We start from the raw sequence: 57,671 nt of genomic DNA, 5'->3' as shown, positions 1-57,671 counted from the left end.
TATTAGTTATAAAACCAAACAAAAATGACACAAAAAAAAAGATAAAACTATAAATTGTTCTATCTTTGTATTATATTCATTATTTACACTTCATTCCTGAATCTTTCAAGAAATCAATCAATTTGTCAGCTTTTAAGATTTTTCCATCTTCATCAACATACATATTAATCATTCCCTTGTTTTGTAATTCTTCCATATTCTCTTCCTTGATATCTACAGTTATCGTTTCATAGAATTTCTTATCTTTGCTTTCATATGTATACTTTACACCCTTGATAGCGTTATAAACTTTATCAACATCTTTTGCAAGCTTTTCTAAATCCTCCATTGTTGTACCTGTTTTCGTTTTTTCTACATCAATGGTAGTCTTTGAAACAATGGTTGTTACTGTATCTCCATCATAAGAAATGGTAATTTTTTCTTCTAATTCATCACTAGCTCCTTGTGTCATTGTACAAACTTTTTCACTTCCCTTGCTACCAGAAGAACATCCAGCTAGTAATGCAACAAAGCAAATTGAGCTAATTATAATTTTTTTCATTTTATTCCTCCAAAAAAAATATATCGCTATCGGGGTTAACTAAATACATGTATTGTTCAGGGAAGGCGTATTTAATTAGTTGATAGCGATATCTAGTTGCGAAAGATAATCATTTAGTATACATCCAACTACTGAGGGCTAATTGATACCATCGAATAAAGAAAGGATTAATTTCGATTGAATAAATATTCGGTTATGATATTTAATAGTAATTGTTGTATTGCAAAATAACTATATCCGCAAAGGATAAATAATTTACCCTTCATTATTGAGACGCTTATAATCCGAAAAAGGTTCCGTTTTTAATCATTTTTTTTAAAATATTTTGAAAATTGATCATGTAAGACATTACTTTGTGCATGTTGACGCTTTAATTTCATGATATAAAAGCTACAAACAAACACGGTAATAAAGAATAATATCAAAGCCATCATGTCATATCCACAGTTCATAAATTAAGACCTCCATTTCACTTTACGATTCGCTTCTAAATATTTTTTATAACCATATGTTACAAAAATTACTACAAAACTCATCCCGATATAAAGATAATGTGTATAACAAGTAGTTTTCACAATTGTCTTCTTAGCCTTTATATCTAAATATTGATCTTTAAACTCATATGTTTGATATTTGATTTTATCTTTTGTCTTTACCATTTGATCAATCAACATTTTCGCAATATTTCGATACGAATTCTTTCCATTCATAAAATCATTCGATTTTGCGAATGAATAATCCCGTTTCGCTGTAATTGCCGCAATCTCTTTTTTCTTACTTTCACTGATTTCCTTATCGATCACAACACTTGGATGATAATCCACGACTGGATCAGTAGGTTTTTCAGGATTGGTAGGTGTCGTTGGTGCAGATGGTATCTTATGAGCCGCAATTGAAATCGTTGGTGCAGATACTTGATAGGTACCGCCTTCATTGCTTGGATCATATCCAGCATGAATATATGCCAACCCTTTTCCATTTGGTTTTGCTCCTGCAATTTGATAAACAAAATTAATGTTGATATTTGTTCCAACATTAGTTGTTGTTTGTTCTTTGATTCGAAAACGTATCTTTCCTACAACTCCACCAGCAATACTTGAGTGATTAGTCCAATCACTTCCTGCTGCAGAAAGTAAAATTTGATTATTGTTTCCATTCATCTTAAATACATCTTGTGCCCATCCTTCATTCAAAAGGGATTGCCCAAAGGTTTGACGAATATCATTAAAACTTGTTACCAAATCTACTTGATTTAAATCATAGGTAATGATTTCTTGCAAAGATACTGCGTATGTATTAGCAGGTAATGTGACCGTTAGCTCGATCACATTTCCTGCATTATAATACGTCACTCCATTTTCTGTAAATGGTGCTCTTCCACCTCCTACATATGCAATTGAATTTTGCAAACGGTGTCCCCCATTATTACTTGGCACTTGTGAATAATGCACAGCCTGTAAAGGGCTAGCACAAGTAATGAATGCAATTATCAATACTGTAAGAATAGCTATTTGTTTTTTTAGTTTTCTCATAAATAACCTTCCCTTCATTATCATAAGGTTTATGGAATTATTTCAACTGGTACATCCACTGTTGGTGGAAGAATCAATGAATTAGAATAGTAATATTTAAACTGTGTTAAATCAATAACATCAACACGTTTATCTTTGTTGAAGTCAGTTAACATTAAATCATATGCAGAAACATTCATAGAATTAGAATAAATTCTATTGAAATGTGCTAAGTCAATAACATCAATACGTTTGTTATCATCATAGTCAAACATATGAATTGCTCTTGTTTTAATTACAACTTCTAATTTTACTGTTTTACTTACATAACTTGGGCTTCCAACACTTCCATAAGAGTATGTAACAGTATAAGTACCTAACGTACCTGCTTTAATAGCATTTAAGCTACTTGTAGATATTGTTACATCCAATTTAGCGATAGTTCCATCTTCCAATGTAACTTTTGCACTGTTATATGGAATCAAGTCTTCTTTGCTTGTAACTTTCTTTGCATCCGTATCCGCAATTTCACCATCAACTGCATTCAATGCAACTTTCCCATCTTGAGAAATGATTGGATCATCATCGATAACAACAATTTTTACACGCTTGCTAACTTGTCCATCTCCACTTCCATATGTATATAGTATGTCATATGCTCCAACTGTTCCTTGTTGGATTGCTAACCAATCAGCAGCTGCAACATCTACTGTTGCGTTCGCTGTTCTACCATCAATTAATGTTACAGACGCTTTGTTATATGCTCTAAGTGCTTCTTTATTTGCTAATTTCTTAGCATTGCTTGATTCAATAAATGCATTTTCTGCATATAAACTTGCTGTCTTATCTTCAGAAACGATAGATCCATCTTTAATTACTGTTGCAAGAACACGTTTGCTTAAACTTGCATATGAATAAACAACATCATATGAACCTAATTCTCCTGCCGACAATAAGTACCAATCTCCTGCGCTCATTCCAACCGTTGGCGTTGCTGTTCCACCACTTAATAATGTAACTGACGCTGCATTATAAGGAATTAAATCATTTCTAGTTACTAGTGCTTTTGCAGATGATTGTTCAAGGAATCCATTTTGCGCATATAAACTTGCGTTATCATCAATTTCTGAACCATTTGGAACGATTGTAACTTTTGCATTTACAGATACTAATTTATCTCCGTATCCATAACTATAAGTAACTGTGTATGTTCCTAATTTACCATCTTTAATAGAACTCCATGTTGGTGCATCAACAACTGCATTTGGATGTGATCCATCAATTGCTGTTACTTGAACATTGTTTACCACTCTAAGATCATCTTTACTAGATAATGCTTTTGCTTGATCAACAGTAATAATCTTATCTTCATATGTAATTACATGTTTTTTATCTTCTTTAACGATTACATTTACTGTCTTATCAACTTTTCCTTGACCACTACCATATGTATATGTAATTGGATAAATTCCAATTTTACCCGATACTATACTAGCATAATCAACACTTGCTATCGTTGGTGTTGCCACAGAACCGTCAGATAATGTAACAGACGCTTTATTTAAAGCAATCAAATCATTCTTTGATGTAAGCGCTTTTGCTTCTGTTTCACTAAGCTCAACATCTTGTGCAGATAGACTTGCTTCTTTGTTTGGTGAGATTGGATCGTTTTCATCAATGACTGTTATTTTAACAACCAAGCTTGTTTCATTTGCTCCATCACCATATTCATAAAGAACATTGTAACTTCCTTTAATACCAGAAGTAATTGATAACCATTCAGCAGCTGTTACTGTTGGTCTAGGATCTCTTTTATCTCCATTTACAAGTGTAACTTCTGCATTGTTATATGGAATCAATTGAGTTCTACTTGTTAAATTTTTAGCTTCTGTATTCTTAATAAATCCATGTTTTGCATAAAGTGAGAAATCTTTGTTAGGTGAAATCACCGAACCATCTTTCACAACCGTTACAAACACTTTTTTACTTGCTGTATCAGACCCACTTCCATAACTATAAGTAACTTCGTAAGTTCCAACACTTCCTGCTTGAATAGAAGCAAATGCAGGTGCATCTACATTAGGTGTAGCGTTAGTACCATTTTTCAATGTTACTTTTGCATTGTTAAGTGAAATCAATTGTGTTTTATTCGTTAACTTTTTCGCATCCGATGCAGTAATAAATGCATGTTCTGCTGATAAAGCAAAATTTTTCTCTGGTGAGATAACTGCATCATCAGATACTACATTTAATTTTACTTTTTTACTATCTGAATTTCCATCATGTGTATATCCATATGTCACATCATAAGAACCAATTTTTCCAGCTTTAATATCATTGAAGTTTTGTGCATCTGTTGTCACATCAATATTAGTGCCATCAGTTAATTTTGCACTTACATCATTATAAGCTTTTAAATCATTCTTTGTATTTAATGCTTTTGCTTGGCTTTGTGTAATAAATCCATCATTAGCACTAAATGTTACACTTGGTTTCTTTACTTGAATGGTTTGTGAAGGAGCTGTATAGTATACCGTTCCTGCATCGTTGTTAGGATCATATCCTATATGTGTATAAGAAACTTTGTTATTTTTAAACTCTGCTGTTTGAAAATTCATAAATTCAAATGTAATTGGTGTTCCTGCTGTTGATTCAACTCCATTTTTTACTTTGAAGTAAACCTTAGCAATCGTTCCACCTGTATAATCTTTTGTATCAGGGTTTCCAAAGTTATTACTTCCCCCATAAACTAAGATTTTTTCATTGTCATTATTGTCTCTTGCTGTTGTACTTGACCAATTCTTACTTGTGAAAGTAGATGATAAAGTACCTGTAATATCTGTATCTGATGATAATAAATCTAACTGATCTGAGTCATATTTAATAACTTGGTTATAAATTTGAACTCCTGAATCAGCTGGTAATCTGAAATCTACCTCGATAATATCTCCATCACGGTAATATTGTGTAGTTCCCTCTTTATAATCAGGGTTCTTATGTGTTCCATATTTCCCTCCACCATCATTACGTGAAATTTGGTAAATTGGCTCTACTGGATCTCCATAAGCCGCTGAAATACTTTGTAAAGGAACAATACATGTTACTGCTATAAATGCAGCGATAAATAATTTAAAGAATTTTTTCATTTTCCCTCCTACATGGTAGAAAAGATGTATAAAACACCTTTTCTACATCTGTCTTTTCTTTTATTGTTTTTTAAATTTTGAACGTACGATAAATCCTGCTGATAAAATAGCTAATACTGCAAGGAATGTTACATTTGTTGTATCCCCTGTTGAAGCTGCAGAACCACTACCATTACTACTTCCTGCTGTAGGTGCAGTAGATGGTTTTCCTGAAGAATTTCCTCCAGTATTGTTTCCTCCTGAATTACCTGTACCGATAATAACAGGAACTTTTGCATCCGCTCTTCCATTTCCAACATTACTTACAAAACTTGAACTTCCATTGTATGGCGTTACAATTCTTGATCCATCTGTTCCATAAGAAACAAGTGGCAATGCTAATGTAAAGTTAACATTAAATGTTTGTGCTAATAACTTATCGTTTTCATCAATACGGTAAGTATCTGTTTTTCCATTCAATACTTTTCCTGGAACAACAAATTTAGAACCATCATTACAAGTAATAGTTACATTAAAGTCTTCTTTTTTCATCTCATTAATCATTGCTTCTAAATCAGAACTTGCTGTTCCAACAGGCAATGATATTTTTTTAGAATCTACATCGATAGAAGCAACTGTATATGTTCTTGCTGTTACTTTTAAAGACAATTGTTTCTCTGTTGATTTTCCTGTACTACTTGTTACGCTGTATTTATAAACATAAGTTCCAGCTGCTGGTTGATGTTTTGTATAAACTCCAGTTCCTTCACTAATATCAACAGTGTCTTTGCTTACTGATTTATCAACCTCACAAGAAGCATTGCTTATGTATGAAGCTGGATCAAATAAATCTCCTTCATAAATAGTTGCTGAACTATTCTTCAAGTTAAGGGTTGGTGCATTTACTGTTTTTGAAGGTGTTTTTGCATATATTGTAACTGGTTCTGCTTGATAGAATGCAGTAGCTGCATCGTTATTTGCATCATATCCTCTGTGTGTATATACAACTTTTCCATTTGAATATCCAGCGGTTTGGAATTCTGGGAATTCAAATGTAATTGCTGTACCTGCATCAGATTCCACATTATTATTAACGCGGAAATACATTCTAGCAACACTACCACCTTGGTATTCAGCACCAGTTGTAAAATCTGCTGCTGATCCAAATACTAAAATACGTGAAGTATCTGCATTTGGGTTTGACACTTCTGTTGACCATCTTTTATCTAAATAGTTTTTAGATAATGTTGCTTTAATATCTGTGAAAGGTGAAATTAATGTTAATTTCTCTTCGTCATATTTTACAACATCTTGGAATACGGTCGCACCGTGTCCTTTAGGAAGCATGATGCTTACTTCAATAATATCGCCATTACGATAATATTGAACACCATCTTCTACATAGCTTTGTTGAGCATGTGTTCCATATGCTCCTCCTCCATCATTTCTAGTTACCTGATGTATTGGTGCAATATCAAAAGTAGGTTCGCCATCTACTTCATCCGCTTTCGTATCCATAGGCTTTGCTGCCAACATACTTGGGATTGCCACAATAGCAGCCAAAACTACAACTGCCAGGATCTTGAATTTATTACTCTTTATTTTCAATTTCATTTCGTCCTCCTCTTTACATAAAATAAAAATTACAATGTAAAATGCTCCTTTCTGTAATATCGACGGAATCCAGCGCAAAAGGTTCCATAAATTCATAAAAAAATGTAAAAAAAGAGAATGCGTTAGCATCCTCTTTACCTAAAGCTATACTTTCTACATCAATTGATGATGTAAATTTACGATATTCGCTTATTCTAAGCGCCAATCTGCTGGTACTTCTACTTCAACCAATGGAAGTGTCGAATCGCTGTAATGACGTTTAAAGTGTGCTAAATCGATAACATCGATACGTCCATCTCCTGGTGGGTAATCTGTTAATGCCCAAGCCAATGGAGACATTGGTGTTGCACCACTATAGTAACTTGCAAAATAAGCATAATCAATAACATCAATACGTTTGTTATTATCATAGTCAAATAGATATCTTGTTACATATTCTTGCGTAACTTTTATATTAATACTACCTGTTACATCTTGATATGTGAAATCAGCAGCATAATCATTTGAAATACCTGCTTTGATATCATCCCAATCTGGAAGTGACAACGTAGGTGTTGCTGTTGTTCCATCTGCAATATAGACCATCGCGTGTGCCAAACTTGTAATTTGATTTTTGTTTGTCAATGCGCGTGCCTCATCTTGATTCAATGTTACATCTTCTGCATAAATCGCAAAACTACGATCTGGTGCAATCAATGCGCCATCCTTTACAACTACTAATTTCACTGCTTTTTCTGTGTAATTAGATCCTGTACCATAATCATATGTTACATTGTAAGTTCCTACTACACCACTTTTAATAGAAGCAAATTCTGTAGCTGTTGTATTTGGAATTGCTTTGTTACCATTTGCATAACTAACAAGAGCATCATTATAAACGGTTAAGTCACTTGCACTTGTTAAAGTTTTTGCTTCACTTTGTGTTAATACTGCATTCTTAGCATTTAATACAAAGTCTTTATTTGGAGATATGATACCACCATCATCATACACTGTTACACGAACTGTTTTTTGTGTATAATCACTACCACTTCCATAACTATAAAGAACTGGATAGCTATTGATAATACCTTCATTTAAAGATAACCAATTAAGTGGTAGCATTGTAACCACTGGAACATCAGTTGATCCATCATTCATCCAAACAGATGCGTCGTTAATTGCAATTAAGTCTGCTGTTGAACTTAATGCTTTTGCTTCGCTTTTAGAAATTAAACCATCTTTAGCATTTAATACATAATTTCCTCCTGGTGAAGGAGTACCATCATGAACTGTAAGTTTCACTGTTTTTGAAACTAAGTTTGTACCAAATCCATAACGATATGTTACATTGTAAACACCTAATTTACCAGCTTTAATATCTGCATAACTAGTTGTTGATACAGATGGTTCTGCATCGCTACCATCGTCCTTGATAACGGATGCTTTGTTATATGGAATCAAATCTTTTTGACTTGTAATAGCCATCGCCTGCTCTTTTGAAATGAATCCATTTGAAGCATATAAGATGAAGTCTCCTTCTGGTGAAGGATTTCCATCTGGTACTACTCTTAGTGTTACCACTTTAGATGCTGTATTCGTACCACTACCATAACTATAGGTAATTGAATATGTACCCAATACTCCTGCACGAATTGCTGTCCAATCTGCTGTTGTTACCGTTGGCGTAGCTTCACTACCATCTTTAAGGGTAACTTTTGCACCATTGTAAGGAATTAAATCATTCAAGCTAATCAATGCTTGTGCAGATGATTGTTGAATAATTCCATTCTTAGCATAAATTGCAAAATCTTGTCCTGGTGAAATGGTAGAACCATTTTCTACAACATTCAATTTCACAACACTTGATAATGATTCACTACCCTTTGTATAACCATATGTTACTGGATATGAACCAATTGTTCCATCCTTAATTGCTGACCAATGAGGTGTTGCAACTTGTGGATCTACACTTGATCCATCCTTCAATGTTACAAAAGCATCATTGAATGGAATCATATCTTTTTGGGCAGTAAATGCTTTTGCTTGATCTTCATATACAAATCCATCTCTAGCATATAATGAGAATGAATTACTTGGTGGTGTTGTACCTTTTGTTACAGTAAGTTTTACACCTTTTTGAACCGTATTCGGCATAATTGTATAACCATAGTTAACATCATATGTTCCTTCAATTCCAGCTGAGATTTTTACCCAATCCCAAGTAGATACATCTGGATCTACAATCGTTCCATTTTTCAACATTACATATGCTGAGTTATATGGAATAAGATCTTTTTGTGCTGTTAACTTCTTCGCTTGTTCCACATTGATTAAACCATCTTCTGCATATACTGCAAATGCTTTATCTGGTGGGAATATTGTTCCATCTGGTACAACATTCAAGACTACTGTTTTTGATCCTTGTGTTGTTCCACTTCCATAGCTATAAGTAATATCATATGAACCAGTTACCCCAGCTACAATGTTAGCCCAACTTCCTGTTGTTACAACCGGTTGTGCACTTTGACCAGTGTTTGTTATAACACTTGCACTATTAAATGGAATTAATTCACTTTGATTTGTTAATGCTTTCGCTTGTGTTGCATAAATGAAGCCATCTTCTGCGCGAACTTCATGACGCTTATCAGCAATTAATTGTAAGTCTACTTCTTTAGATACTTTGTTTGTAAGCACTCCATAACTATATGTAACTTTATGAGTCTTTACAACCCCACTCACAATTTCGCTATACGTTGGAGCAGATACATTTGGTTCTGCACGTGTTCCGTTCGCCAAAATTACTTTCGCATTGTTATAAGGGATTAATTGTGATGTACCTGTAAGTGCAGATGCTTGGGTTTGTGAAATCGTTCCATTATCTGCATATAATGCAAAACTCTTATCTGGTGCAATAATACCACCATCTTCAATAACGTTTAATTTCACAACTTTATATTTAAGGTTAGCACCAGCACCATACATATATACGATATCGTAGCTACCAATCGTTCCACTCACAATATTTGACCAAGTATTTAAACTAACGAATGGTACATCACTACTTCCATCAGCCAATGTTACGCTCGCATTGTTATAAGGTATTAATTGGCTTGTTGATGTAAGTGCTTTTGCTTGACTTTGTTTAATAAAACCATCTTCTGCATATAATGCAAAACTGTTATCTGGAGGGAACACAGTTCCATCTTTCACAACATTTAATTTTACTGTTTTTGATACTCTTGCTGTTCCTGATCCATAAGAATATGTAACGTTATAAGAACCGATTGTTCCTGTGTTAATTTCATTCCAATAGTTCGTAGCAACGGTACTTGGCACCGTAGTAACACCTTCATTAGTAATTACTTTTGCTTGGTTGTAAGGAATAAATCCTTGCATACTCGTAAGTGCCTTAGCTTGTGATTGGGTAATAAATCCATCACTTGCATATATTTCATGTTTCTTATCAGCAACAACTGATAATGTAACGTTTTTTGCTGTGTAGTTTGATCCTGTTCCATAATAGAAAGTAATCACGTAATTTCCTACAACCCCAGCTTTGATTGATGACCAAGCACTTGTTGTTGCATTTGGTGCAAGAAGCGTTCCATTTGCCATCGTTACACTTGCATCATGAACAGATACTAAATCATTCATTGAACTTAATGCAATTGCTTCACTTTGTAACAAGGAAGCATTTTCTGCATAAAGTGAGAAATCCTTGTTTGGTGAAATGATTGATCCATCTTTAATTACGCTTAATTTTACTGTTTTTGATGCTGTTCCATAAGCATATGTCACATCATAAGTACCTACTAAACCAGATTTAATGTTGCTCCATGCAGGTGTTGAAACCGTAGGTGTAACACTATCTCCAGCAGTAGAAACTGCAGATGCATTGTTATAAAGAATTAATCCATTTTGGTTTGCCAAAGCTTTTGCTTGAGTTTGGGTAATAAATCCATCACTTGCAGTTACTTCATCTTCAAGATAAGAATAATCTGTCATTGTGATTTGGAATGGTTTGTTATTTGAACCATAATCTTTCAAGATTACTCCAGTATATGTTAAATATGCTGCTGTAGGATTGTTTACTGACCCACCAAATACTTCATGTGGTCTGAAATTTGTATATTTCAAATTGTATGTTCCATATGTAAATGTCAATGTCCCAGTGTTTGTAGCTTTATCTGTAATTGTCCAAGTCACATTGAATGCAGTTAGACTTCCTGTGTGTTTTACACCGAACCAAGAAGCAACTGGAGTTGATTCATTTCCATAAGCATCCGTTGTATGAATTGCTAAGTGATTTCCACCTAATCCTATATCATGCCACATTCCATCTGGAGAGTTATCATGATAATCAACTTCAAATACTACACCATTGCGAGCCCCATAGTCACTACCATTACGGTAAACTCCTATAGAACCCCCTTTACCTGTTGTATATGTAAAGTTTGGATCTGTTTGAAATCCTAACGTGAACCCATCTCCATATAATGTTGGATTTGAAGATATTACGTTTGTAACTTTAAAATCTTTTGAGAAATCAACTTTATATTTTGATACTGCAGCAAACTTCGCATACCAGCCTTCCCAATACTTTGATGTAGTACAACGTGCTTTGCTAAGCAAAAATTTCACATATTCATTATAGTGATACCCTAATTCCATAGAATTATCAGAAAGATAGTATAACCCATCTTTTGTATGAGATACATTAAAAGCATTTCTAAAACTCATATTTGCTTTTAAAGATGAAAATGGTGCCAATGGATCACTTAATGCTTGAGGCTGTGCCTCTTCTTCTTTACCAAATTGATCCACCTCATATTCAACTTCTTTTGTCTTTGAGATTTCTTTTATTTTTCCATCTTTCTCTTCTAATATTTTGTAGTTCACCACAAATGTCAATGTTTCATTTGTTACAGAAACATATGACGTTTTTGCTCCATCCGTGATGGTCCCATCAGGGTTACCAATCGCCGTTATTTCAACATCATTCCTATTTGCATAAGCTAATAAATCAATACGAAGTTCTTTTTTATCTTCGCTTAATTCCGTTTGCAAATCATAGCGAACATCCTCTGTTTGAGCATGGATATCCATTTTTGGCAGGTTTATTGCCGTAAGTGTAATACCTAATGCCAGTGCTGTAAGAAAACACCTTTTAAACATCTTTAATGTTTTTACGTATTTACGTCTCAAAACTTTCACTCCCTCCATTCTAATTTTATAATCTTTCACTTCTCCATAAATTGCTTTATGGATATACAGTGTATTGTTTCATAGACCTAATTTTATGAAACTACCCATCTGTATTGCTCACTGTATCTGTTGCATTGATCTCATAGACCTGGTAATTTCCTACCTTATCATACAAATACAGCTTTGCCTTTTTCTTAACTGCATCTTTGAAAAATGCAGATGTATCATCAATTTTGATCAAATCAAACTTATTGGAACCCTCTTCAACGTATGATTTATCGAAATCAATGCCAGAAAAATCATCACTACCTATAATCTTAAGTAATCCTTCTTCCTTTTCTAAACTTTTCAATTTAGGGCTTTGCTTGTCAATGTTATCAACTTTGATATCCTGTGCTACCCCACCATACTCTACATGATATGTTCCATTCGCCTTCGCAACAAACATGTAGTTTTCATTGTCAACGGATTCAGCCTCGATCGTTGTATTTTCATCAACAAATGTTATACTAATATCTTTTGCATCTGGTTCTCCACTGAACATGAGAACAATCTGCAAATTTTCATTTGTAAGATCTTTCAAATAATTGATTTCCTCAATTTTTACAACTTCAGCCGTTTGATCAATAATTGGATTTATAATCGTATAAGTGCCAAATAATGCTAATAATATAGATGTTCCTATTACTGCACTACCAAATCCTATAATCATTCCTCCGCTTGCGACCGTTACTCCTGCTGTTACTCCTGTTGCGTTTTCAATAACTTTAGCAACTTTTGTTTCTACAAGTGGTTGCATCTCTTGTTGTTTTACTAACGATGCATACAACTTAAATACCAAAGGTGTAAATGACAATGACATATAGATTGCTGGAGTCACATGCTTATCAACCAGCCCTTCTCGAAGTTTTACTTTTGCCCTGTTTAGCCTACTCTTTACTGTGCCTTTTGGAATACTCATGATTTCAGAGATTTCTTCAAGGCTACATTCACCAACGAATCTTAACAAACACACTTGTTTCATATCCTCTGGAAGGCCATCAATTTCGCTTTGAATTGCTTCTAAAATTGCCTTTTTACTCACCACATCGTTTGGCTCTCCTTTGTTGTCAGAATAATTTTCTAGAGTGTAGTCATTATTCATACCTGTTTTACCCTTTTTATTTTGCCGATATATATCCATACAGTCGTTGTAAGCAATTCGATAAATCCATGTATTAAAAGCACTAGCATCACGTAAATCCTTACGTTTGGTAATGATTTTAATAAACGTATTTTGAACTACTTCCTCACAATCTGCCTGGTTTCGTAAGATTTCTATCGCAAGATAATTAATCTTATTACGATAAGCAGCAAAAATCTCAGGAAAAACACTATCGTCTCCATCTAGAAATTTTTGAATCTCTTCTTTTTTCAATCTGCTCATATTCCATTTTCATCCTTTCTTAACATATTGACGGAAATAAACAAAAAAGGTTCCAATAATTAAAAAATTAGTTGGAACTTTCTACACGTATACTATTTAGCGGATATACTACAATTACATCTTTTGCAACAATGTCTTTTTCAGGAATTGGACCAACGACCCGAGAGTCTTTTGAATTCAATCGGTTATCACCAAGTACAAAATATTCATTTTCACCTAATGTGATTGGTCCAAAATTTTGCGTAAAAGTAATTTGATTATTCATTGTATGCAAAGCAATATATTCTTGATCTAAGAATGGTTCTTCATACCATTCACCATTAATATATAACTTTCCATCTTTGTAAGATATGGTTTCATTGGGGAGTGCAATTACTCTTTTCACCACATAATCTTCTTCAATGTTATCAATTACAATTACATCAAATCGATTGATATTCCCTTCATCTGCTGCCAATCTGTTTGAAAATGCATATTCTCCGCTTTGTAATGTTGGTTCCATACTTTGTCCATTGATTCGCACCGTTCGAAAGATAAAAGTAGTTACAACAAAAACAAGAACGCTGAAGATTACAAACATTCTCAAAATAAAAATGACATATTCACTCCTGATTCTAAGTTTCTTCATCCTTTAACCCCTCGAAGATTATAGCAATTTGTTTATTTACCTGTAAGATTATCCTAAATCAATGCGATTTAAAATAGTAACATTTGCTATGAATATCACTTTTTTTGTCTTGTTTTTATCATATCGAAAAAACCATCCAAAAATCGTTTACTGTATATAATTAAAATATTAAAATCCAAACTTGTCAAAAAAAATGTATATCGTTCGATAATGCCGAACAATACACATTGCATATTTTTTTGCTTATTTTTTATGAGTATGATAGAACCCACTTGCCAAAGTAGCTGCCTCTTTTGCACTGAATAATCGACAACGTGCTCTTCCAATATAGGTTTCTTTCACAATCTGTCTCTCATTCATCATATCTTGAATTTCTTGGATCTCTTTCTTTTCATAATCGTAATCCAACATATTGATAAAACTCTTGCGTCCCCGTCTTTCAATTGGACTAGAAACAATGCGAATAGGAGTTTGTTTATCATTCACTCTTGTCATCTTAAAAATATCAGCAGCCTCATATTTTACTCCTAAAAGTAAGATATAGCCATTTAATTCACACACTTTCCCAAGTGGTGACTCTGACGTTAAAGGAAAATGCAAGGGTTGCTTATCACAAATCAATTTTGCATATTTACCCCATGCGACAAACGAATGGGTTGGATGGTTTGAGCGGAAAACACCATCATGACGCATCATTTGATCTGCCAGTTTATTTTTACTTGCACACAGCTTTTTATTAAATGCTGGCATAGCATCACGGATAACTTCAATCTGATATGGTTTAAAAACCTGAAGATCACGATTTAATGGATCTTTATTATCCTTAGTAAAAGCATTTGTTACAATACCACCATCATAACCTACAACATCTTGAAGGGCTTCAATAATTGTACGATTCCCTCCACAGACATACGAAAAATAGTTAAGTGATGATTGAATATAAACAAGCATTCCTTTTTGAATGCCTAGCATTTTAAAATGCTCAACTAAATCATCCTTAGTAATTAAATTATCTTGTATTAATTTTGTGGAATTAATCCCTGATTGATCAACCATGTTTCCCACCCTTCTGGATCTAGTGAATATTCATAAACACTACCACTATAAACTTCTCCATCCTTCACATATACAAGTGCTGGCCATGAAGAATATGATGTTAACATCAATTGTAACTGATCTGCCATATCATTACTCACATCAGCGTAATTTAGCCTATATAAAGTTATTTGGTTTTTTGCCAGTGGAACTTTAATCAACGACATTAAATCCTCGCAAGGATCACAATCATCATTCACAATCAATAATAAAAAAGTCTCTCGGTTAACTGTCTTTTCAATAACCGTTTCTGCATCAATCTCCATGCTTTTTTCACTATTCCTTGAATTAAAACAACCTGTGATGATAAATGTAAGTGACAACAGTGCAAGCATCCATTTACAATGTTTCATCTTCTGGTCCCTTTTTATTATGAGCAATACGACTAGCAGCACTAGCTGCAATCGCACCTACAATGTCATCTAAAAATGTATGACAGGCATTATGATTATCCATATGATCATTTAACTCTTTGATAATTCCATACTTCGCCTTATCGATATATCCAAAATTAGTAAGAGCTATAGAACCATATAAATTACAAATCCCATATGCTAGTACTTCATCAATTCCATATAGTGATTCATCGCGATTTAAAATATCTTCTAAATCTTTATCCACCAGCATACGCTGTTCACTCATCTTATCCAAACAAATACCTGTAATGATTGCATGTTGAACTTCACGCTTATCAATTACTTTCTTTACTGTTTCACTTATCGATGCAGCATCTGTATCATCAATATGTCCACGTTGTAAATAAAAGACACAATCAACAATATCTTCAATTTCTACACCACGTTCTTTTAATAACGCTATACATTTTTCATACATCAAATCACCTACTTCCCTATCATTATACACTATCCTATCTTTTATTTCTTTTTAAATTAATAAGATATTCTACAATTTTTCTTCCTCCGTATGATACTCCCAATAATATGGCAATTACAACAATTGGGTAATACGATAAAGCAAAAATATTTAATACAGGAATTTCAAAGAACCGATGAAAAATCGTAACACAAACAAATAAAAGTACACTCATAGAAATAAACAATGCCAATCTAAGTTTACTAAATGGTCTAGCTACTTTTGCCAAGACAATAAGTCCATTTAAGGATATCGTTAGAAAGGCTAACTGTCTAGAAATCGTCATATCAATATGCTTGCATTTGAATAACACCATAACATAAATAATAGCTATGATTACACTAAGCGCAGCTGGAAGACTTACTTTCATAATATTTTCTAAAAAGGCTCCTTTTACTCGATCATGATTTGGTTCTAATGCTAATACAAACGCAGGAAAACCAATCGTTAAAGAGGAAACAATAGTTAGTTGAATGGGAATAAAAGGATAATCAACATTTACGATTAACACCAAAAACGCTAAGATTAATGAAAAAATGGTTTTAGTTAAGAAAAGCGTAGCTACCTTTTCAACATTATTAATTACTCTTCTTCCTTCATTTAAAACATATGGCAATGCATCAAAGTTATTATCCAATAGTACTAAGTTAGCACTCGCCTTTGCCACATCACTACCACTGGCCATCGCAATACTTATATTAGCTTCTTTAAAAGCTAAGACATCGTTTACTCCATCTCCTGTCATCCCTACGATATGTTTATGTTCTTTTAATGCTTTGACCATCATCTTTTTTTGCTCAGGGCTAACCCGTCCAAAGACAGCACATTCTTCAACTTGCTTGGTAATTTCCACATTCGTCAATTGGGATGCATTCAAATACTTTTGCGATTGCTTAACCCCTGCGCGTTTGGCTACCTTACTTACCGTCAGTGGATTATCTCCAGAAATTACTTTAATAGTAACTCCTTGTTCATCAAAATAAGCCAATGTTTCTTTCGCATTATCACGAATTTTATCTGCCAAAGCAATGACTGCTATCACTTCTAAATCATCTGGTAATGCTTCTTCTATCGTTTTATTCGACTTCGCTAAAACGATGACTCGATATCCTTGTTCACTAAAATCATCGATAATCGATTGATATTTTTCTGGGTGATTGCAAACAAATTCAAAAGCCCCTAAAACATAAGTTGCACAGGTAAAAACTGCACCACTGTATTTTCGTTTACTCGAGAATGGCTTTTTACTAATAAACTCAAAAGTATTAATTTCTTCAAAATGATTTCTCAATGCCAGAAAGGTTGCATTGTCATCACTCATCGAGCGAACATAGTTTCCCATGATTTCATCAATATCATCATCACTAAGAACTACAACTTCTTTTACTTCCATCTTTCCTTCCGTAATCGTTCCTGTTTTATCCAAACATAATGTATCTACTCTAGCTAAAGTTTCTAGACAATATAATTCTTGTACTAAGGTTTTATGTCTTGCTAGATTAATCGTTCCTACTGTCAAAGCAATACTCGTCAAAATAACCAATCCTTCAGGAATCATTCCAATTAAAGCAGCTGCCATATTCAATACTGTATCACTATAACTATTTCCATTAAAAAAATGACTTTGAATAAACATCAATGATCCCAAAGGAATAATTATAATCCCAATTATTTTAATAATTTTATTTAGTGAATCACGTAATTCAGAAGGGTATCGCTGAAACTGCTTAGCATCACTTGTAATCTTCGCAGCATAATTATCATCACCAACACGATCCACTTGGACAATCGCCTCGCCACTGACCACAAAACTCCCCGAATACAAGAAATCTCCTACTTGTTTGACAATTACTTTACTTTCACCACTCAATAAAGATTCATCCACTTCAAGAATTCCTTCTCTTACAATACTATCACTCACAATTTGATTTCCTGTTTTCAACTGAATTAAATCATCCAATACTACATCTTCAACTGCTACTTCATCAACCTTTCCATCCCGAATTACCATTGCTTTTAAACAAACGACAACTGCAATTTGATCTAATGTTCGTTTAGCTCTAATCTCTTGAAAAGTACCAATTACAAAATTGGAAACAACAACTCCTAAAAACAATAAATTTCGATAAGATCCTGTTGGCAATATGATGAGTGCTAACACTATGTTTACAAAATTAAAAAGCGTAAACAAATTATCAAAAATAATCTGCTTATAAGATTTTGTTTTATTCATGCTTGTAACATTTACAAGCCCTTGCTTTATTCTTTCCTTTACCTGTTCGCTTGTAAGTCCACAGGTAGTATCTGGTTTATAACGTTTCATAAATTCACCATTTCTATAGTATCACATCAAACTAATTTTCGATACATCCATCGGCCACTTTTATAGCGTAAGAAAAAGCATGTACCACGGAATACCCAATCCACTAACATCGCATAATATACTGCATCTACTTGCATATCAAATTGATATGCCAATACGTAAGACAACCCAACCCGGAATAAAAACATTGATATGATGGAAATAATCATGGAATAAGTTGCATCATTGCTTGCTCGCAAACTGTTAGGGAACGTAAATGCCATTGGCCAAAACAAGACATTTCCAATAGCACAAATAAGAATCAATTCATTGGCAATCGACATCGTCTTGTCACTCAAAGAATACAGATGATATAATTGTCCTTTCAACAACAATATACAAAGGGTTGTAATAAAGACTGAAAGATACGCATACTTCATAAGTTTTCGAATGTAATATTTGGCTTGTTCATATTCATTTGCCCCAACACATTGCCCAACCACTGTAATCATGGCTAAACCCATGGCAGCACCAGGAATAATCATAAAGGAACTAAAGTTTACAATTACTGCATTTGCAGCAATGGACGCTGCTCCAAAGGTTGAGATAAGACTCTGTACAACTATTTTCCCAGCTTGAAATATTCCATTCTCAAAACCACTTGGAATTCCAATTTGTAAGATTTTCTTAATAATTGAAAAATCAAAATGAAACTTATGATATTTTTCAATATAGATTTGTAATTCTGGATTTCTTAATCGGTATAAAATAATCACTGCTCCCAAAATTCTTGAAAATAAGGTTGCTAACCCAGCTCCTACAACTCCCATATGAAAAACAAAAATAAAAATACTATTTCCAATGATATTTACAATACTCATCAAAAGTGATATCTGCATCGGCATCTTAGAATTTCCCATTGATCTAAAGATAGCAGCCCCACTATTATAAAGGGCAATGAATGGGTAGGAAAGAGCTGAAAGAATAAAGTATGTAATTGCATAATCCATGATATCTGCATTCACATTACCAAAAATTGCTAATAAAATATTTGTTCTAAATACTAAGCATAAAATCATGATGATTATAGCAATAAAAGATACTGCATATACAAGTTGTTTGCACGTATCTTTTGCTTTTTCACGATTGTTTTTTCCTAAAAACTGACTTGCTACAACAGCTCCACCACTTGCTAAAGCCGCAAAAATATTAATCAATAAAATATTAATACTATCGACTAAAGATAAACCACTTACTGCACTCTCACCAATAGAGGAAACCATAATTGTATCGATGATTCCGGCAGAAATCGCTAAAAACTGTTCTACAATCAAAGGTAGAATCAGTCTTTTTAGTTGTTGCTCATTAAACATCTTTGCTTTTTTTGTCATACTTTAAATTATACGCTTATTTCTATTAAAAACAATTTCATATAATGAAATAACACTAGTCCCAATAATAAAGCACATCTACAGTGTATTGTTTATTCGCTTGCTTTTTAAATTCTGCTATCGTTTTTTCAAGCTGTTTAGCAGCTTCGCTGTATCCATCTAAAACATTACCGTTCTCATCGTATTGCATATCCACTCGAACCTCAATAACAATTGTATCTCTTTTTACTTCCAATTCTGGTTCAAGTGCACAGCAAGAACTCCAATGTGTATTATAGAAAATACTTGTATCCTTATCCGTTGGTTTATCACCATATTGGTTTACTTGTAATACCGAAAGAAACGTTCGATCTACTAAAGCTACCAAGTCTTTATCATGAATTGGATCTTCTATGGTTAATTTTTGAATAAGCAATTCCAAATCTTCATCGCTTAAATTTTCAATATGAAGATTATTACGTAAAAACAAATATGGCAAATCCATCGTTGTAAATTGTTGATATCCTTCATATTTATCAACCTTGCCAAGATACGGTTGAAAATACGTATCTAGTTCTTCCAGTTTCTTTTCAAAATTTCCCAAGTCTAGTTCTCTTTTTAACTTATCCTCTAACACAATTCGATATAAGCCTTGTACTTCTAGATAATACTCACTCAACGTATCCAAATCCTCACTGATTAATCCCTTTTCTTTGGCTAGTTCAATATCGTATGTTTTGGGGTAATAGTGAACTGTTGATTCCTTACTTATCGTCGATGGTTTTGTTGAGTTTGTGAAATTACATCCCATTAAGGAAACGATAAGGATACCCAATATAATTGCTTTTATATGTTTCATAAGTTACCTCTACTTATGAAACGAAACCAATGGTAAAAAAGTTTCATTGCTTTATTTTTTTTCAATACAAAGAATATAGGGAGCGTGGTTTCGGTTCAACAACTGTACCTTCAATATATCAAAGTGTTTACTTGCTAATGATTGACAATATTTTTCGATTATTTCTGCTTCTTTTTTACCATATTTAAATCCTGGGTATAAAACTAATACAATCCTGCCACCATCTGTAAGATGCTTCCAACATTTCTCTAATGTATCAATTACAACCATTGCATCCGTTGTAATCTTTTCATCTCCATGAGGTAAATATCCAAGATTGAAAATACCTGCATCAAAGGTTTCTACATAATTATCAAAGTTGCTATGTGATGTCAAATGAAGATTTACATTTGTAAATTGTGCACATAATTCTTGGGTGTTTTTAATCGCCATTTCTTGAATATCAAAAGCATGCACTTCCTTAAAAGCACTTGCCAAAAAGAATGTATCGTTTCCATTGCCACAAGTAAAATCAATCGCTATTTGTTTATTTTTGGATCTTAATAACAGCTCTTGAGCCTGTTCTGTAACTTTTTTCATAGTATTATTATAAAAGGCTTATTCGTATTCGTCCATAAGAAAAGGAAAGTAGTTAATCTACTTCCCTTGACACATGTGATAAATATTTACAACATCTTGGAATTCTAATTTGCGATACCCCTTAATTGTTCCACCTTTTGAATCCACAGCCATCTGTGCCATTTCCTCTAGTGTAGAAGTATCTGGAATGCCAATCTCTTCAAATGTACTTGGAAGATCAAGCGAATGGAAAAATGCTTCTGTATTTGCTATTGCTGTTTTCGCAATCTCCATCGGTGGTAATGAGGCATCAATTCCCCATACTTCAATTCCATATTCAGCAAACTTATCAACTGTACTATCATCCAAAATATACGTCATCCATTTTGGTGTTAGCATCGCTAATCCTGCTCCATGGGTTACATCATAATATGCACTTAATACATGTTCCATTGGATGACAACTCCAACTTTTTCCACAACCACATGAAATCAAACCATTGATTGCTAATGATGAAGCCCACATCAAATTTGCCCGTGCTTCATAATTATCTGGTTCATCATATACCACTTTTCCATATTTGATACAAGTTTTTAAAATGCTAATTGCTATTTCATTTGAAAGATAAGCATCTTTCGTATCATTAAAATAAGTTTCAAATGTATGTGACATAATATCTGCAACACCTGATGCTGTTTGATATTTTGACACACTATACGTATACGTTGGATCTAAAATACTCACTTTTGGAAATAGATGACGACTTCCAAATCCTCGTTTATCCTTTGTTTGTGGATTGGTTATAACTGCTGTATTGTCCATCTCTGAACCTGTAGCACTTAATGTCAAAACACTTACAAGTGGTAAAGCCTTCTTAATTAAACTAGAATCAACGATGAAGTCCCATGGATTTCCATCATAGTAAGCAGCAGCACAGATTGCTTTTGCACAATCAATACTACTTCCTCCACCAACAGCTAAAACCACATCAATATGATTTTCTTTACAGATTAGCGCCCCATCTTCAACACTTTTTAAACGGGGGTTTGGATCTACACCACCCAATTCAAAAACATTACAGTCTTTCAATTGTTCTATGACTTGATCGTATACCCCAATCCGTTTAATACTACCTCCACCATAAACCAACAATACATTTTTTCCTATACTTGTAATTTCATCATGTAACTTCGATATTTCACCTTTTCCAAAATGAATTCTCACTGGTACATAATATGTAAAGTTATTCATTGATAACACCTCACTTATAGATTTATTATACTATAAAGGTATTCAAAATGTCATACGATTAAATAAAAGAACATTGATTAAAATCAATGTCCTCGATGTTTTTGCTTCTTCTTTGCTTGTTTCAAAAGAAAGCGTTGTCTTTTTGCTTGTTCTCGTTGTAATTTTGTTTGTTTTTTTCTTTCCTCTTTACCTTCTTCTTGTTGTTGTTTTATCGCTTGTTGCGACTTTGTACCCACACCTCTTTCACGAAGTTGTTTTGTAATCATCCGTTGCATTCGCTTAGGACTTACCTGTTTTGGTTTTTCATTTGTTTGAACATGTTTCTTAAATCTTAGTTGATGCCAGTTCTGTAATAGGAAAGCGTAAACTTCATAATCTTTTGGTTCACTTCCGAAGGTAATCTTACAAACTTCCATTTCACCATCTACAATTCGTTCATAAACACCAACCCAAAAAGGACCTTCATAAAATACAGTCAACTTGCTTTGAATTCTTTGCATAATAAAACCTCCTTGTTGTTTCAAAGCAAAGAATGGACAACCAAGGAGGCAGGTTACTGACAGTTAGACTGCATCCGGACTACCAGCCGGATCGTGTTTTTATCTTTACAGATTCATACATATTTTACAATCCTTACAAATGCAATGCAAGAATTGAGTTAATATAAACTTCATTCTTCAGGATATCTTAAATTTTCTTCATGTAAGTTTAATAGTGTTTCTGTATAAAATTTATTTGCGACATACTTTGCCATTGGCAGATTTAAATCCAAATAATTACCACAAGATTTTGGATCTGCTCCTGGTATCTCACCTTCATAATCTTTTATAAAAGCAAACATTTCTTTCATAACATCTACAATATCTTCTGCTTTTAAATCTCCCTTAAAGATTACATAAAAGCCTGTTCGACATCCCATAGGACCAAAATAAACTGTTTTTTCGTTATATTCTTTGTGGTTCCTTAAAAAGGTTGCTCCTAAATGCTCAATCGCATGTAACTCCGCTGTATTCAATACTGGTTCTTTGTTTGGTTCACACATTCGAATATCAAAAGTTGTTAGTGTATCAGAAGCTAAATAATCCTTTCTTGATACATAAAGCCCTTTCTTTAATCGTAAGTGATCTACTGTAAAACTTGCTATCTTATCCATATTTCCTCCTATACAATTTCTAAATTGTATTCTTTTACATTATCTTTGATTTGCTTATCTAAAGCCATTCCTACTATCATTCCCTTTACATCATTTAATGATGCATATACATAATTTCCATCGGTCTTGAATTTGTTGCTCTCACAAAGCAAATACGTGTTCTTACTAACAGCCAAAACTTCTTGTTTCATATATCCATCTTCAACCACATATGTAGATACCTTCCCATCATACGGATTAACTCCTACAACACCTAAAAAGGCGATATCTACACGGAATGAAGAAAGAATATTTTTACTCATACTTCCCCAAAAAGCATCTCTTTCCTCATTGATTGTTCCACCTAAAAAAATCAATTGTATATGCTTTGCATCTTTTAATACATTCAGTACTTCAATCATATTGGTTAAAACGCTCAAAGAAATATCGGCATGAGCGAGTTGCTGTGCAATTTCAATACTCGTTGTTGATACATCCAAGTAAACAAAATCATGTTTACGTAAAAGCTTTACAGCCTTTTTGGCGATTTCCCTACGTTCTTCAATATGCAATGATTTGCGACGTTCACTACTTTTTCGCTTATGTACATTTTCTCTCACGGTAACCGCTCCACCATATGCTCTTTTTAAAAACCCTTTTTTCTCAAGCACGGCTAAATCCTTACGAATACAGTCTTCTGTTACATTGAATTTTTCACTTAATTCCTTCACTCTAACATTTCCATTTAGATTTACCATCTCTACAATATACTGATGACGCTCTTCTACAAACATACATGCCTCCTGTATTACTCTTTATTACTTTCTATTATATTACAAATAAAGAAAAAGACGAAATAAATCGTCTTTACAATAGTTTTTGAATCGTTTCAATAATCTCATAAAACTGTATTGGATTATACAACATATACACACATAAACAAGTTAGTAAAATTAAAATAACGATTGTGAAAAGGTGCCATTTTTTATACATCACTAAAATTGCTATATATTCTCGAATAATCGCATTATACCAAAAATAGAATGGTGTCTTTGAACCTACCCCTTGTGCTTTTAACCCTGCTTTTCGAGCATCGATTCCAGACCGTAATACATGATAATTACTAGTTGAAAAGATTGCTTTATACTTTTTACCATCCATCTGTGAAAGAATAATATCTTTTGAAAACAACATGTTTTCCATCGTGTTTTTAGAGTTATCTTCTATGATTAAATCACTTTCAGGAATTCCTTTTTGTAAAGCATATGTATACATCGCTTTTGCTTCAGGAAGTAATTCATCTGCTCCCTGGCCTCCTGACATGATAATTTTTGGTGTTTTCTTTTTTCTTTTCTTTTTCATCTGACGATGATAAATATCCAAGCCTCGATCAATTCGACGAGCTAACAATGGGGATACTCGATATCCTTCTAATAACCCACTTCCCAAAACAATAATATAATCAATATTTAAGCGTGGACGATAAATCTTATAAATCATAGATGACATAATAAAATTGAAGAATATAAAAGCAAGATAAAAGATAACAACATATAGACATACAAGAATATAACTCAAAATATATGGTGGTGTTGCATGGTTTAAATTATAATACGATAACACCAATAACAAGATGAGTCCAATACTAAGAAACAACGTCAACATATTGGATAAGCTTCTGCCTTCTCTTCGCATCAAAATAATACCATTTACAAAAGACACGATAATAACTATAAAAACACCGAATGCCATAAGAAAAAAGAGCAGAATTGAAACAATCGATGCAAACATGAACAGTGCATTATTTCGTGTTGTCCCAGTTACATAAATAATTGATAAAAACCCACTAAATAAAAAAATATTAAATAGAAAGCCATTTATTATTTTCCTACGATCATGAATATATGAAATTAAGAAGACAATAAAACAAGCAAGGGTAATATAGTATAAAATCATAGCATTTCACCATTATCAAAATATTTTATAAAATTCTTTTGTTCTTTGCGTTCATGATATCCACAAGCCTGATAAAATTTATGGGCTTCTTTTCGCTTCACATTAGATACAAGTTGAATTCCTATCGCTCCATCTTTACTAGCCCATGTTTCAAATTCTTCAATTAGTTTTTTCCCTATTCCTCGGCGTTGATATCGATTATCAATTGCCAAAGCAACAAGATCTTTTAATGATGGCATGTATATGCAATCATAATCACCACCTTGAAGATAGCCAACAATTCGTCCATCCATTTCTGCAACCAATACAATATATTGGGATTTATTTAAAATTTTAAGTAATTGTTGTTTCGTTTGTTCAACAGAAATTTCATATCCCAAACTTGTATTTGTTAGATATGTAATATCTTTGGCATCCTCTATTTTAGCGATTCTATAATTTATTTCATCCATTACTTTTCACCATCCCACCTATAATGTCCACTAATTTCATTTTTACTCCATCTTACTAATGTATCTTCTTCACGATTTGGTTGGCTTGCATTATGAATAAGCCAAGGTAATCCATCTTCATTTCTTTTATCGGAAAGAATTCCAATATGAGAATCTGAAAAAATAACAATATCACCTGGTTGCCATTCTTCTATCTTACTAAGATCACGAGTTAATGATGTCGCATTACGCTCAAAGAAAACCAATAGATTAGGAACTCTGCGAAAATCAATGTTTGGATCAGGCTGGCCTGCTACACGAGGATAAAGGTTTACATTTTCAGCGATATCTTTATCCACCATTGCTTTTAAATCATAACCAGCATGGTGAAAAGCTCTCCAGACAACGTCAGTACAAACACCTTCGTCTTCAGGTGGATATCCACCTTCATAATATGCAGAATGATAGTTTGGTTTGCTTTCTGCATCTTTTCTTGCTCCCAACATAATATCATGATAATCATCAATACCATCTTTATCAGCATCTTTTTTACTTATTACTTCTACAATATCAAAATCTTTTGCATCATAATACTTTCGAGGAATTATTCGTAAATAATCCAATACTAAATATAAGATAATAAGGATAATAATCAATACGATTCCTAACATAATAGCTATCTTCTTTTTCATAAAAACCTCTTCTATATTCTACATGAGATTTCTTAAACAAACAACTTACTAACAAAGGATATCCTTATCTTCTTCATAAAAAAGAATAGCTACTCTGCTATTCTTTAATCTATAAATATCGTCCTGTGATTGATTTCTTATTTTTCTTAATATCCTCTGGCGTTCCAGTAGCGATAAGCTCTCCACCTCGTTCTCCACCATAAGGTCCAAGATCAATTATCCAATCGGATGCTTTTATAATTTGTTGGTTATGCTCTACTACAATTACTGTATTTCCATAATCAACAATTCGATTCAATAATAAAATAAATTTTTCCACATCCAATGGGTGAAGTCCAGTTGTTGGCTCATCAATTAAATAAAGATTTTGTTTTCCTTTGTTTTGCATTAACTCGCTTGCTAGTTTTAAGCGTTGTCCTTCCCCTCCTGAAAGGGTATTAAGCGATTGTCCAAGTTTCAAATATCCAAGTCCTACATCTTCCAACAATTGCAATCTTTCACTTATTTTCTTATGAACTTTAAGAAAATGAAGTGCATCACTTACTTCCATATGTAACACATCACGAATCGATTTACCATTCCATTTTATATTTAATACTTCATCCGTGTATTGTTTTCCTTTACATACTGGACAAACAACATTGATATTTTCAAAAAACAACATATTGCTTTCTACATATCCTAAACCTTCACAATGTTCACATCTTCCCCCTTTGGTATTAAAAGAAAAACTAGAACTTGTATACCCTTGTTCCTTAGCTTCTTTTGTAGATGCAAATAGCATACGCAAATCAGTAAAGATTGCTGCATAAGTTGCAACGTTTGAACGTTTCATTCTTGTGATTGGGGAATGATAAATGGTTATGATTTCATCATAATCTTCCATATCTTGATGCATTTGTTCATGTAAAACACCAAAGATTAAAGAAGATTTCCCTGAACCTGATACCCCCGTAATACTACTTAAGCAATGTTTAGGAATATCAACATTAATATATTTAAGATTATGTAGATGTGCATGCTTTATGTGTAGCCAACCTTGGTTGGGCGAGCGTGTAATCGTCTTTACCACTGCTGGATTTTTTAGATACTGTCCTGTAATTGATGACGGTTGTTCTTGTAATTCTTGATAAGTTCCTTTGCCAATAATCTTACCACCATGTTCTCCAGCACCAGGTCCTAAGTCAATAATTATATCAGCTGCTTTCATTACATCGATATCATGCTCTACAACGATAACGGTATTACCTAAATCACGAAGTTGTTTTAGTATCGCAATCATTCCATCTGTATCTTTTGCATGTAAGCCTACGGTTGGTTCATCTAAAATATATAAAATCCCTGTGATATCTGAATCTAAGGTTGCTGCGATTTTAATCCTTTGTGCTTCCCCACCAGATAAGGTAATCATTTGTTGATCAATAGTTAAATACCCAAGTCCAACTTTCATAATTCTTTGAAGCTTTGCCTTTGCATCCTCTATATAATTCTTACTAAGTTCATAGGCTTCTTCACTAATCATTGTTTCTAAGTTCTTTAGCCACTCATACAAGCGTTCCATCGATAATTCAACAAGTTCAGGAAGTCGTGTATCCAAAACACTTACTTCACGACTCAACGGCTGCAAACGCTCTCCATGACACGCTGGACAAGGCATATTTTTAAAATACATGCTTTTATACGTATTACGTGAAGCTTCTTCTTTTACTTTCTTCCACAAATAAGAAGCGATTCCTTCATACTTCCCACCTTCTACGGTTTTAGGGAATGCCATTTCTTTATAACGTTCTGGCATATCTTTATCATGAATTCCATATTGCAATATCTGTTTTTGTAAGATACTAAAGTTTTTTACTTTCATATGCTTTTCATAAGGTATTTCAAAATGTGATAAAGCATTATAAAAAGAAGTTATTTGATAGTCTTTATATTTATGCTTCCAAAGCTTTATCGCACCTTCCTCAAGCGTTAATGATTCATCTATAACAGATTCCCAATCAATCTCTAAAACTTCTCCTAGCCCCTGACAGGTAGGACATGCTCCTTCTTTGGTATTATAAGAAAAATAAGAACGTGTTAATTTATGCATTTTATGCTGACAAATATTACAGTACATATAAACTGTAAAATCTCCATCATGAAATTCCACTTCCTCTTTACATTTTGATGCATAGATATCATTCCCACAATTCGGACACTTCCGTTTTCCTAATTTCTCATATATCATTCGTAAATCAGTATAAATATTAGTTTGCGTTCCTACTGAAGATCGCGGATTACGGTTTGCTGATGTTTGCGTGATTACAACTGCAGGTGATGTATTACGAATATAGTCAATATCTGGTTTTTGAATTCCTTGATATCCAATTGCTTCCAAATACTGTCTTTGACTTTCTTGATATAATGTATCAATTACCAACGATGTCTTCCCCGATCCTGATACACCAGTAAAGAGCACCAATTTATTTTTGGGAATTGTTAAAGAAATATTTTTTAAATTTTTCTCTCTTACACCACTTAAACGTATTTCCATAAACACACCTCATTTTCTTATCTTCATCATACAGGGTTTTTATAGCATGCACAACTTCCCCATATCAAAAGAAAACAATGATAATAACTAATATAAAAAAGAATTGATTCTGTATCTTACAGTATCAATTCCTTTAATTAGGTTATTTCCAATCGCAATCATTTTCATGATCGTTTACCAATCCCATCGCCTGCATATAAGCATAACAGATTGTAGGACCAACAAACTTAAACCCTCTTTTTCGTAATGCTTTACTTAATGCTTCTGCCTCTTTAGACACCACTGGTGTATCTTCCATCGATACAATGCTATTTACAATTGGCTTATTATCTACAAACGACCATAAAAATTTATGAAAGCTTCCATACTCTTCTTGAATCTCAATAAAATGCTCAGCATTAATCTTCAAAGATTCCAATTTTAATCGATGTCTGATAACACCTTTATCTTGCATCAATTGTTCAACTTTTGCTTCACCATAAGCTTTTATTTTCTTTGGATCAAAGTTATCAAATGCTATTCTCATGGTTTCTCTTCTTTTTAAAATCGTATCCCAAGATAACCCTGCTTGCATTCCCTCTAAAACTAAAAATTCAAATAACACATGATCATCATATACAGGTTTTCCCCACTCTTTATCATGATATTCATGCATCGCTTCATCGTTTGCCCAATTACATCGTTTCATAAAACCTCCATAAGTAAATTACATTATCCTTATTTTACCATAGACGGATTTATTTTTTCATCTTAAAATAGCATTTCAAACATAACATACAAAAAGCAGAAAATGATTTCTGCTTTTCAAATACTTTTATTCATTGTGATGATCATAAAAATCCTGAATTAAATTTTTAAACCAGTAATAACTCTTCTTAGGAATTCTTGGTAATTTTGGATCATCAAAATCAATCCTCACAAATCCATATCGTTTTTCATATCCATTAACCCAGCTATACAAATCCATTGTGGACCAAGCATAATAACCACAGACATTACATCCATCTTCACGAGCTTTTAGCATATACTCAATGTAACCTTGCATCATTTCAATTCTCTCATCATCTTGAACATACCCATTCTCATCAGGTGTTTCGTACATTCCGTGTCCGTTTTCCGTAATGTAAACAGGTATATCTCCATAAAGCTCTTTAATTTCTACAAGTGCATTATAAATACATTTAGGATATATTTCTCTTCCCCATAAATTACGTTTTGTATGGATATCATCTGTTGTTTCAAACCAGTCTTTAATACGAATCCCTTCCTTTGATTTAGAACCTTTCCCTTTATTGTTATGGAATACTTCTGTTTCACCCTCGCTGTAATCTGTTAAGTAAACACGATTATATACATTTAATCCTAAATAATCAATTTTTCCATTTGCGAAATCAATAGCATCTTCAAACTTTATAAACGATGTATCAATATTATTTTCTCTTAACATTGGTATCAGTGCGCCAGGAATTTTTCCTGTGATTGAAGTTTCCAATACTAAATCAGTGTAAAATAGATCAGCCATCATTTTAATCTTTTGTGGTTCTTTAGTTCCAGGAGCAATTTCTGCATTGCTATTATCATGAACAATGGCAATACGTCCTTTCAATTTCATATCATGAAATACCTTTACTGCTTTTGCGCTTGCTAATATTTCATGATACAAAACACGATAAAAACGATCAAAATCAACTTTATGATTAGGTGGATAATTCCCTACCATATTTGTACAATATGCATAATATCTAGGTTCATTAATCGTTGCCCATAAATTAACACGATCACCAAATGCTGTAAAACATACTTTTGCATACTCTACAAAGGCATCTACTGTTTTTCGATTCCCAAAACCATCCGCCTTTGCAATCGGCTCTGGAAGGTCATAGTGAAATAATGTTATATTAGGTTCTACACCTTTCTCTAAACAATAATCTATTACACGGTTATAAAAATCTATTCCCTTTTGATTTACTTGTCCAACTCCTTCAGGAATAATCCTAGTCCAAGCAATAGAAAAGCGATATGTATTTTGTCCACCTTCTACTAACATATCAATATCTTCTTTATAACGATGATAAAAATCACAGGCAATATCTCCTGTTGCTCCATTAATATTGAGTGGACTTTCATGAGAGAAAACATCCCACTCCCCTAATCCTTTTCCATCTTCATTCCATGCACCCTCACATTGATATGCCGCAGTTGCACTACCCCATAAAAATTTATCTTTACGCATTATTTGCCTCTCTTTCATTTATTTTATTACTGCTAATACTTTATCTTTGTTTAAAAGATAAGGAGTAAAGTATGCTGTTGCTATACTTGTTGGTAATACTTCTTCATTTAATTCAATTCCCAATTCTTCCATTATAAATTTTCTTCTGTTCACAAATCGTTGCCACATTTGTGGATATTTACTTTTTATTTCAGCACGTAAATTAGCATCTGCAAGAACAACACCACTCTCACAACTTGCTCCTCCATAACCTTTTATTGACGGAATGATATCAATCTGAAATAACATTCCACTTTTGATTTCTTCTTTTGAATTTGGATATACAGGTGAAGATAGCCATTCTTCATCAGCACATAGATGACCTGGATTTAAACTCCATCCATATTGATCCTTTGGTAAAACCGTATTGATTGCACTATATAATGTTGTACCATCTATTCCAATTTTTATCATTTCTAACCATGTGACAACTGCTTTAAAATATGGCTTAGCAACTCTATTTACATAATCTCTTTCATTAATTGGAAGTTGTTCTTCATCACTAACAGCATATCCACCACGGCTTTGAAGTCCTCCTTTGTAACCAGTTGTAATAGATATTTTATCACCCAGTTTTACCTCATTAGAACTTGGATACATATTTGCATTTATAAACCTTTCTCCTGCAGCCATAATGGTAACAACACTATGCCTTTGTCCATAAGATGAAAGTCTTGATGCTATCTCCATTTCACTTTTTCCAATTTCAAACTCTGCCAATGCTTCCAACATACAATTTCCAGCCAAAGTAGCTCCAAATTCATAATGTGCAATTTCATTTGCATTATTCGTATTACGAGCTCCTTCTTCACCAATAAATAAATATGTTCCATTCACAAATTTTGCATTAGGACATACTTCCTTTAATCCATCCATCACAAAGTATGGAATATCAAACAATTGACTGTAATCTTCTATCGTATTTGTGAAATTCTTCCAACCTACAATTCCTATTTTTTTAGCTTGATTTATTTTACATTCTGCTAATATCTGAGATACTTTTCTAGTATTATCCATCGGTTGATTAGGTAATGAAAAATGTGGCATATGAATAGCATTTACTTTAATGCGTGCCTTTGAGGCTTTATTCAAATTCTCATTGCCTAATACCATATAGGCTTCTCCATTACTATGCAATACAAGTAATGCTTCTTCAAATCTTGGCAAAAATCCACATAGATATTCAAAATTGGAACCATGTTCTAAATCTGCATAAATGATGATTACATCAATATCATCACATTTCATTCCCTTTAATATTTTATTTTTACGTTCTTTTATCGTATCATCACTCAATTCTACTGGTTGAATATTATACTCAACCTCTGGCCGTTTTACTCTTTTAAGTTCAATCATTTTCATCTCCTATATATTATCGATCGGAAACATTGGGCGCATGATTAATTTAAAATCTAATGCCGATGTATCCTGAAGTGTTGCACCTTTAGTCAAAGACATAATACAAAGCTTTCCAGCTTCTAAAAGTTCAGGATGAATATATCCCTGTTTCACTATCAAAATATCATAATCATCTAAACTACAACCACATGCTTCAATTTGATGAATCTCAACAAAGGAATGATTATTTTCGCATATGACAATATCAATTGGTTTATTAACCACCGACACTCTAACCAATCCTCCATAATCACCATCTTCACCATACATCCGCGTTCCTTCTTGTCGACCTTTATATTTAACCGTTACTTTTAATTCCACCGGTTTTGACAATTCATCTATTCCCATTCCTACCTTAATAGTTACTATAGAACCAATTGAATAACTCATTAGTTGTTGATATGTGTTCACATCATGGATAGATGCAAATAAAACTTTTTTTTGAAGCTTCTCTACACTTATCACTTGTTCAAGAATAAATGTATTCACTCCCATAGAACCTGATGTTACATTATCACCTGAATCGGATATCACAACTGGTCTCCCTTCAAAGTTTAAAGCCATATTCAATGCTTCTTCAGGTTGTTTAGTAATTCCCGTGTAATGAAATTCATGACGACGATCAAAAACAAAGGATGCTAGCTCATCTGCCTTTTCATTTGCATAATCACGATATTTATCATCGCATGGTATAACCACAATCCCACAACCTGCGACTGGCGTATCATGACGGATATACCCAACATGCCATGATGCACTTAAAATTCTTTCATCCTCTTCTAAAGCATCCATAAAACAATTAATTGATTTCACTGGTTCATCTAAAGAAACGGTTTGTTCTCCGCCTAAAATTAAAGGTAATTTTCGATAAACAGGAGTAATCCTTCTTCGTTCACGAACTAATTTCACTAATTCACGACAAACAAATTGTACAGTTTCTGGAATATCTGTATGTGGGGCTTCACGAAAAGAACGGATAATGTTTGCGCTCTCTACATATTCCTTACAAAGATTTCCGTGAGGATCACAAGAAATTCCAATCGGCATATAAGGACCTACTATTTTTCGTACTTCCTTCAATAAATGATGTTCCCCTGATCCAGCTTCTAAATCTTCAATTTCACTTGCTCCATGTAAATGAAGATAAATAGCATCAATTTCATTACGATTTTCTTTGATTGCATCTAAAATACTCTGTTCAATATAATTGAAAGCCTTCTTTTTCATCACTCCACTACATCCTGCATCTGCGCAAATCACAGGAATCAATTCTATATCTTCATCACGAAAAACATCTCCTAATTGCATATGAGTAAGGGCCTCTTCACCAAAAGAAAGAGCTGTGTTTTCTAAATCGCTCATCATTGGTACATTGGCATTAGCTTCTAAAACAAACTTTGCAACTAATATTTTCATTGTTCTATACCTCCTTATATCTTGTCAATCGGAAACATTGGTCTCATAATACGTTTGAATTTTAATGATGCTGTATCTTGTGGAGTTGCACCATCCGTCAATGCCATCACATTCCCCGCACCAATTGCTTTCAATTCTGGAAATATATACCCTTGTTTCACAACTACAATATCGTAATCTTTTACATCAATTCCAATCTTCTTAAATTGCTGTAGTTCACACAACGCCCAATTTGTATTTGCAATAATTACATCAATGTTCGTACCCACGAAATTAGCCGTTACACACTGTCCGAAAATAGAATCAGGATCATGCATCATGAAACCAAAAAGTTCTCCATTTCCTACAATCTTCACCTTCCCTCGAATTGGTTTACTTAACTCGTCATAACCAACACCAAGTTCAATATCAATTATTGAATCTTCAACTTTTGATAATTGATTATAGGTATCAGGATCACAAATAGAAGCGAAAAGAATCTTTTTATTCACTGTATTGGTCTTTAAGACATTCTCCAATAAGTAGGTATTCCATCCTGTTGCTCCCGAAGTCACATTGTCACCTGAATCAGTAATAAAAAATGGTTTCTCCTTAAATGCATACGCATATTTTAATGATTCTTCTAACGACATCGTCAATCCTGTATAATGAAAATCATATCTTTTGCTCCAGACATAAGCTGCTAATTCATCTGCTTTTTGATTTGCATATTTTTGATGTTTATCGTCACTTGGAACAATCACGATTCCACAACCTGCAACTTCGCAATCATGTCGTAAATAGCCTACATGCCATGATGCGCTCATGATTTTTTCATCTTTTTCCAATGTATTTAAATATGTATTGATTGAATGTACAGGCTCATCCTCTGACACACTTTGCTCACCACCCAATATTAATGGCAATTTTCTATAAATTGCATGCATTGATCTACGGTTTTTTAAAAGGTCACAAAGCATTTGGGCTACAATATGCATTGTTTTATCTGCATCAATGTGTGGAGATTCACGATAACTTCTAAGAATTTGTATTGCTTCTACATATTCTTTTTCAAGATTTCCATGTGGATCACATACAACAGCAACTGGCATATATTCACCTACCAATCTCCGAATTTCTTTCAAAATATGATGATCTCCTGAACCTATTCCTTGCACCTCGCTTGCACCATGAAGCATTAGAAAAATTCCATCAATTTCATGGATATGGTTTTTTATCTTTTTTAATAAGTAGTTTTCAATATATTGAAAACTAGCTTTTTCTATAACTCCTGATGCGCCTGCATTTGCATATATAGAAGGTATCAATTTGATATTATTTTTATCAAATACATCCCTAATTTTCATTTTTCTTATACATTCATCACCAAAGCTTATATCATAATCCTTAAGTTCACACATATTTGGAACATTTGAATTAGACTCGGTGACAAATTCTCCAACTAAAACTTTCATATTTAGTCCTCTCTGTCTGCTTTTTATAGAAACAAAGACTCCTATTATAGTAGGAGTCTTTGCGAATTATTTTGCAGTAACTGTTTCAGTTTCTCCTACCATATCAATTTCCGTTTCACTTACTTTATTCATTCTTTTTAAAATAAATGTTGTTGCAACAAACGATACAACAATCGAAATTGCACATACTATCCAAAATAAAATAAAGTTTCCCATACTTCCATCTTCTGGCAAGAAGAATAAAGCGGTCAATAATCCTGGGCAACCTCCTACAACGTAGTTTTGAAGTCCAAAGATACCAGCTACTAACCCACCAGCAATTGCTCCTGTTGCAACTCCAACAAGGCATTTTGGACGCATAATCAAAGAACCATAAAATGCAGGTTCAGTAACTCCACAAAGTGCAGTTACACCAAAAGATGCAACCAGCCCTTTTTGTTTTCTATCTCTTACATGCAATGCGACTGCCAATGCTGCTGCACCAATACATAAATTTGATACAAGTCCAGTTACTAACACCCAATTATCTGCTCCTGTTGTAGCAATCGATTCAATCATAATAACTGTAATTGCCTTATCCAATCCAAGCATAACCATATATGGGTATAAAGCTGCAATTACAGGGACTGCTAGCCATCCAGCAACTCCCATAAAAGCTTCCATAAAGTTTCCAACCGCACCACTCAATTCAGTTCCAATTGGTCCCAAAACAATTAATGTTACTGGCACAACAATTGCCATTGTTAACAGTGGTTTTAAAAAGAAAACTACCATATCAGGAATGATTTTAACAAGTAATTTATTCACAAAATACATAAAAACAACACCAAATACAATTGGCATTACACTACTTTCATAAGCAACTGCCGGAACTGAAATACCAAAAAAATCTAGTCCTTCAACTCCACTTATTGACCCACTTACAAGAACTGCTCCTAAAAATGCTCCCATAATAGGTTCCATCTTCAATTTACTTGATAATGTATATCCTATCCAAACTGGTAACATAGAGAAACCCGCACTGAAAATTGCTAACATAATCTGTGCAGTTCCAGAGTCTACACCAAATCCCATGTAATTAACTAATAAATTTTTAATTGATAAAATTAATCCCCCTGTAACCAAAGCTGGAATAATCGGCATAAATACACCTGCTGCAAAACTACCAAATGCATTTACATAATAAGAGAAGTTCTTCTCTTCTTCCTCATTATCATCTGAAACAGGAGATTCATTACCTGATAATTTAAATCCTGATACTTCTAAAAAATCAGTATAAGCTTCTTGAACTGTTGGACCTATAATTAATTGAATTTGTCCCCCTTTTTCAACTACCCCCATAACACCTTCTGCTTTTTTTATAGCTTCTAGATCTACTTTTGATTTTTTAAAGAAGTGAATTCGCAAACGTGTGGCACATCTTTCAACAAACTTTATATTTTCTAATCCCCCAACATTCTCTAACACAACTTTTGACATTTCAATATATTTCATTCTTCATTTCCTCCTCAATAATTAATTAAAAACTATTAAGAGGTTTGGCCAGCCTTACTGTAACCATCCAATTTTATTTTATTTCAAACCTAGTATGATGACTTGGACTTTCATCATATCCCTTTCTACTAATTTTTAAATCACCAAACAATTCCTATTACATATATCCTTTTTTTTGCTTGATGTATAATAACGTATTCCCATGTATTTAAATACATTGTCGCATTTGGTAAATTAGTAAAACAAACAACCCCAAGATACGTTTATTATCTATTCTATTCTGTTAATCTTCCTAAATGAAAAAGTAAATACATCTTTTCATCTTCACTGGTTACATATCCATATTTTTTTTCAACATATGTAGCAATCTCGTTCACACACTCCATTTGCTTTGGTAGTTTTTCTTTTGCGGATTCCATTAATGTATAATTCAAAGCACTATTTTGCTCAAAGTGTTCTTGATTAATAATCCTTTGAATAAAAAATCTACAATGTGTCATAAAACGATCATAATTATAATTATCCTCTATATCAATATCAAAGTTTTGATTAACAATACTCGTAATATTTTCTAATATAGATGTTATTGTATACATTTCCATCATGTTGGATTCAAACTGAGAATTTACAATATGCAAAGTAATAAAATATGCTTCATCATCACTAAACGTAATTTTAAAATAATCTCTTAACATATCTACTGCGTGCAATGCTAATTTGAATTCTTCTTTATATAACGTTTTTACATTTACCAATAAAGTCATATCAAAATCTATTCCCATTTTAATTCTTTCGATAGAATTAACTATATGATCAGTTAATGTTACATAAATACTATCATTGATTTTCTTACCACTTTTTTCTTTTATATAAGCAATTATTTCTTCTGAAATAATGACATAATCTAATGGTATATCTTGAATCAATTCTCCAAACCGAGTTCTTGTATCCTTTTTTAATTCAAACCTCTTTTCAACTCTATGTTTATCTATCGTATCCCCTTTTTTCAATCCATAGGCAACCCCTTTTCCCGCAAGAATTACTTCGTTACTATCTTCATCAATTGCCATAACTATATTGTTGTTATAAACTTTCTTTGCAATCATCTTTGGCTACCTCCATATAATCTATTCAATACTTAACAATGGATCTCCTACTTCTATCTCTATTTCTTCATTGTTATCCACTGTTTGCACTTCTTTGTTTAACACAATAATTGGCACCACCTTTTCTAACCCCTTTTTCAAAATGATACTCCAATTAATTCGTGTTAATAAATCGCCCTTTTTTACTTTATCCCCAACTTTTACTTTTGTGTCAAAGGGTTCTCCTTCTAAATTCATTGTGTCGATTCCGATATGAATCAATATTTCTGTATCCTTTTCTGTTTTTATTGCAATTGCGTGTTGCGTTTCATAAACAAGTGTTATCTCTCCATCAATCGGTGAAGCAAACTCATCATTTTCTGGTATAACTGCAATTCCATCACCTAGCATTTTTTGTGAAAACATTTCATCATTCACCTTTTCTAATTTAATCGCACACCCTTTGACTGGGCTATATAATATTTCCATTATTTACCTCCTCTGTTTTTTAACAAAAAAAAGCAATGCACCATCAAACCAATTACTAATTGGATGATAGGCCTTGCTTTCTATTATTAAATAAAAATCACAACCCTAACGATCAATCTTCAATGTTAGAATACCTTATAATGTAAGCGTTGTCAATAAAATTTTAAATGTTGATGAAATTAATGTAGATATTATATTTATAAAATCTAAGCTGTTCATTTTCACAATACTTTCTTTAAGATTCTGGAACAGGCATCAACATGCATTATCCAATGCCTTGATAAAGGCATTGTAATTAATCCTTTAATATTTTTTTTGCACCAGTAATCAATCAGCCAAGCAGCATTTTCATCATCACTTACAACCTTTAACTCTTTTATTTGTTCTTTATCCATATTACTCATTTGGATTTTCAAATCAGAATAAGACAAATTTCTTAACAATTCTATCGTACTTTCGTTAACATCAACTATATATTGATAGAGTTCATCCAAGTTAAGGTCTTTGGAAAAATCAGAAATTTCTTCTTTTACTAATTCATTTCCAGTAGTAATGATAGGAGAGTTTATTCGTTTTTGATAATCCTTATCAAAGAAAATTTGCTTATCTTTTTGGATTAACGTATGTGTAACGATATCCTCAATCCGAAAAATATGCCAAAGTGAATAAACAATCGTCTTGTTGTGATATCCCTTTGCATTTATAAATGGTATCTTATCAAAATCATTTCTCTTTATAGTGTCTTTGAACTTGAAAATTTCCTTCAACAACCCCTTGCGTAATTCTAACAATGTATTAATCCCATCATTAAAAGAATCTTTTTTCTTTATTTGATTTTGCATGGTTTTATTCAAATCTGACCACTCAGAGCTCATAAATCATCCTCCTCACTTGTTAAGTATTATGCTTTCCCTTTTGTCATCAACACTACACTCTCTACATGCGGTGAGTGGATTGAATTAATGCGGATACTTGGGGTTGTGTTGACGGAATAGATGTTACAACCACTGAATAAACGCTGTTTTATCGTTCCTTTTATAACCTGCTCGCTCATAAAAATGCAAAGTGCTTTCTTGCTTTGAGCCAGTCAACAACATCATTTTATAACATTTTTCTTTTAGGGCAATGTCTCTAGCATAATTCAAGCAAGCTGTTGCAAGTCCTCTTTTTCGATGGGCTTCATCAGTTACGACATTCTCAATAAATGCGTATGGACGTTGGTTTCGTGTTAGGTTAGGAATTATCACACATACACATGAGGAAACAATTCTTCCGTTCTCTTCAGCAACAATTATATGATGATTAGTATCATTGATTACGTTATCCCACAAAGCCATCATTTCATTATTTCTCACTGGAAATGGATTGTTATGCAGTTGAGTGTATAATTTCATTAATTCATCGAAGTCACTATTTATAATTTCTCGTATCATAAATCTCTCCTTTGATTATCTCTCGTCATCAACACTACACTCTCTACATGACTTGTCTTTGGAAACATATCAAATAGATACATGTCTTTATACGTATACTGTCTAGATAAATATTTAAGATCACGTACTTGAGTTTCTGGATTACATGAGATATACACTATTTTTTTAGGTTTCAACTTTGTTAGGGCTTGTAAGAAATTCTCATCACACCCATCTCTTGCTGGATCTATAATTACTACATCCACCATTGTCTTTTCACTTGCTAACTTTTGCATAAATGCTCCTGCATCCTGGGCAAAAAATTCAATATTATCAATATGATTACATTCTCTATTTATATTTGCATCCTTAATGGCATCCTTGTTTACTTCTACTGCCATCACACGCTTTGCTTTTTGAGCAGCTAATAAACTAATCGTTCCAATACCACAATATGTATCAACAATTACTTCATCACCTTTTAAATCCAATAAAGACAATGCTTTATCATATAGTTTTTCACATTGTTCATGATTGATTTGGTAAAAAGACTTCGGTGATATCTTAAAAGTTAAGCCACAAAGTGTATCATAGAAATATCCTTTTCCATAAAGTACATATTCTTGATTACCTAAAAGAACACTCGTATTACGATTGTTTATATTTTGTACAACTGCTTCGATATGTTCATTCCTATTCAACAACTCTTGAAGGAATTTCTTCTTTCCTTTAAATTCTTTTTCAGCTGTTATAAATGTCACCATAAATTTTTTATCTGTATTTTCACGCACTAATACATGACGCAAAAAACCAGTGCGCTTATTCTCATCATAGATATCTAAACGACACTTCTTTACAACTTCCTTAATATCCTTGATTAATGTATTTGTTGCATCATCATGCAACAAACACTTATCGATGTTTACCACCTTGTGAGATAGTGGTTCATAAAACCCAGCAATAACATCATTTTTTCTATTTTTTGTAAATGTTAGTGCCAACTTATTACGATATGCATAAGGTTCCTCTAAACCTTCACAATTATGAACGTTAATGTTTATTTTACCTTTGTTTGCAAGTTGTTTCACCGCTTCTGTCTTCTGTTTTAATTCAAATGGATATAACATATGCAAATAATTACAACTTCCACATTTTTGAAAATATGAACACTTCACTTTTGTTCTGATACTAGATGGTTTTTGTACTTGTACCAGTTCTGCCAAATACCCATCACGTATTTTTTTAACTACCTTCCCACTTACCTTCTCACCTTTTAGAACATACTTCATGAAAAGTTTGTCCTTCTTATACATAAACACTCCTAATCCGTTTGGTTGAATAGCTTCTATTTCACCATTCACCATTTGATCCTTTCTTAACATCGTCCGCCCCTTTCAATACTTTTTGTAATTTTATTTCCACAGATACATCATCTGTATAATGGATAACTTTCATTCCCAAAGCTTTTGCAGCTTCTACATTTGCTTTTAAATCATCTAAAAACAAAGTCTCTTCAAATTTCAAATCATAACGATTTGCTAATGTTTTATAAATCTCTGCATTGGGTTTTACCTGATGTTCCAAATAAGATAAAACATATCCATCTACATCATGGAAAAGCGAAAAATTTGCTTCGATATAATTTGCTGCATCCAATGATAAATTTGATAATAAATATACTGAGTATCCCTTTTCTTTAAACAATTTAATAAAGGGAATTGTCCCTTTAGGTTTTAATACTTCTGTCCAACGTGATAGTAGTTCATTGATTTCATTTTTATACACTTTACAATTCATAATTAATTCCGCTTTCACTTCATCTAAGGACTTTAACCCTAAATCATATGCTTCCCATGCGGATGAATTGAATATATATGTACATACCTGATTAGCATTTTTAATATCTTTGAAATGCTCAGCTGGTTTAAACTCTAATAGTACATTTCCAATATCAAAGACTATATTTTTTATCATTATGATTACCTCATGTTTTATTATATCAAAGACTCTAATAAAACTAAAACTTCTTTGTAAATTCTTCTTAACACTAACGAGTATATAAAAAACCGTATACGCACACTTTTTATGTGCCTTATACGGTCTTTTATACAATTCATCTATTTTTAACTGTTTGCTTTTACCATCAATTTTGCAATTTTATTTGCATATTCAATTGGATCTTTGATTTGAAAGCCTTCCATCAACAATGCTTGATCATATAAAATCTGTGCATAATCAGTAAGTTCTTCTTTGTTGTTCGCATATACATTTTGCAATGCTTTAAACAATTCATGATTTGGATTAATCTCTAGAATTCTACTTGCTTTCATCCCGGTTGGATTTGCATTAGGCATCTGGCTAAGTACTTTTTCCATCTCAAATGACATCCCATCTGCAGCACTAAGAACCACTGGATGACTTACTAAACGAGTTGATATCTTTACATCATCTACTTCATCTTTTAAAGCTTCTTTAATCACTTTTAATAAGTCTTCATTATCTTTTGCTGTTTGTTCAACTTTTTCTTTTTCTTCATCACTTGCAAGATCTAAATCTCCTTGTGAGATATTTTTAAATTGCTTTTCTTTATATGTACCTAATACTTGTAGTGCAAATTCATCTACATCATCAGTTAAATACAATACTTCATACTCCTTGTTTTTAAGTAATTCAACTTGTGGTAATTTATCAATTTTATCAATGCTATCACCACTGATGAAGTAAATCTCTTTTTGATCTTCAGGCATTCTATTCACATATTCATCAAGGGTAACAAGTTTGTTTTCCTTTGACGAGTAAAACATCAATAAATCTTGTAACAGCTCTTTATGAGCTCCAAACTCATTGTAAACACCATATTTAATCTGCATACCAAAGGTATTCCAGAATTCTTCATACTTCTCTCTTTCCGTGCGAAGCATCTTTAATAACTCACTCTTAATTTTCTTTTCAATACGACTTGCAATAACCCGTAATTGACGATCATGTTGCAACATCTCACGAGAAATATTCAATGATAAATCTTGAGAATCAACTAGTCCACGTACAAAGCGGAAATGCTCAGGAATCAATTCACTCGCCTTATCTAAGATAAAGACACCAGATGAATATAACTGCAATCCTTTTTCGTAGTCATTTGAATAATAATTCATTGGTGCTTTTGAAGGAATAAATAACAATGCATTAAATGAAACAGTTCCTTCCACATTTGTATGAATTACTTTCAATGGAGGATTATAATCCTGGAATTTATCCATATAAAAGTTATTATATTCATCTTCACTAATTTCACTCTTATTTCGTTTCCAAAGGGGAACCATTGAGTTTAACACTTTATTTTCTACAATCGTTTCATATTCATCACTGTCTTCTTTTTTACGACTTTCTTCAACATCCATATAAATTGGATAACGAATATAATCCGAATACTTACGAATCAATCTTTGAATTGTAGGACTTTCCAAATATTCATCATAATTTTCATCATCTGTATTTTCTTTTAAATACAATGTGATTATTGTACCATTTGTATCTTTATCTATTTTATTAATTTCATATCCATCACTAGTCTCACTATACCAACGATACGCTTCATCACTTCCATATTGTTTTGAAATTACTTCTACTTTATCAGCAACCATAAAAGAAGAATAGAAACCTACCCCAAATTGACCAATAATATCAACATCTTCATCTGTTTCATTATTTTCTTTAAAATCAAAAGATCCACTCTTTGCAATCGTTCCTAAGTTTTCTTCCAATTCTGCCTTGCTCATACCAATACCATTGTCACTAATGGTAATTGTACGTTCATTTTTATCTAACGCAATATCAATACGAAATTCATCACGGTTTACATCACTTAATTTTTCACTTAAAGATTTATAGTAAAGTTTATCAATTGCATCTGATGCATTGGATATCAACTCTCTAAGAAAAATCTCTTTATGTGTATAGATTGAATTAATCATCAAGTCCATCAATCGTTTGGACTCTGCTTTAAACGCTTTTTTTCTTGCCATATTACTACCTCCATTTAGCACTCGCTTATCAATTGTGCTAACAGTATTGTAATACTTCTTTTTAGCACTGTCAATATAAAAGTGCCAATTTTTTGTTCAGATAAAAAAAGCACAAATTCATGTGCTTTATCATTCTGCTTGTTTCTTCCATTTGGTTACTTTAAATTCCGCATATGGTGTAATATAGCTAAGTTCTTTTAAATCCATTTTCCCTTCTGGTTTAAATATACTTTTCGCATATTCCTCACTGTCTTCTAGTGGTAATCCAACTTTTTTCACTTTGAATATCGTTGGATCATCATTTTCCATAAGCATCCCATTTAAAATATGAGCTTCTACTTTGAACTTATGTTCTGTAAAATGATCAATTTCGATTAACAATTTATTTAATATTTCTTTTACTTGATATTCATTTGCATTATCTTTCAAAGCTACAATAAACTTATCTTTATATGGGAAATTAACAGGACGAAAAATAGTCATAAAGCTGTCCATCAATTCCACTACTTCTTTCTTAATGAATTTTGCATATGCTGCCTTTGCTTCTTTTTCTTCACCATCTATATAAGCATCTTCTCCATGAAAAGAAAAAGCAACAAGAACTGCTATTTCACAATGCTTAAATCCTCGTGGGATTTTATCGATTCTCACCGTTGGATATTTCATTTGTTCTCCTTCAACACAAAGTTTTCAATCGCATATGCAACTCCACTTTGATCATTGGTAAGGGTTACCTTATCCACTTTTTCTTTAATTTCTTTTGGTGCATTCTCCATTGCCACACTTAAACCAGCAATTTCAAACATTGGTAAATCATTATAATTATCTCCTATACAAACCACTTCTTTCGCACTAATCCCTAAATCCTTACAAACATTTAGAATCGCTTTTCCTTTAGAAGTTTGATCACTAGACATTTCAAAATACTCATCGTATAAATATAAGTTAATACCATCTAAATTCATAAGTTCTTCACGCATTTTACGAATACCATCCAAATCCGTATCCCAAGCAAAGATTTTTAAAATATCGATATCTTGTTCTTCTAAAATCTGATCAACATCAATATTGTATAACATATCCATTTGATCTTTTAATGGTGTCTGTGTCTTAAATTGATCATAATCTAAAATTCCTGGATCACTTTTTGTACACATTGATAAATTCTTATTTTTAAAGAACACACGAACATTATATTTTTTAGCCAATTTCGCAATTTTTTTCACTGTATCTGGATTGATTGGAAATTGCTTTGTTTTATTCGCAACTCGATAATATGCTCCATTAAATGTAATATGTCCCATTCTTCCAGAAATCTGATTCATAACTCGAATCGTGAAACAATTTGGTCTTCCACTAACAATTGCAACTTCAATGCCTTTATCTAAAGCCTTACGGATTGCATCTTTGTTTTTCGCAGAAATACGTTGTCTTGTATCCAATAATGTACCATCTAAATCTATACAAATTAATTTATACATACGTTCACCTCAATTGCTTCTAATTATAGCATATTCGTGTGTTTACGTCACATATATTATTTAGTTAAAACAGTGTTTGTTTTCCATAATATACGCATAGCAAAGTTCAATAATGTTATACGTTTCTTCAATCATTGGATGATGAACCGCATAATCATACTGAAGTAACATTTCAAATCGTTCATTATAAGATGTTTCTAATATCTCACGCCTTTTATTCATATCGGTTGGTAACTTTTCATCGAAGGTTTGATTTGCCTTTTCAATCAACACAGCATAACTTTCCGCTTTCAATGCTCGAAACGCTTTTGGATACTCATACATAAAATTACCAGCATAATTATAATATGCACAAGTAAAACTTCCATGGTAAATTTCCATTTGAAATAACTGACATAAAAATACTACTCGCTCTTCCTTTGTTAATTCATATAACTTTTCCCCATAATGACACTTATCACCAATGTAATTCTGCAATGCTATCAAAAAATCTAACTTGTCATCTATTTCCCATATTTCCTCCATTTCTAAATTTCTTAATTTTTTTAGTTGATCAATTAGATTTTCTTTTTTTAAATTGTACATCATATGCTTAACCTCTATACTATTCTAAATATACTCTTCATTAAATATCATATAATAATATACATTTACTGAATTCTATTTGCTATGTAGTTTATAAATTATGGCATCAAAAAACTTATGTTTCTTCAAAAACATAAGTCCTTTTTTTGCTTATAAATTATAAAAATCAAGCATATTATTTAGAATATAAATTTGTGAAATCAATACGATTTGTCTTATTTCGATAATTCATACGATTTTTCATATATACAAAAATTAAGCCTATATATATGATCACCGTTATCCCAAAGACTAAAATTGTTGCTTCTGATTGTTGAAATAAACTGCTATAAAGTGATGATGATATCGTTTTAATAAATTGTGGAATCGTACACGAAATAGAAATAAGTAACCCAATGACTACACTCCACAAGGAAAATGAAATTCGATGAATCATATACACATATAGAAAGAGTAATACACTTAAGAAATAAATCCCATAATTAGCAACAATATCAAAATAGCTTATTTGCTCCCTTGCAATTGATACTGTGTCAAACTTTATCAACGTTGTAAATAACACAACTAACAATAATGGGTATAAAACAACCCCCATATTAGATACTAGTTTCTTCAACATAATCTTACATTCCCTTCCTGCTAAGTATATAAACCTAGCAAAGTATTTTTCTCTGTATTTGTTTTTATTATACTACAATATGAAACTGATACCTATATTTTTTATTATAACCTAGGCATTGTTTTGCTTATGAATTGTCAAATTATTTAACCAGACACCTTTACGATATCGATGTCTCGCTACGACTAATTTTAATAAATCAAGAAGTTGAACCAAAAAATAATGAAGAGGCATATAAAGATGTAAAACACCAAATAAGAAGGCTATTGGAATGCTAATTACCCACATAAAACCAGAATCCATCAACAAGACACTCTTGGTGTCTCCCCCTGCTCTAAGGGTGAAAAAAGAGCTTGTGTTTAAATAATATAGCCAACTAAAACACGCTGCTATAGTAATGATAAGACGTGCCATAGAACGTGTACTATCACTAATTTCATAAAATCCTGTTATCACATAAGATACAATTAAAATGATAATTCCTAAACTCTGTCCTACAAAAGCACTGAGTTTAAGTAATTTCTTTGAATCCACTTTTGCTTGTTCAAAATTACTTTTCCCAAGACTTTTCCCAACAATAATCGAAATCGCAACACTCATTCCACCCATTCCAATAAAGATTAAATTAATCATTGCATTGGCAATACTCAAAGCAGCAATATTACTACTAATCCGTTGGGTGAAAATTACATTGGTCATCTGAATACCAAAAGCCCAAAAGAATTCATTGATTACCAACCCATATCCTCTTGTTATATAATTCTTTAAAATAAAACGTTCAAACTTAAACATATCCTTAATTCGAGTTTTGATTGGTGTATCCAATACCTTAGCAAGACCAATTGCTATTACCACCTCAACAATACGAGCAATCAAGGTTGCTAATCCTGCACCTGATACTCCCATATTAGGAAATCCTAAGTTTCCATAAATGAAACAATAATTGAAGAAAACATTTGTTAATACACTAATAATTGCAATATACATGGATACTTTAACTAACCCACAATAACGAAAGCTTCCACTGATTGCAATAGCAATAGAATAAATTAAGAATGTATATTTGATATATCCCATATATGTCATGGCAATTGCAACAGTAGCTTTATCTTCGGTAAATAAATATAAGATTTTTTCAGGAATAATATTCATCAACAAGAAGAAAATAATTCCAGTTATGATATTAAAGATCAATACAACTCTGAATACTTCAGTAACTTTTTCATCGTTTTGTGCTCCTCGATACTGAGAAATAAAAATTCCGCCTGCTGCGCTTAATCCCAATACAACAACAGTAAAAATAAAAAATACTTGATTCGCAATGGAAACACCAGAAATAGATACTTCATTAAGTTTTCCCACCATAAAATTATCAACTAATTGTGATACATTGGTAACCAATTGTTGAATGATACTCGGTAGTGCTAATGAAAGTGCAAATATATAAAATGATCGATTCTTCATCATGTTCCCCCTAAAAACTGCTATTACCTTATATCATACTAGAAAAAGGCAAATATTTCATTATTGTTTTCATAAATAATAAAAACTTAAGTATTTAAATACCTAAGTTTCTTATGCTAGTTTTGCGATAATCGCATCCCCAAATTCAGTTGTTGAGCTTGTACCACCTAAATCAGCCGTTCTGACTTTATTTTCAATCAAGACTTCATCGATTGCATTGCGGATTGCACCTGCCTCTTTTTCATATCCCAAATAATCCAACATTAAACATGCTGCTAATAATAAAGCGATTGGATTTGCTTTGTTTTGTCCTGCAATATCTGGAGCACTTCCATGTACTGCTTCAAACATTGCAAAGTCATCTCCTAAATTACTACTAGGCAATAACCCTAACCCACCAATTAAACCACTTGTTAGATCCGATACGATATCACCATATAAGTTTGGCATAACCATAATATCAAATTGCTCTGGCCTCATAACCAATTGCATACATGTATTATCAACAATCATATCGTTTGCTTCAATTTGTGGATAATCTGCTTTTATTTCATTAAAGATACGTAAGAACATTCCATCACTTTGCTTCAAAATGTTTGCTTTATGAACACAAGTTACCTTCTTGCGATTATTTTTAATTGCATATTCAAAGGCTGCACGAATAATTCTCTCACTTGCTTTTCTTGTAATAAGCTTAATCGCATGAACTGTATTTTCATCAATCATTTCTTCTTGTCCAATGTATAAATCTTCTGTGTTCTCTCTAAATGTAATAATATCAATATTTTCAAATGGTGTTTTCACATTTGGCATTGATTTTGCAGGGCGAATATTCGCATACAAATCATATTTATTACGTAATTGTACATTTAAACTTTTAAACCCTTTACCAATAGGTGTTGTAATTGGTGCTTTTAATACCACTTTATTTTTTTCAATAGAATCAAATACACTTTGAGGAATCAAAGCTCCAGTTTTTTCATAACATGCTTCACCAACTTCATGAAGTTCAAAGTTTAAATCTAAATTTAATACTTCTAAAATACGAACAACTTCTTTACAAATTTCAGGACCGATTCCATCGCCTTTTAATACTGTAATGTTTTTCATTTTTATTCTCCTCTTTTTTCTAGTTCTACATATTCTTGTAGTTCGCCAACATATTTTGTTGCAGGACGAACGATTTTACCACTATACAATTGACTTTCAATATTATGTGCTAACCAACCTATCGTTCTTGCACAAACAAATAATAAGGTATACATATCTTTAGGAATATTCAGCATTTCATAAACAAATCCACTATAGAAATCCACATTACTAGAACAACGAATTCCTTTATGCTCATAGATAACTTCTTTGGCAACTTCTTCAAAACGTTTATAAAATTTATATTCTTTTAGCATCTGCTTTTCTTTAGCAAGTTTATAAGCTGCATCACATAAAACTTCACTACGTGGATCACTAATCGTATAAACAGCATGTCCCATTCCATAGACAAGACCGCTTTGATCATAGAAATCTTTATTTAATAGACGCTTGATAATCGCTCTGATTTCATCTTCATCTTCACTATACCCTATCGTTTCGATTACTTGTTCCATCATACCACAAACTTTTAAATTTGCTCCTCCATGTTTTGGACCTTTCAAAGAACCTATCGCTCCCGCAAATGAAGAATAAATATCGGTACCACTACTTGACATTACAACATTCACAAAAGTTGAATTATTTCCTCCACCATGGTCTGCATGTAACACTAGTGCAATATCTAAAACCATTGCTTCTATATCTGTAAATTTGCGATCAGGACGAATCATTTGTAAAATATTTTGCGCAAATGATAAGCTTGGATCAACATGATGAATAAACATACTCTGTTCATCAAAATAATGAATCTTACTTTGATAATTATAACAGATCAAACTTGGTACCTTTGATACAATATGCAATCCTTGATCAAGAATATGATCAACACTTACATCATCTGGTGTTTTATCATATGCATATAATGTTAAAACATCCTGTTGCAGTTTATTCATTAAATTATGTGTTGGTGAACGCAATATTTTATTTTCTAAAAAGCCTTTTGGTAATGCATATTTTTTATGCAATTCGTTTTTAAAGATTTCAAATTCTTCTACATTTGGTAAATATCCAAACAAAATTAGAAAACATACTTCTTCAAATACATCAGCATTGCGCTTTGATGCATTTGCAATGATATCCTTAACATCAATCCCACGATAATATAATTCTCCTGGCATATCTACTTTGGTATCACATTCGCGACAATATCCAACTACATCACTGATCTTTGTAAGACCTACAAGAACACCTGTACCATCTTCATTACGAAGACCGTTTTTCACTGAATATTCTTTGTATAAATGATTTTCAATTTTCCCTATTTCTTTTGTTTTTTCAAAAAATTGCTTAATACAATCGTTCATTTTTCTCACCCCCAAAGTTTATATGGTATAGATTATACCATTATTCATTAAAAAAACTAAGAAAAATTATGATATAATAGGTATCAAAATAAAGGAGGACATATATGGCAACACTTTGCGAAAAAATTTTAAAAGATCATTTAGTTGAAGGATCTTATAAAAAAGGAGAACAAATTGGAATTCGAATTGACCAAACATTAACCCAAGATGCAACAGGTACAATGGCTTATCTACAACTGGAAGCAATGGGTATCGATAAAGTAAAAACGGATCTATCTATCAGTTATGTGGATCACAATACCTTACAAAGTGGTTTTGAAAATGCAGATGATCACAAATATTTACAAACGGTGGCAAATGCATATGGTATTTATTTTTCAAAACCAGGAAATGGAATCTGTCATCAAGTTCATTTAGAACGTTTTGCAGCACCAGGAAAAACATTATTAGGAAGTGACTCACACACACCAACCGCTGGTGGTGTTGGTAGTATCGCTATGGGTGCTGGTGGTTTAGATGTTGCTTGTGCCATGGCAGGAAGACCATTCTTTCTTACCGCTCCAAAAGTTGTAAATGTAAAACTAAGTGGAAAGCTATCAAAAGGTGTATCTAGTAAAGACATCATCTTAAAAGTATTACAACTTATGAGTGTCAAAGGTGGAGTTGGTAAGATCATTGAATATACAGGTGATGGAGTACGCTCATTAACCATTCCTCAACGTGCTACAATCTGTAACATGGGTGCTGAATTAGGAGCAACAACATCCATCTTTCCAAGTGATGAAGTAACTTATGAATTTCTTAAAAAACAACATCGTGAAGATGTATATGTGGAATTACATGCAGATGAGGATGCAGTTTATGATGAAACTTATGAAATTGATTTAAACACACTAGAACCAATGATTGCAATGCCTCATTCTCCTGATAATGTACAAAACATTAGTGAAGTAGAAGGCTTAAAGGTTGATCAAGTAGCAATTGGATCTTGTACCAATTCATCATATTTAGATCTTACAACAGTTGGTAATATTTTAAAGAACAACACTGTAAATCCTAATGTCAGTCTAGTAATTAGTCCTGGTAGTAAACAAGTGTTACAAATGATTACCAAAAATGGTTCTTTATCCAATATGATTGCAAGTGGAGCTAGAATCTTAGAATCAACATGTGGTCCATGTATTGGAATGGGACAATCTCCAATTACCAATGCTTTATCCCTTAGAACCTTCAATCGTAATTTCTATGGACGTAGTGGTACTTTAAGTGCAAAAGTATGTCTAGTATCACCAGAAGTAGCTGCTGTAAGTGCTATCAATGGTGTTATTAGTGATCCTCGTAAATTTGATTTTGAAATCGTTGAAGAGCCCGAAACATTCATGATTGATGATTCTATGATCATTAAACCAGATTGTGATAAGAGCAAAGAAATCGTTCGTGGACCAAACATTAAACCATTGCCAATTAATAATCCATTGGATGATAAAATTCATAAACGGGTTATGATTAAAGTAGAAGATAATATTACAACTGATCATATTGCTCCTGCTGGTGCAAAAGTATTACCATATCGTTCAAACATTGAAAAGATATCAGAATTTATCTTTATGAATAACAAAGCTGATTTCCATGATGTATGTAAAGAGTATGGCGGAGGGTATATTGTTGCTGGTCATAACTATGGACAAGGTTCTTCAAGAGAACATGCAGCATTAGCACCAATGTATTTGGGAATTAAAGCTGTTATAGCGAAAAGCTTTGCTCGTATCCATCGTGCAAACCTTATAAATTTTGGAATCTTACCTTTAACTTTCCAAAACGAAATAGATTACGATACAATTGATGAAATGGATGAATTACACATCAATGATTTAGATCACTTAGAAGTTGGAAAGCCAATCCAAATCTTAAATACTACAAAGGATAAACAATATCTTGTAGACCATCATCTAAGTAACTTAGATATTGAGCTTATCAAAGCTGGTGGAACATTAAATCATATAAAGAATACTAACGAATAAAGAAAAAGTCATAATGCCTATTAATTAAGCATTATGACTTTTTTACTTCTTCAAATATTTTTCGTATTCAGGATGTTTTTGAAACCAAGAAACACTATAAGAACACACTGGTGAAGCCGTTGCTCCCTTTTCTTCCAACAAGACAATAAGTTCATCTAATAGTTTCCCTGCTATCCCTTGTCCTCGTAGTGAAGGATCCACATAGGTGCTCATCAAATAATATACATTTTGATGTTCTTTATACTCTAATGCTGCTAGTTCTTTTCCATGTTCATCTACATAGATGATAGCTTTTGTTTTTCTTTGTATTTTCATTTTATCTTCTCCTATTTACTACGCTCCACAAGGGTTACAAGCACCCTATCCCCAGGTTGCTTATTTATCTTTTTACGAATATCTTTACGAATTCCAATAATATGGTTTACTGTTTTCATTCTAACCAAGCTACCATCATATGGTTCACCATCAAAGGTAGCATGAACAGGAACTCTACCTTTATTAAATTCTGCTTTCACATCAAATGGTATTTCCACATAAGCACCATCAATGTCAGGTACCTTTTTAATAACTGCTTCAAATTTATATGTTTTCATTGCAATACTCCTTCTCTTTAATTATACATAAAACGAAATAATTTGCTTATCAGATGAACTTATGTTATTATAATCACGTAATTAAGTTGTACTTTGATCAAAGCATTTTGGGTTTAGACTTCTTATATTATAGTTAGGAGGTCTTAATAATGGAATCAGGAAAAGTAAAATTCTTTAACGATGAAAAAGGTTTTGGGTTTATCACTACCGACGCAGGTAAAGATGTATTCGTTCACTTCTCAGGTATTGCAAGTGAAGGTTTCAAATCTTTAAAAGAAGGCGATTACGTGAAATTTGATATTGAAACAGATACTCGCGGTGATAAAGCAATAAATGTTGAAGTTGTATAAGACAAAAGACCAAAAGGATGCAGATGCATCCTTTTTTATTTTCTTAAATGAGTAATAATACGATTGGTAATCTTAGGTACTGTAAAACCAAATTCTTCAAATATGTCTTTTGCAGGTGCTGAAGCACCGAAATGATCTAACCCTATCACTAACCCTCTATCTCCTACAAACTCATGCCAGCCTAAGGTAGAAGCTGCCTCAATCGATATTTTAATAGAATCTTTTGGTAACAATCGTTCTTGCTCTTGTGGGTTTAGGGATTTGAAATTTTTCCAACTTGGCATACTCACTACACTAACATCAATGTTTCTATCTAACAATTCCTTTTGAACATCCAATGCCAAAGCTACTTCAGAACCCGTTGCAATAAGAATTGCTGCTGCTTGTTTTTTCGCTTTACGAACAAGATAAGCACCAGCTTTAACACCTTTATTTATAACTTCTTGTTTTACATCTAAAATAGGTAATGGCTGACGTGATAAGATAAGTGCTGTTGGTTGTGTAGCTGTCATTGCTTCTTTCCATGCTGCTACACATTCTTTTGCATCCGCAGGACGAATGACATTTAAATTAGGCATTGCTCTTAAAGATGCAAGTTGTTCAATTGGTTCATGGGTAGGACCATCTTCACCAACCGCAATACTGTCATGTGTAAATACATAAATTACTGGTAATTGCATAAGTGCTGCTAGACGAATGGCTGCCCGCATATAATCAGAGAACACAAAGAAAGTTGCCCCAAAAGGTTTTAAACCACCATGTAAAGATATTCCATTCATCATTGCTGCTTCTCCAAACTCACGAACCCCATACCAAATATTACGATTCTTTGGCGTTGTGTTACGATAAGCGCCTTCTTTTTTTATAAACGTTTTATTAGATCCACCTAAATCTGCAGAACCACCAAAGAATTCGGGAACTTTTTCAGCGAGTGCATTAATGATTGCTCCTGAAGCACTACGTGTTGCAATTTTGCCATCCTCAATTTGATAATTTGGTAAGAATGCATCATAATCTTTTGGCAACACACCTTGGATTACTCGTTTTAACTCCTTGTAATCATCTGGATATTTTTCCTTATATTGTTGAAGGGTTGCTTCCCACTGCGCTACCTCTTGATTTCCTGCTCTTGGATACGTTAAAAGTACTTCCTTAACTTCTTTAGGAACTTCAAAAGGTGCATATTTCCAACCATATTTTTCTCTTACCAATGCTACCTCTTCTTGCCCTAAAGGTGAACCATGACTCAACGCCGTTCCTCCTTTATTTGGGGAACCATATCCAATGGTTGTTTTTACTTCAATCAAGGTAGGTCTGGTTTCTTTTTGGGCTGCTTTGATTGCTTCATCAATCGCATCGACATCATTCCCATCTTCTACATGTAACACTTGCCAATGATATGCATCAAAACGTTTTTTCACATCCTCTGAAAAAGACATCGCTAAATCTCCATCTAAGGAAATATCATTGGAATCATATAAAAGAATCAACTTTCCCAATTGTAAATGTCCTGCCAAGGAAGCAGCTTCACTAGCAACTCCTTCCATTAAATCTCCATCTCCACAAATAGCATATGTGTAATGGTCAATCACGGATATATCCTCTTTATTATATTTTGCAGCCAAATGATGTTCTGCCAATGCCATTCTTACAGCCATAGCAATCCCCTGTCCTAGTGGTCCTGTTGTGGCATCAACACCTTTGGTTTGACGATACTCTGGATGTCCAGGTGTCTTACTATGAAGTTGTCGAAAGGCTTTCAAATCCACTATTGAAAGACCATATCCATACAGATGCAGAATACTATATAGTAAGGCTGAACCATGGCCTGCTGATAACACAAAGCGATCACGATTAAACCAATCAGGATGATTGGGGCTCACTTTCATATTCTTAGAAAACAATGTATATGCTATTGGTGCTGCACCCATCGGCATTCCTGGATGTCCAGAATTTGCTTTTTCAACCATATCTATAGATAGCATGCGTAAGGTATCAATTATCATTTGATCTTGTGTGTTCATCTTAAAGTCCTCCTTATAATTTTTATTCTATCGCAAATTTATAGAATGCCAAGCAAATGACTCTTTTTTCTTATCCCCTTTCATTTTTTACAAAAAAAAGAATGTTTCCATTCTCTTTATGTATGCAATTCCTTTAATTTTTGATTGATATATGCAATCATCTTTTCACCCTCTCCTGATGCATAATAACTCATCATCGATTCATAATATTCCTGTTCATAAGCTTCTTGATCTGCAATATACGCATGATATCCATTTGCATAATTAATCACTATGCAATGATCACATTCAATTTTTTCTTCTAATGAATGAAACAATTCAGCAGGAACACAAACCACATAATAATCACCAAATTGAATAATCGCCAAATGAATTTCTGATGATGGTGCACCATCATCATGTATGATTAAGCGGTAATTTGCTTGTGCACCTTCATAATATGATTCTAATAATCGCAATGCCTGTGGTGTTAAGCCTTCCTTGATTCCAGCTTCAAGCTTTGCTTTTGTTTCATCCAATTTTTGCTTTGCTTCTACTTCACTTTCCAATTCACGTTTTTTTAAATCATAAGTATAATGATATGCCTTATATTTATTTATCTCGATTGGTTTGCTTGTTTTTAAAGTAGTGGAAATTTGTTTTACTGCTACCGATGCCAATCTTTCCAATTCCTCAAAACTAGATTCTTTTCTTGTGAAACGAGTACTTATATTTCCACAAGATCCATTCAAGAACATTACGTTTGAATATTGTTCTTTTAAACGTTCTTCGATACAACCTACAAAATCAGAAGAAATTTCCTTGTTCTCATGATGCAATACCGTTGGATGGCATGCAAAATGATAAAGTAAAATATCTTCTTTCTTTTTATCTCTAGTAAACAAAATCGTCGTTAATGTATTGGGAATTAAAATATCTTTATTATGTCGACTTGTCGCAAAATTTTTCAACTCACTTTGGGCAATACTTAGTTTGAATTTCCCAAAATCCATCATCGCTTCTTTTACTGCATGTACACTTTTGATGGCTACTTGCTTTATATATTCATGATCAACTTCACCAAAAACATCTGCAAATGCACCTACTTCGCATGTTCCACATGGCCCTGAATGGGTATGTGTTGCAAAGACTTCAATATCTTCAAAATGAAAATGATGTTTTTTCAATTCTTCTTTGAAACGCACTAAAAACACATGATCAATTGCAATTAAATCAAGCGATAACCAAAGATAGGTTTTACGCCAATGTTTTAAGACCAATGCTTTTGCATATAATGGTGAATGTATACCCTCTGATTTTCTATCCTCTATGTAACCAGCTAATGATACTCCCACATCTGGAGTAATATCAACTTTTGCATAACCTATTTTCATATCTTCACCTTCCTTATTATTAAGAGTATTATATCATTATTTCTCTATCTCCTATACACATTCACATAATGTAATTTAATTCTCTATTTTAATTTGAATCAGATGAATGATATCATCAAGCATATGATTATTTTCCACTTCAACCTGCAATCCTCTACCTTCCATATATTTTCTTGCATTTAAAAGTTGTTCAATTAAAGCTTTGTCAATTTCACTTTCACTTATCACTTGTACAGCACGTTCACCAAATACAAAAGAAACCATAAATTTATCTAGGCTAGGAATCATATAATATAATGTTCTCTTCTTTTGCTTAATAAGCATTGTCCAACCTACTTTTTTAGTATACATTTTCCATTCATATGATATATTATCAAGCTTTTCATGATGTTCACAAAGTTGTAGCCATATAGCATAACTATCACCTAACATCTTTTCTACATCGATTTCAGTTGGTTCTATACGCTTTTCCTTTTCACTCATAAACTTCCTCCTCGTATAATATGTAATGTAATCAAACAGAAGCATCGCCTTCAATATCGATTGCATTTACACTCTAATTAATAGATAATAGATTCGTTT

The 57,671-nt window shown here is 32.8% G+C and carries 50 protein-coding genes; 2 read left to right on the top strand and 48 right to left on the bottom strand.

Going from position 1 to position 57,671, the window contains the following annotated elements:
- Positions 1-79 precede the first annotated feature (79 nt).
- The 43 genes from M2475_RS02935 to M2475_RS02725 form a co-directional block, all read right to left on the bottom strand.
- On the bottom strand, positions 80-541 hold the full coding sequence (locus M2475_RS02935) for a DUF1307 domain-containing protein (RefSeq protein WP_277489486.1): 462 nt from the start codon (positions 539-541) through the stop codon (positions 80-82).
- 302 nt (positions 542-843) lie between these two features.
- Complete coding sequence (locus M2475_RS02930; RefSeq protein WP_277489485.1) at positions 844-993, bottom strand: hypothetical protein; 150 nt, start codon at positions 991-993, stop codon at positions 844-846.
- A 3-nt stretch (positions 994-996) separates the two neighbouring features.
- On the bottom strand, positions 997-2,073 hold the full coding sequence (locus M2475_RS02925) for a hypothetical protein (RefSeq protein ID WP_277489484.1): 1,077 nt from the start codon (positions 2,071-2,073) through the stop codon (positions 997-999).
- Between the two features lie 29 nt (positions 2,074-2,102).
- Complete coding sequence (locus tag M2475_RS02920) at positions 2,103-5,198, bottom strand: hypothetical protein (RefSeq protein WP_277489483.1); 3,096 nt, start codon at positions 5,196-5,198, stop codon at positions 2,103-2,105.
- Between the two features lie 60 nt (positions 5,199-5,258).
- The gene (locus M2475_RS02915; RefSeq protein ID WP_277489482.1) at positions 5,259-6,791 is read right to left on the bottom strand and encodes a hypothetical protein; all 1,533 of its coding nucleotides are present in this window, start codon (positions 6,789-6,791) and stop codon (positions 5,259-5,261) included.
- A gap of 189 nt (positions 6,792-6,980) precedes the next feature.
- Positions 6,981-11,978, bottom strand: coding sequence for a hypothetical protein (locus M2475_RS02910; RefSeq protein ID WP_277489481.1), 4,998 nt, complete (start codon positions 11,976-11,978; stop codon positions 6,981-6,983).
- A gap of 100 nt (positions 11,979-12,078) precedes the next feature.
- On the bottom strand, positions 12,079-13,404 hold the full coding sequence (locus tag M2475_RS02905) for an RNA polymerase sigma factor (protein ID WP_277489480.1): 1,326 nt from the start codon (positions 13,402-13,404) through the stop codon (positions 12,079-12,081).
- A 67-nt stretch (positions 13,405-13,471) separates the two neighbouring features.
- Positions 13,472-14,032 (bottom strand): signal peptidase I, encoded by a 561-nt coding sequence (gene lepB / locus M2475_RS02900; RefSeq protein ID WP_277489479.1) that lies wholly within the window; start codon positions 14,030-14,032, stop codon positions 13,472-13,474.
- 243 nt (positions 14,033-14,275) lie between these two features.
- Positions 14,276-15,088 carry an AAC(3) family N-acetyltransferase gene (locus M2475_RS02895; RefSeq protein ID WP_277489478.1) on the bottom strand — a complete coding sequence of 271 codons (813 nt, stop codon included), beginning with the start codon at positions 15,086-15,088 and terminating at the stop codon, positions 14,276-14,278.
- Complete coding sequence (locus M2475_RS02890) at positions 15,052-15,480, bottom strand: hypothetical protein (protein WP_277489477.1); 429 nt, start codon at positions 15,478-15,480, stop codon at positions 15,052-15,054. Before M2475_RS02890 ends, M2475_RS02895 begins: the two co-directional genes overlap by 37 nt.
- Positions 15,467-15,961 (bottom strand): phosphatidylglycerophosphatase A, encoded by a 495-nt coding sequence (locus M2475_RS02885; RefSeq protein ID WP_277489476.1) that lies wholly within the window; start codon positions 15,959-15,961, stop codon positions 15,467-15,469. The genes M2475_RS02890 and M2475_RS02885 overlap by 14 nt, the downstream gene beginning before the upstream one ends.
- Positions 15,962-15,995: 34 nt before the next feature.
- Positions 15,996-18,323, bottom strand: a complete 2,328-nt coding sequence (locus M2475_RS02880) for an HAD-IC family P-type ATPase (RefSeq protein ID WP_277489475.1) — start codon at positions 18,321-18,323, stop codon at positions 15,996-15,998.
- A gap of 26 nt (positions 18,324-18,349) precedes the next feature.
- Positions 18,350-19,693 (bottom strand): MATE family efflux transporter, encoded by a 1,344-nt coding sequence (locus M2475_RS02875; protein WP_277489473.1) that lies wholly within the window; start codon positions 19,691-19,693, stop codon positions 18,350-18,352.
- Positions 19,694-19,748: 55 nt separating this feature from the next.
- Positions 19,749-20,531, bottom strand: coding sequence for a hypothetical protein (locus M2475_RS02870; protein ID WP_277489472.1), 783 nt, complete (start codon positions 20,529-20,531; stop codon positions 19,749-19,751).
- A gap of 51 nt (positions 20,532-20,582) precedes the next feature.
- Positions 20,583-21,110, bottom strand: coding sequence for a class I SAM-dependent methyltransferase (locus M2475_RS02865; protein ID WP_277489470.1), 528 nt, complete (start codon positions 21,108-21,110; stop codon positions 20,583-20,585).
- A gap of 57 nt (positions 21,111-21,167) precedes the next feature.
- A complete protein-coding gene (locus tag M2475_RS02860) occupies positions 21,168-22,340 on the bottom strand; it encodes an iron-containing alcohol dehydrogenase (RefSeq protein ID WP_277489469.1) in 1,173 nt (390 codons plus the stop codon).
- An 83-nt stretch (positions 22,341-22,423) separates the two neighbouring features.
- The gene (locus M2475_RS02855) at positions 22,424-22,840 is read right to left on the bottom strand and encodes a YjdF family protein (RefSeq protein ID WP_277489468.1); all 417 of its coding nucleotides are present in this window, start codon (positions 22,838-22,840) and stop codon (positions 22,424-22,426) included.
- A gap of 170 nt (positions 22,841-23,010) precedes the next feature.
- The gene (locus M2475_RS02850) at positions 23,011-23,493 is read right to left on the bottom strand and encodes an S-ribosylhomocysteine lyase (RefSeq protein ID WP_277489466.1); all 483 of its coding nucleotides are present in this window, start codon (positions 23,491-23,493) and stop codon (positions 23,011-23,013) included.
- Positions 23,494-23,501: 8 nt separating this feature from the next.
- On the bottom strand, positions 23,502-24,266 hold the full coding sequence (locus tag M2475_RS02845) for a DeoR/GlpR family DNA-binding transcription regulator (protein ID WP_277489463.1): 765 nt from the start codon (positions 24,264-24,266) through the stop codon (positions 23,502-23,504).
- 73 nt (positions 24,267-24,339) lie between these two features.
- Complete coding sequence (locus M2475_RS02840; protein ID WP_277489462.1) at positions 24,340-25,428, bottom strand: YdcF family protein; 1,089 nt, start codon at positions 25,426-25,428, stop codon at positions 24,340-24,342.
- Positions 25,425-25,880, bottom strand: coding sequence for a GNAT family N-acetyltransferase (locus tag M2475_RS02835; RefSeq protein ID WP_277489461.1), 456 nt, complete (start codon positions 25,878-25,880; stop codon positions 25,425-25,427). Before M2475_RS02835 ends, M2475_RS02840 begins: the two co-directional genes overlap by 4 nt.
- Complete coding sequence (locus tag M2475_RS02830; protein ID WP_277489460.1) at positions 25,880-26,551, bottom strand: DUF1287 domain-containing protein; 672 nt, start codon at positions 26,549-26,551, stop codon at positions 25,880-25,882. The genes M2475_RS02835 and M2475_RS02830 overlap by 1 nt, the downstream gene beginning before the upstream one ends.
- Before the next feature lie 109 nt (positions 26,552-26,660).
- Positions 26,661-29,084 carry an excinuclease ABC subunit UvrA gene (locus M2475_RS02825; RefSeq protein ID WP_277489459.1) on the bottom strand — a complete coding sequence of 808 codons (2,424 nt, stop codon included), beginning with the start codon at positions 29,082-29,084 and terminating at the stop codon, positions 26,661-26,663.
- 142 nt (positions 29,085-29,226) lie between these two features.
- The gene (locus M2475_RS02820) at positions 29,227-29,772 is read right to left on the bottom strand and encodes a DNA-3-methyladenine glycosylase I (protein WP_277489458.1); all 546 of its coding nucleotides are present in this window, start codon (positions 29,770-29,772) and stop codon (positions 29,227-29,229) included.
- Between the two features lie 126 nt (positions 29,773-29,898).
- A complete protein-coding gene (locus tag M2475_RS02815) occupies positions 29,899-31,317 on the bottom strand; it encodes a glycoside hydrolase family 1 protein (RefSeq protein ID WP_277489457.1) in 1,419 nt (472 codons plus the stop codon).
- A gap of 18 nt (positions 31,318-31,335) precedes the next feature.
- A complete protein-coding gene (locus M2475_RS02810) occupies positions 31,336-32,712 on the bottom strand; it encodes a M24 family metallopeptidase (protein ID WP_277489456.1) in 1,377 nt (458 codons plus the stop codon).
- A gap of 9 nt (positions 32,713-32,721) precedes the next feature.
- Positions 32,722-34,170 (bottom strand): M81 family metallopeptidase, encoded by a 1,449-nt coding sequence (locus M2475_RS02805; RefSeq protein ID WP_277489454.1) that lies wholly within the window; start codon positions 34,168-34,170, stop codon positions 32,722-32,724.
- A 14-nt stretch (positions 34,171-34,184) separates the two neighbouring features.
- Complete coding sequence (locus M2475_RS02800) at positions 34,185-35,624, bottom strand: M81 family metallopeptidase (protein WP_277489453.1); 1,440 nt, start codon at positions 35,622-35,624, stop codon at positions 34,185-34,187.
- Between the two features lie 66 nt (positions 35,625-35,690).
- A complete protein-coding gene (locus tag M2475_RS02795) occupies positions 35,691-37,118 on the bottom strand; it encodes a PTS transporter subunit EIIC (protein ID WP_277489452.1) in 1,428 nt (475 codons plus the stop codon).
- A gap of 275 nt (positions 37,119-37,393) precedes the next feature.
- A complete protein-coding gene (locus M2475_RS02790) occupies positions 37,394-38,224 on the bottom strand; it encodes a PRD domain-containing protein (protein ID WP_277489450.1) in 831 nt (276 codons plus the stop codon).
- A gap of 21 nt (positions 38,225-38,245) precedes the next feature.
- Positions 38,246-38,692: a PTS glucose transporter subunit IIA gene (locus M2475_RS02785; RefSeq protein ID WP_277489448.1), complete on the bottom strand. Its 447-nt coding sequence runs from the start codon at positions 38,690-38,692 to the stop codon at positions 38,246-38,248.
- 221 nt (positions 38,693-38,913) lie between these two features.
- Positions 38,914-39,567 carry a phage head-tail adapter protein gene (locus M2475_RS02780; RefSeq protein ID WP_277489447.1) on the bottom strand — a complete coding sequence of 218 codons (654 nt, stop codon included), beginning with the start codon at positions 39,565-39,567 and terminating at the stop codon, positions 38,914-38,916.
- 123 nt (positions 39,568-39,690) lie between these two features.
- The gene (locus M2475_RS02775) at positions 39,691-40,125 is read right to left on the bottom strand and encodes a GNAT family N-acetyltransferase (RefSeq protein ID WP_277489446.1); all 435 of its coding nucleotides are present in this window, start codon (positions 40,123-40,125) and stop codon (positions 39,691-39,693) included.
- A complete protein-coding gene (gene rlmD / locus M2475_RS02770) occupies positions 40,122-41,486 on the bottom strand; it encodes a 23S rRNA (uracil(1939)-C(5))-methyltransferase RlmD (protein WP_277489445.1) in 1,365 nt (454 codons plus the stop codon). The genes M2475_RS02775 and rlmD overlap by 4 nt, the downstream gene beginning before the upstream one ends.
- Positions 41,455-42,078, bottom strand: coding sequence for an HAD family phosphatase (locus tag M2475_RS02765; RefSeq protein ID WP_277489443.1), 624 nt, complete (start codon positions 42,076-42,078; stop codon positions 41,455-41,457). Before M2475_RS02765 ends, rlmD begins: the two co-directional genes overlap by 32 nt.
- A gap of 149 nt (positions 42,079-42,227) precedes the next feature.
- On the bottom strand, positions 42,228-44,126 hold the full coding sequence (gene htpG / locus M2475_RS02760) for a molecular chaperone HtpG (RefSeq protein WP_277489442.1): 1,899 nt from the start codon (positions 44,124-44,126) through the stop codon (positions 42,228-42,230).
- A gap of 129 nt (positions 44,127-44,255) precedes the next feature.
- Complete coding sequence (locus tag M2475_RS02755) at positions 44,256-44,792, bottom strand: hypothetical protein (protein WP_277489441.1); 537 nt, start codon at positions 44,790-44,792, stop codon at positions 44,256-44,258.
- Complete coding sequence (locus M2475_RS02750) at positions 44,789-45,607, bottom strand: HAD family hydrolase (RefSeq protein WP_277489440.1); 819 nt, start codon at positions 45,605-45,607, stop codon at positions 44,789-44,791. Before M2475_RS02750 ends, M2475_RS02755 begins: the two co-directional genes overlap by 4 nt.
- Before the next feature lie 60 nt (positions 45,608-45,667).
- Positions 45,668-46,195 (bottom strand): DUF4375 domain-containing protein, encoded by a 528-nt coding sequence (locus M2475_RS02745; RefSeq protein ID WP_277489439.1) that lies wholly within the window; start codon positions 46,193-46,195, stop codon positions 45,668-45,670.
- Positions 46,196-46,367: 172 nt separating this feature from the next.
- The gene (locus M2475_RS02740) at positions 46,368-46,811 is read right to left on the bottom strand and encodes a hypothetical protein (RefSeq protein ID WP_277489438.1); all 444 of its coding nucleotides are present in this window, start codon (positions 46,809-46,811) and stop codon (positions 46,368-46,370) included.
- A 111-nt stretch (positions 46,812-46,922) separates the two neighbouring features.
- On the bottom strand, positions 46,923-48,275 hold the full coding sequence (locus tag M2475_RS02735) for an MATE family efflux transporter (protein WP_277489437.1): 1,353 nt from the start codon (positions 48,273-48,275) through the stop codon (positions 46,923-46,925).
- A 111-nt stretch (positions 48,276-48,386) separates the two neighbouring features.
- The gene (locus tag M2475_RS02730; RefSeq protein ID WP_277489436.1) at positions 48,387-49,385 is read right to left on the bottom strand and encodes an isocitrate/isopropylmalate dehydrogenase family protein; all 999 of its coding nucleotides are present in this window, start codon (positions 49,383-49,385) and stop codon (positions 48,387-48,389) included.
- Between the two features lie 2 nt (positions 49,386-49,387).
- Entirely contained in the window at positions 49,388-50,728 is a 1,341-nt protein-coding gene (locus M2475_RS02725; RefSeq protein WP_277489435.1) for a citrate synthase, read from the bottom strand.
- Between the two features lie 104 nt (positions 50,729-50,832).
- Between M2475_RS02725 and M2475_RS02720 the strand changes: the two genes are divergently transcribed.
- Complete coding sequence (locus M2475_RS02720; RefSeq protein WP_277489434.1) at positions 50,833-52,749, top strand: aconitate hydratase; 1,917 nt, start codon at positions 50,833-50,835, stop codon at positions 52,747-52,749.
- 42 nt (positions 52,750-52,791) lie between these two features.
- On the opposite strand, the gene M2475_RS02715 is transcribed toward M2475_RS02720, so the two are convergent.
- Both M2475_RS02715 and M2475_RS02710 read right to left on the bottom strand, forming a co-directional pair.
- Positions 52,792-53,064 (bottom strand): GNAT family N-acetyltransferase, encoded by a 273-nt coding sequence (locus M2475_RS02715; protein ID WP_277489433.1) that lies wholly within the window; start codon positions 53,062-53,064, stop codon positions 52,792-52,794.
- 11 nt (positions 53,065-53,075) lie between these two features.
- Entirely contained in the window at positions 53,076-53,348 is a 273-nt protein-coding gene (locus M2475_RS02710; RefSeq protein ID WP_277489492.1) for a DUF1905 domain-containing protein, read from the bottom strand.
- Between the two features lie 143 nt (positions 53,349-53,491).
- Between M2475_RS02710 and M2475_RS02705 the strand changes: the two genes are divergently transcribed.
- Positions 53,492-53,692 (top strand): cold-shock protein, encoded by a 201-nt coding sequence (locus M2475_RS02705; protein ID WP_277489431.1) that lies wholly within the window; start codon positions 53,492-53,494, stop codon positions 53,690-53,692.
- Between the two features lie 35 nt (positions 53,693-53,727).
- Here the strand turns inward: M2475_RS02705 and tkt are convergent, their stop codons facing one another.
- From tkt to M2475_RS02690, 3 genes are all read right to left on the bottom strand, one after another.
- Positions 53,728-55,716: a transketolase gene (gene tkt, locus M2475_RS02700; RefSeq protein ID WP_277489430.1), complete on the bottom strand. Its 1,989-nt coding sequence runs from the start codon at positions 55,714-55,716 to the stop codon at positions 53,728-53,730.
- 116 nt (positions 55,717-55,832) lie between these two features.
- Complete coding sequence (locus M2475_RS02695) at positions 55,833-57,089, bottom strand: neutral/alkaline non-lysosomal ceramidase N-terminal domain-containing protein (RefSeq protein ID WP_277489429.1); 1,257 nt, start codon at positions 57,087-57,089, stop codon at positions 55,833-55,835.
- A gap of 75 nt (positions 57,090-57,164) precedes the next feature.
- A complete protein-coding gene (locus M2475_RS02690) occupies positions 57,165-57,572 on the bottom strand; it encodes a DUF3788 family protein (protein WP_277489427.1) in 408 nt (135 codons plus the stop codon).
- Positions 57,573-57,671 lie beyond the last annotated feature (99 nt).

Source organism: Breznakia sp. PF5-3 (assembly GCF_029504745.1).
In the GTDB taxonomy this organism is placed as follows: Bacteria; Bacillota_I; Bacilli_A; order Erysipelotrichales; family Erysipelotrichaceae; genus Breznakia.
This window is presented reverse-complemented; position numbering and strand designations above follow the sequence as displayed.

Bases quoted from the DNA above. Each gene is read 5' to 3' on its own strand.
- M2475_RS02805 (WP_277489454.1), bottom strand. From the start codon at position 34,170: ATGAAAATATTAGTTGCAAAGTTTGTTTTAGAAGCTAATGCCAATGTA.
- M2475_RS02880 (WP_277489475.1), bottom strand. From the start codon at position 18,323: ATGAAACGTTATAAACCAGATACTACCTGTGGACTTACAAGCGAACAG.
- lepB (WP_277489479.1), bottom strand. From the start codon at position 14,032: ATGAAGAAACTTAGAATCAGGAGTGAATATGTCATTTTTATTTTGAGA.
- M2475_RS02735 (WP_277489437.1), bottom strand. From the start codon at position 48,275: ATGAAGAATCGATCATTTTATATATTTGCACTTTCATTAGCACTACCG.
- M2475_RS02780 (WP_277489447.1), bottom strand. From the start codon at position 39,567: ATGAGCTCTGAGTGGTCAGATTTGAATAAAACCATGCAAAATCAAATA.
- M2475_RS02720 (WP_277489434.1), top strand. From the start codon at position 50,833: ATGGCAACACTTTGCGAAAAAATTTTAAAAGATCATTTAGTTGAAGGA.
- rlmD (WP_277489445.1), bottom strand. From the start codon at position 41,486: ATGTTAAGAAAGGATCAAATGGTGAATGGTGAAATAGAAGCTATTCAA.
- tkt (WP_277489430.1), bottom strand. From the start codon at position 55,716: ATGAACACACAAGATCAAATGATAATTGATACCTTACGCATGCTATCT.
- M2475_RS02730 (WP_277489436.1), bottom strand. From the start codon at position 49,385: ATGAAAAACATTACAGTATTAAAAGGCGATGGAATCGGTCCTGAAATT.
- M2475_RS02845 (WP_277489463.1), bottom strand. From the start codon at position 24,266: ATGTTTGTAGAAGAGCGTCATCAGTATATTGTAGAGATGGTAAATCTA.
- M2475_RS02690 (WP_277489427.1), bottom strand. From the start codon at position 57,572: ATGAGTGAAAAGGAAAAGCGTATAGAACCAACTGAAATCGATGTAGAA.
- M2475_RS02825 (WP_277489459.1), bottom strand. From the start codon at position 29,084: ATGGAAATACGTTTAAGTGGTGTAAGAGAGAAAAATTTAAAAAATATT.
- M2475_RS02820 (WP_277489458.1), bottom strand. From the start codon at position 29,772: ATGAAACGATGTAATTGGGCAAACGATGAAGCGATGCATGAATATCAT.
- M2475_RS02840 (WP_277489462.1), bottom strand. From the start codon at position 25,428: ATGATTTTATACTATATTACCCTTGCTTGTTTTATTGTCTTCTTAATT.
- htpG (WP_277489442.1), bottom strand. From the start codon at position 44,126: ATGGCAAGAAAAAAAGCGTTTAAAGCAGAGTCCAAACGATTGATGGAC.
- M2475_RS02715 (WP_277489433.1), bottom strand. From the start codon at position 53,064: ATGAAAATACAAAGAAAAACAAAAGCTATCATCTATGTAGATGAACAT.
- M2475_RS02920 (WP_277489483.1), bottom strand. From the start codon at position 5,198: ATGAAAAAATTCTTTAAATTATTTATCGCTGCATTTATAGCAGTAACA.
- M2475_RS02855 (WP_277489468.1), bottom strand. From the start codon at position 22,840: ATGCAAAGAATTCAAAGCAAGTTGACTGTATTTTATGAAGGTCCTTTT.
- M2475_RS02785 (WP_277489448.1), bottom strand. From the start codon at position 38,692: ATGGAAATATTATATAGCCCAGTCAAAGGGTGTGCGATTAAATTAGAA.
- M2475_RS02930 (WP_277489485.1), bottom strand. From the start codon at position 993: ATGAACTGTGGATATGACATGATGGCTTTGATATTATTCTTTATTACC.
- M2475_RS02860 (WP_277489469.1), bottom strand. From the start codon at position 22,340: ATGAATAACTTTACATATTATGTACCAGTGAGAATTCATTTTGGAAAA.
- M2475_RS02740 (WP_277489438.1), bottom strand. From the start codon at position 46,811: ATGTTGAAGAAACTAGTATCTAATATGGGGGTTGTTTTATACCCATTA.
- M2475_RS02815 (WP_277489457.1), bottom strand. From the start codon at position 31,317: ATGCGTAAAGATAAATTTTTATGGGGTAGTGCAACTGCGGCATATCAA.
- M2475_RS02775 (WP_277489446.1), bottom strand. From the start codon at position 40,125: ATGATACGAGAAATTATAAATAGTGACTTCGATGAATTAATGAAATTA.
- M2475_RS02830 (WP_277489460.1), bottom strand. From the start codon at position 26,551: ATGAAAAAGAAGATAGCTATTATGTTAGGAATCGTATTGATTATTATC.
- M2475_RS02765 (WP_277489443.1), bottom strand. From the start codon at position 42,078: ATGATAAAAAATATAGTCTTTGATATTGGAAATGTACTATTAGAGTTT.
- M2475_RS02745 (WP_277489439.1), bottom strand. From the start codon at position 46,195: ATGATGTACAATTTAAAAAAAGAAAATCTAATTGATCAACTAAAAAAA.
- M2475_RS02915 (WP_277489482.1), bottom strand. From the start codon at position 6,791: ATGAAATTGAAAATAAAGAGTAATAAATTCAAGATCCTGGCAGTTGTA.
- M2475_RS02905 (WP_277489480.1), bottom strand. From the start codon at position 13,404: ATGAGCAGATTGAAAAAAGAAGAGATTCAAAAATTTCTAGATGGAGAC.
- M2475_RS02875 (WP_277489473.1), bottom strand. From the start codon at position 19,693: ATGACAAAAAAAGCAAAGATGTTTAATGAGCAACAACTAAAAAGACTG.
- M2475_RS02890 (WP_277489477.1), bottom strand. From the start codon at position 15,480: ATGAAACATTGTAAATGGATGCTTGCACTGTTGTCACTTACATTTATC.
- M2475_RS02705 (WP_277489431.1), top strand. From the start codon at position 53,492: ATGGAATCAGGAAAAGTAAAATTCTTTAACGATGAAAAAGGTTTTGGG.
- M2475_RS02835 (WP_277489461.1), bottom strand. From the start codon at position 25,880: ATGGATGAAATAAATTATAGAATCGCTAAAATAGAGGATGCCAAAGAT.
- M2475_RS02755 (WP_277489441.1), bottom strand. From the start codon at position 44,792: ATGAAATATCCAACGGTGAGAATCGATAAAATCCCACGAGGATTTAAG.
- M2475_RS02925 (WP_277489484.1), bottom strand. From the start codon at position 2,073: ATGAGAAAACTAAAAAAACAAATAGCTATTCTTACAGTATTGATAATT.
- M2475_RS02695 (WP_277489429.1), bottom strand. From the start codon at position 57,089: ATGAAAATAGGTTATGCAAAAGTTGATATTACTCCAGATGTGGGAGTA.
- M2475_RS02850 (WP_277489466.1), bottom strand. From the start codon at position 23,493: ATGGATAAGATAGCAAGTTTTACAGTAGATCACTTACGATTAAAGAAA.
- M2475_RS02725 (WP_277489435.1), bottom strand. From the start codon at position 50,728: ATGAACGATTGTATTAAGCAATTTTTTGAAAAAACAAAAGAAATAGGG.
- M2475_RS02935 (WP_277489486.1), bottom strand. From the start codon at position 541: ATGAAAAAAATTATAATTAGCTCAATTTGCTTTGTTGCATTACTAGCT.
- M2475_RS02810 (WP_277489456.1), bottom strand. From the start codon at position 32,712: ATGATTGAACTTAAAAGAGTAAAACGGCCAGAGGTTGAGTATAATATT.
- M2475_RS02800 (WP_277489453.1), bottom strand. From the start codon at position 35,624: ATGAAAGTTTTAGTTGGAGAATTTGTCACCGAGTCTAATTCAAATGTT.
- M2475_RS02870 (WP_277489472.1), bottom strand. From the start codon at position 20,531: ATGAAACATATAAAAGCAATTATATTGGGTATCCTTATCGTTTCCTTA.
- M2475_RS02795 (WP_277489452.1), bottom strand. From the start codon at position 37,118: ATGAAATATATTGAAATGTCAAAAGTTGTGTTAGAGAATGTTGGGGGA.
- M2475_RS02885 (WP_277489476.1), bottom strand. From the start codon at position 15,961: ATGTATGAAAAATGTATAGCGTTATTAAAAGAACGTGGTGTAGAAATT.
- M2475_RS02895 (WP_277489478.1), bottom strand. From the start codon at position 15,088: ATGGTTGATCAATCAGGGATTAATTCCACAAAATTAATACAAGATAAT.
- M2475_RS02865 (WP_277489470.1), bottom strand. From the start codon at position 21,110: ATGAAAAAAGTTACAGAACAGGCTCAAGAGCTGTTATTAAGATCCAAA.
- M2475_RS02790 (WP_277489450.1), bottom strand. From the start codon at position 38,224: ATGATTGCAAAGAAAGTTTATAACAACAATATAGTTATGGCAATTGAT.
- M2475_RS02750 (WP_277489440.1), bottom strand. From the start codon at position 45,607: ATGTATAAATTAATTTGTATAGATTTAGATGGTACATTATTGGATACA.